This is a genomic window from Dyadobacter sp. BHUBP1 (assembly GCF_050587785.1).
GTDB lineage: Bacteria > Bacteroidota > Bacteroidia > Cytophagales > Spirosomataceae > Dyadobacter.
In genome coordinates this window covers 286890-344560 of the sequence record NZ_JBOBIH010000002.1, presented here as the reverse complement: position 1 = coordinate 344560, position 57671 = coordinate 286890, and the positions used below count along the sequence as shown (strand labels likewise).

General features: G+C 50.0%; 50 protein-coding genes (2 of these 50 cut by a window edge). 20 read left to right on the top strand and 30 right to left on the bottom strand.

The annotated features are described in order from the left end of the window. The 4 genes from ACQ4MZ_RS08185 to ACQ4MZ_RS08170 all read left to right on the top strand — a co-directional run. Positions 1 to 1129: the 3' portion of an NRAMP family divalent metal transporter gene (locus ACQ4MZ_RS08185; protein WP_430844202.1), read on the top strand. The gene continues 29 nt to the left of window position 1, outside the view; 1129 of the gene's 1158 nt are visible here — the last part of the coding sequence; its start codon lies off the left edge, out of view; the stop codon is at positions 1127 to 1129. Between the two features lie 9 nt (positions 1130 to 1138). Further along, positions 1139 to 2707, top strand: a complete 1569-nt coding sequence (locus ACQ4MZ_RS08180) for a glycoside hydrolase (protein WP_430844200.1) — start codon at positions 1139 to 1141, stop codon at positions 2705 to 2707. A 115-nt stretch (positions 2708 to 2822) separates the two neighbouring features. Next, positions 2823 to 3263, top strand: a complete 441-nt coding sequence (locus ACQ4MZ_RS08175; protein ID WP_430844199.1) for a DUF6934 family protein — start codon at positions 2823 to 2825, stop codon at positions 3261 to 3263. A gap of 13 nt (positions 3264 to 3276) precedes the next feature. Beyond that, positions 3277 to 3429, top strand: coding sequence for a hypothetical protein (locus ACQ4MZ_RS08170; protein WP_430844197.1), 153 nt, complete (start codon positions 3277 to 3279; stop codon positions 3427 to 3429). Here the strand turns inward: ACQ4MZ_RS08170 and ACQ4MZ_RS08165 are convergent, their stop codons facing one another. Then, positions 3430 to 3711: a hypothetical protein gene (locus tag ACQ4MZ_RS08165; RefSeq protein ID WP_430844195.1), complete on the bottom strand. Its 282-nt coding sequence runs from the start codon at positions 3709 to 3711 to the stop codon at positions 3430 to 3432. 394 nt (positions 3712 to 4105) lie between these two features. Here ACQ4MZ_RS08165 and ACQ4MZ_RS08160 point away from each other — a divergent pair, with 394 nt between their 5' ends. Continuing rightward, on the top strand, positions 4106 to 4351 hold the full coding sequence (locus ACQ4MZ_RS08160; protein WP_430844194.1) for a hypothetical protein: 246 nt from the start codon (positions 4106 to 4108) through the stop codon (positions 4349 to 4351). Next, on the top strand, positions 4348 to 4746 hold the full coding sequence (locus ACQ4MZ_RS08155; RefSeq protein ID WP_430844192.1) for a type II toxin-antitoxin system VapC family toxin: 399 nt from the start codon (positions 4348 to 4350) through the stop codon (positions 4744 to 4746). The genes ACQ4MZ_RS08160 and ACQ4MZ_RS08155 overlap by 4 nt, the downstream gene beginning before the upstream one ends. 104 nt (positions 4747 to 4850) lie before the next feature. Here the strand turns inward: ACQ4MZ_RS08155 and ACQ4MZ_RS08150 are convergent, their stop codons facing one another. Continuing rightward, complete coding sequence (locus ACQ4MZ_RS08150) at positions 4851 to 6251, bottom strand: S8 family peptidase (protein WP_430844190.1); 1401 nt, start codon at positions 6249 to 6251, stop codon at positions 4851 to 4853. A 161-nt stretch (positions 6252 to 6412) separates the two neighbouring features. Between ACQ4MZ_RS08150 and ACQ4MZ_RS08145 the strand changes: the two genes are divergently transcribed. Both ACQ4MZ_RS08145 and ACQ4MZ_RS08140 read left to right on the top strand, forming a co-directional pair. Next, positions 6413 to 6739 carry an ArsR/SmtB family transcription factor gene (locus ACQ4MZ_RS08145; RefSeq protein WP_430844188.1) on the top strand — a complete coding sequence of 109 codons (327 nt, stop codon included), beginning with the start codon at positions 6413 to 6415 and terminating at the stop codon, positions 6737 to 6739. Continuing rightward, the gene (locus ACQ4MZ_RS08140) at positions 6729 to 7223 is read left to right on the top strand and encodes an SRPBCC family protein (RefSeq protein ID WP_430844187.1); all 495 of its coding nucleotides are present in this window, start codon (positions 6729 to 6731) and stop codon (positions 7221 to 7223) included. The genes ACQ4MZ_RS08145 and ACQ4MZ_RS08140 overlap by 11 nt, the downstream gene beginning before the upstream one ends. 139 nt (positions 7224 to 7362) lie before the next feature. On the opposite strand, the gene ACQ4MZ_RS08135 is transcribed toward ACQ4MZ_RS08140, so the two are convergent. From ACQ4MZ_RS08135 to ACQ4MZ_RS08105, 7 genes are all read right to left on the bottom strand, one after another. Then, on the bottom strand, positions 7363 to 8787 hold the full coding sequence (locus tag ACQ4MZ_RS08135; RefSeq protein WP_430844185.1) for an APC family permease: 1425 nt from the start codon (positions 8785 to 8787) through the stop codon (positions 7363 to 7365). Between the two features lie 163 nt (positions 8788 to 8950). Then, positions 8951 to 10210, bottom strand: coding sequence for an NAD(P)/FAD-dependent oxidoreductase (locus tag ACQ4MZ_RS08130; RefSeq protein ID WP_430844184.1), 1260 nt, complete (start codon positions 10208 to 10210; stop codon positions 8951 to 8953). 191 nt (positions 10211 to 10401) lie between these two features. Beyond that, a complete protein-coding gene (locus tag ACQ4MZ_RS08125) occupies positions 10402 to 11403 on the bottom strand; it encodes a 4-hydroxyproline epimerase (protein ID WP_430844182.1) in 1002 nt (333 codons plus the stop codon). Positions 11404 to 11515: 112 nt separating this feature from the next. Beyond that, positions 11516 to 12997: an aldehyde dehydrogenase (NADP(+)) gene (locus ACQ4MZ_RS08120; protein ID WP_430844180.1), complete on the bottom strand. Its 1482-nt coding sequence runs from the start codon at positions 12995 to 12997 to the stop codon at positions 11516 to 11518. A gap of 177 nt (positions 12998 to 13174) precedes the next feature. After that, a complete protein-coding gene (locus ACQ4MZ_RS08115) occupies positions 13175 to 14107 on the bottom strand; it encodes a dihydrodipicolinate synthase family protein (protein WP_430844179.1) in 933 nt (310 codons plus the stop codon). A 109-nt stretch (positions 14108 to 14216) separates the two neighbouring features. Then, positions 14217 to 16160 carry a DUF3857 domain-containing transglutaminase family protein gene (locus ACQ4MZ_RS08110; protein ID WP_430844177.1) on the bottom strand — a complete coding sequence of 648 codons (1944 nt, stop codon included), beginning with the start codon at positions 16158 to 16160 and terminating at the stop codon, positions 14217 to 14219. Between the two features lie 15 nt (positions 16161 to 16175). Further along, positions 16176 to 18215, bottom strand: coding sequence for a hypothetical protein (locus tag ACQ4MZ_RS08105; RefSeq protein ID WP_430844175.1), 2040 nt, complete (start codon positions 18213 to 18215; stop codon positions 16176 to 16178). 215 nt (positions 18216 to 18430) lie between these two features. Between ACQ4MZ_RS08105 and ACQ4MZ_RS08100 the strand changes: the two genes are divergently transcribed. The 5 genes from ACQ4MZ_RS08100 (at position 18431) to ACQ4MZ_RS08080 (ending at position 28345) form a co-directional block, all read left to right on the top strand. After that, positions 18431 to 19522 (top strand): Gfo/Idh/MocA family protein, encoded by a 1092-nt coding sequence (locus ACQ4MZ_RS08100; protein ID WP_430844173.1) that lies wholly within the window; start codon positions 18431 to 18433, stop codon positions 19520 to 19522. A 700-nt stretch (positions 19523 to 20222) separates the two neighbouring features. Further along, entirely contained in the window at positions 20223 to 23453 is a 3231-nt protein-coding gene (locus ACQ4MZ_RS08095; RefSeq protein WP_430844172.1) for a SusC/RagA family TonB-linked outer membrane protein, read from the top strand. Between the two features lie 26 nt (positions 23454 to 23479). Further along, positions 23480 to 25060, top strand: a complete 1581-nt coding sequence (locus tag ACQ4MZ_RS08090; protein ID WP_430844170.1) for a RagB/SusD family nutrient uptake outer membrane protein — start codon at positions 23480 to 23482, stop codon at positions 25058 to 25060. Between the two features lie 132 nt (positions 25061 to 25192). Beyond that, positions 25193 to 27247: a sialate O-acetylesterase gene (locus ACQ4MZ_RS08085; RefSeq protein WP_430844168.1), complete on the top strand. Its 2055-nt coding sequence runs from the start codon at positions 25193 to 25195 to the stop codon at positions 27245 to 27247. A gap of 105 nt (positions 27248 to 27352) precedes the next feature. Further along, positions 27353 to 28345, top strand: a complete 993-nt coding sequence (locus tag ACQ4MZ_RS08080; protein WP_430844166.1) for a ligand-binding sensor domain-containing protein — start codon at positions 27353 to 27355, stop codon at positions 28343 to 28345. A gap of 78 nt (positions 28346 to 28423) precedes the next feature. On the opposite strand, the gene ACQ4MZ_RS08075 is transcribed toward ACQ4MZ_RS08080, so the two are convergent. The 6 genes from ACQ4MZ_RS08075 to ACQ4MZ_RS08050 all read right to left on the bottom strand — a co-directional run bounded on the left by ACQ4MZ_RS08075 (position 28424) and on the right by ACQ4MZ_RS08050 (position 33243). Next, the gene (locus ACQ4MZ_RS08075) at positions 28424 to 29203 is read right to left on the bottom strand and encodes a TIGR00266 family protein (protein WP_106594214.1); all 780 of its coding nucleotides are present in this window, start codon (positions 29201 to 29203) and stop codon (positions 28424 to 28426) included. Positions 29204 to 29255: 52 nt separating this feature from the next. Next, entirely contained in the window at positions 29256 to 29513 is a 258-nt protein-coding gene (locus ACQ4MZ_RS08070; RefSeq protein ID WP_015813708.1) for a hypothetical protein, read from the bottom strand. A gap of 107 nt (positions 29514 to 29620) precedes the next feature. Next, complete coding sequence (gene gltX, locus ACQ4MZ_RS08065) at positions 29621 to 31171, bottom strand: glutamate--tRNA ligase (protein ID WP_430844164.1); 1551 nt, start codon at positions 31169 to 31171, stop codon at positions 29621 to 29623. A 267-nt stretch (positions 31172 to 31438) separates the two neighbouring features. Continuing rightward, complete coding sequence (locus ACQ4MZ_RS08060; RefSeq protein WP_223401822.1) at positions 31439 to 31807, bottom strand: Rid family detoxifying hydrolase; 369 nt, start codon at positions 31805 to 31807, stop codon at positions 31439 to 31441. 53 nt (positions 31808 to 31860) lie between these two features. Further along, the gene (locus ACQ4MZ_RS08055; RefSeq protein ID WP_106594211.1) at positions 31861 to 32379 is read right to left on the bottom strand and encodes an acyl-CoA thioesterase; all 519 of its coding nucleotides are present in this window, start codon (positions 32377 to 32379) and stop codon (positions 31861 to 31863) included. An 18-nt stretch (positions 32380 to 32397) separates the two neighbouring features. Beyond that, entirely contained in the window at positions 32398 to 33243 is an 846-nt protein-coding gene (locus ACQ4MZ_RS08050; RefSeq protein ID WP_430844162.1) for an outer membrane beta-barrel protein, read from the bottom strand. A 168-nt stretch (positions 33244 to 33411) separates the two neighbouring features. On the opposite strand from ACQ4MZ_RS08050, the gene ACQ4MZ_RS08045 reads away from it, so the two are divergent. Both ACQ4MZ_RS08045 and ACQ4MZ_RS08040 read left to right on the top strand, forming a co-directional pair. Then, complete coding sequence (locus ACQ4MZ_RS08045; protein ID WP_430844161.1) at positions 33412 to 34401, top strand: hypothetical protein; 990 nt, start codon at positions 33412 to 33414, stop codon at positions 34399 to 34401. A 91-nt stretch (positions 34402 to 34492) separates the two neighbouring features. Continuing rightward, positions 34493 to 35560, top strand: coding sequence for a hypothetical protein (locus ACQ4MZ_RS08040; RefSeq protein WP_430844160.1), 1068 nt, complete (start codon positions 34493 to 34495; stop codon positions 35558 to 35560). Positions 35561 to 35626: 66 nt separating this feature from the next. Here ACQ4MZ_RS08040 and ACQ4MZ_RS08035 read toward each other — a convergent pair whose 3' ends face one another. From ACQ4MZ_RS08035 to ACQ4MZ_RS08025, 3 genes are all read right to left on the bottom strand, one after another. Further along, positions 35627 to 36322 carry a head GIN domain-containing protein gene (locus tag ACQ4MZ_RS08035; protein ID WP_430844159.1) on the bottom strand — a complete coding sequence of 232 codons (696 nt, stop codon included), beginning with the start codon at positions 36320 to 36322 and terminating at the stop codon, positions 35627 to 35629. A gap of 69 nt (positions 36323 to 36391) precedes the next feature. Continuing rightward, entirely contained in the window at positions 36392 to 38926 is a 2535-nt protein-coding gene (locus ACQ4MZ_RS08030) for a PspC domain-containing protein (protein ID WP_430844158.1), read from the bottom strand. A gap of 29 nt (positions 38927 to 38955) precedes the next feature. After that, positions 38956 to 39330: a PadR family transcriptional regulator gene (locus ACQ4MZ_RS08025; RefSeq protein WP_090151757.1), complete on the bottom strand. Its 375-nt coding sequence runs from the start codon at positions 39328 to 39330 to the stop codon at positions 38956 to 38958. A gap of 333 nt (positions 39331 to 39663) precedes the next feature. Here ACQ4MZ_RS08025 and ACQ4MZ_RS08020 point away from each other — a divergent pair, with 333 nt between their 5' ends. Genes ACQ4MZ_RS08020 through murA form a run of 4 tightly spaced genes read left to right on the top strand, consistent with a single transcriptional unit; the run spans position 39664 to position 45162 of the window. Further along, complete coding sequence (locus ACQ4MZ_RS08020) at positions 39664 to 40167, top strand: dihydrofolate reductase (RefSeq protein WP_430844157.1); 504 nt, start codon at positions 39664 to 39666, stop codon at positions 40165 to 40167. Positions 40168 to 40215: 48 nt separating this feature from the next. Beyond that, positions 40216 to 42996 carry a C25 family cysteine peptidase gene (locus ACQ4MZ_RS08015; protein ID WP_430844156.1) on the top strand — a complete coding sequence of 927 codons (2781 nt, stop codon included), beginning with the start codon at positions 40216 to 40218 and terminating at the stop codon, positions 42994 to 42996. Between the two features lie 42 nt (positions 42997 to 43038). Beyond that, positions 43039 to 43809, top strand: a complete 771-nt coding sequence (locus ACQ4MZ_RS08010) for a DUF4290 domain-containing protein (RefSeq protein ID WP_430844154.1) — start codon at positions 43039 to 43041, stop codon at positions 43807 to 43809. A 45-nt stretch (positions 43810 to 43854) separates the two neighbouring features. After that, positions 43855 to 45162, top strand: a complete 1308-nt coding sequence (gene murA, locus ACQ4MZ_RS08005; protein WP_291203207.1) for a UDP-N-acetylglucosamine 1-carboxyvinyltransferase — start codon at positions 43855 to 43857, stop codon at positions 45160 to 45162. Positions 45163 to 45226: 64 nt separating this feature from the next. On the opposite strand, the gene ACQ4MZ_RS08000 is transcribed toward murA, so the two are convergent. After that, positions 45227 to 46087: a 3-keto-disaccharide hydrolase gene (locus ACQ4MZ_RS08000; protein ID WP_430844151.1), complete on the bottom strand. Its 861-nt coding sequence runs from the start codon at positions 46085 to 46087 to the stop codon at positions 45227 to 45229. 142 nt (positions 46088 to 46229) lie between these two features. Between ACQ4MZ_RS08000 and ACQ4MZ_RS07995 the strand changes: the two genes are divergently transcribed. Continuing rightward, a complete protein-coding gene (locus ACQ4MZ_RS07995) occupies positions 46230 to 47558 on the top strand; it encodes a cryptochrome/photolyase family protein (protein ID WP_430844149.1) in 1329 nt (442 codons plus the stop codon). Here ACQ4MZ_RS07995 and ACQ4MZ_RS07990 read toward each other — a convergent pair whose 3' ends face one another. From ACQ4MZ_RS07990 to hisF, 11 genes are all read right to left on the bottom strand, one after another. After that, entirely contained in the window at positions 47559 to 48839 is a 1281-nt protein-coding gene (locus tag ACQ4MZ_RS07990; RefSeq protein ID WP_430844147.1) for a M16 family metallopeptidase, read from the bottom strand. It abuts the gene before it with no gap. Positions 48840 to 48917: 78 nt separating this feature from the next. Beyond that, positions 48918 to 50075, bottom strand: a complete 1158-nt coding sequence (gene porV, locus ACQ4MZ_RS07985) for a type IX secretion system outer membrane channel protein PorV (RefSeq protein WP_430844144.1) — start codon at positions 50073 to 50075, stop codon at positions 48918 to 48920. A gap of 103 nt (positions 50076 to 50178) precedes the next feature. Next, positions 50179 to 53559, bottom strand: coding sequence for a type IX secretion system sortase PorU (gene porU / locus ACQ4MZ_RS07980; RefSeq protein ID WP_430844142.1), 3381 nt, complete (start codon positions 53557 to 53559; stop codon positions 50179 to 50181). Then, complete coding sequence (locus ACQ4MZ_RS07975) at positions 53537 to 54151, bottom strand: hypothetical protein (RefSeq protein WP_430844141.1); 615 nt, start codon at positions 54149 to 54151, stop codon at positions 53537 to 53539. The genes porU and ACQ4MZ_RS07975 overlap by 23 nt, the downstream gene beginning before the upstream one ends. Before the next feature lie 68 nt (positions 54152 to 54219). After that, positions 54220 to 54408 (bottom strand): PG1828 family lipoprotein, encoded by a 189-nt coding sequence (locus ACQ4MZ_RS07970; protein WP_430844140.1) that lies wholly within the window; start codon positions 54406 to 54408, stop codon positions 54220 to 54222. A gap of 149 nt (positions 54409 to 54557) precedes the next feature. Further along, on the bottom strand, positions 54558 to 55331 hold the full coding sequence (locus ACQ4MZ_RS07965; protein ID WP_430844138.1) for a geranylgeranylglyceryl/heptaprenylglyceryl phosphate synthase: 774 nt from the start codon (positions 55329 to 55331) through the stop codon (positions 54558 to 54560). Continuing rightward, positions 55328 to 55732, bottom strand: a complete 405-nt coding sequence (locus ACQ4MZ_RS07960; protein ID WP_291203180.1) for a hypothetical protein — start codon at positions 55730 to 55732, stop codon at positions 55328 to 55330. The genes ACQ4MZ_RS07965 and ACQ4MZ_RS07960 overlap by 4 nt, the downstream gene beginning before the upstream one ends. 97 nt (positions 55733 to 55829) lie before the next feature. Further along, positions 55830 to 56168 carry a phage holin family protein gene (locus ACQ4MZ_RS07955; RefSeq protein WP_430844136.1) on the bottom strand — a complete coding sequence of 113 codons (339 nt, stop codon included), beginning with the start codon at positions 56166 to 56168 and terminating at the stop codon, positions 55830 to 55832. 60 nt (positions 56169 to 56228) lie between these two features. Beyond that, the gene (locus tag ACQ4MZ_RS07950; protein ID WP_430844135.1) at positions 56229 to 56564 is read right to left on the bottom strand and encodes a phage holin family protein; all 336 of its coding nucleotides are present in this window, start codon (positions 56562 to 56564) and stop codon (positions 56229 to 56231) included. A 13-nt stretch (positions 56565 to 56577) separates the two neighbouring features. After that, entirely contained in the window at positions 56578 to 57219 is a 642-nt protein-coding gene (gene hisIE, locus ACQ4MZ_RS07945) for a bifunctional phosphoribosyl-AMP cyclohydrolase/phosphoribosyl-ATP diphosphatase HisIE (protein WP_430844134.1), read from the bottom strand. A gap of 92 nt (positions 57220 to 57311) precedes the next feature. Continuing rightward, a protein-coding gene (hisF, locus tag ACQ4MZ_RS07940) for an imidazole glycerol phosphate synthase subunit HisF (protein ID WP_430844132.1) crosses the window boundary here: on the bottom strand, positions 57312 to 57671 show its 3' end. 414 nt of this gene lie beyond the right edge of the window; 360 of the gene's 774 nt are visible here — the last part of the coding sequence; its start codon lies beyond the right edge, outside the window — the gene reads right to left on this strand; the stop codon is at positions 57312 to 57314.

The following is a 57671-nucleotide window of genomic DNA, read 5'->3' as shown; positions in this document are numbered from 1 at the left end:
CGCGGCATTCCTGATGGCCACCTCGGCAGTAGGCCCCGGCTTCCTGACTCAAACGACGGTCTTCACCGAAAAGCTGGCGACCAGCTTCGGCTTTATCATCCTGCTGTCAATACTGATCGACCTTGCCGTCCAGTTTAATATCTGGCAGATCATTACCGTCTCCGGCAAACGCGCTCAGGACCTCGCCAACGATCTTTTACCAGGTCTTGGCTACCTTCTTGCATTCCTCATCGTCGCAGGAGGCCTGGCTTTCAACATTGGCAACGTAGCCGGTGCAGGGCTCGGCATTGAGGCCATGACGGGCGTCAACGTACGAACCGGCGCCATTGTCAGCGCAGCCATTGCCATTGGCATTTTCCTCTTCAAAGAAGCCGGCAAAGCGATGGACAGTTTTGCCAAAATCCTGGGCTTTGTTATGATCGCCCTCATTCTGTATGTCGCATTTACCTCGCATCCGCCATTGGGCAACGCCATCCAGCACACCTTTTTCCCTGAAAAATTCGACCCTGTCGCCACCCTCACGCTCGTGGGCGGCACCGTGGGCGGGTACATCTCCTTCGCAGGCGCGCACCGCCTGCTCGACTCAGGCTTACGCGGGGAAAGTGCATTAAAGGAGGTGAACCGCGGCGCATCTACCGGCATCCTCATCACCGCGTTGATCCGCTATTTGCTATTTCTGGCTACTCTCGGCATTATCCTCACCGGCGCAAGCATTAACCCGGACAATCCCGCCGCCTCGGTCTTTGAAAATGCCACGGGCGCATTCGGCAGACAACTTTTCGGACTTATGATCTGGGCAGCTGCCATTACTTCGGTGGTGGGTGCCGCTTACACTTCCATTTCGTTTCTTCGGTCTTTTCATCCTTTGATCGAACGGTACCAGTCGTACGTGACCATTGTCTTTATCCTCATTTCTACGATCATTTTCCTGCTCGTTGGCCGGCCGGTGAAAGTACTCGTGTTCGTGGGCACATTAAATGGCTTCGTACTTCCCATTGCCCTCGCCATTTTGCTCGTAGCCAGCGGGAAACAGCGATTAATGGGGAAATATAAACATCCGTTATTGCTTCAAGCGGCGGGCTGGATCGTCGTACTTGTCCTCCTTGCAATGGGTTTCAATGTATTTTAAATACTGATCATGAAAAAACTGCTGCTCACTACTCTTTTAATGCTTACCACGGTTCTTACCCATGCCCAAAAGCCGAAAGAACTGACCATCAAAATAGACATTAAAAACAAGGCCCAGCGAATCGACAACTTCGGTGCCGCCGGTGCCTGGTTCACCGAGGGTATCGCCAAACACTGGCCCGCTCAAAACCGCGAGCAAATGGCCGAATGGCTATTCAGCAGGGAATTCGACGCCAGTGGCAACCCCAAAGGCATCGGACTTTCGGCATGGCGCTTCAATATCGGCGGCGGCACTGCCGAGCAGGGCGACAGCAGCGGCATTACCGATTTCCGCAAGCGCGTGGAATGCTTTCTACGCCCCGACGGGACTTATGACTGGACGAAGCAGCCCGGTTATATTTGGTTTACCAAAAAAGCAAAAGCATACGGCGTCGAGAACCTGATCGCGTTTTCCAACACGCCACCCGTGCAGTTTACGAAGAATGGCCGGGGCTATAAAACAACGAAAGATTACATTTCAAATCTCAAACCGGAGCATTACGGCGACTATGCCCGCTTCCTGGCCACGGTTTTGAAGCATTTCGATGAGGAAGGTTTGCATTTCAACTACATCAGTCCGGTCAACGAGCCGCAATGGGACTGGTACCACGCCCCGGGTCAGGGCGCCAAGCAGGAAGGCAGCCCCTGGCGCAGCGACGAGATTGCCCAGGTAGTCAAAGCCCTCGACAGCGCATTGACTGCCACCAGCTCTACCTCCCAAATCCTGATCACCGAAGCCGCCCAACTCGATTTTCTCTACGGAAAAACAGGTAACGCTACCCAACAAACGCAAGCCTTCTTCGACCCAAAGAGCGAGCTGGCATTAACCAACCTGAAACACCTGCCGCGCTTGATCGGCGGCCACAGCTACTTCACCGACAAAGGAGATAGCACCCGCATCGCGATCCGTCGCCACGTAGCCGACACCACCGCCAAATACGGCGTCACCTTCTGGCAAACCGAATACTCCATGCTCGCCGACGGCTACCGAGAAGGCAAAACCGGCCGCATCCCCGCCATGGACTGCGCCCTGTTCCTTTCGAAAGTCATCCATGACGACCTTGTATACGGCAACGCCGCCGCCTGGCAGCTCTGGAATAGCTGGGAGCCGGGCAGCCCCGATTTCGACACCCGCTATTACCTCATCGCCCTCGCGCCCTCGTCACGCGAGTACGTGGACGGCACCATTACCGCCACCAAGAACTTATGGGCATTGGGCCATTACAGCCGCTTCGTCCGCCCTGGAATGCACCGGTTGAATATCCAACGCAGCGATAACCTCAGCAAAGAGCAAATTGCGCAGGATCTGATGGTTTCGGCTTATGCGAATGAGAAGCAAATCGTGCTGGTAGCAATTAATTACGGGAATGAAGAGCGGATTTTGCTGCCGGAGGTTGGTGGATTTAAGGTGAAAAATGCGGAGGTTTATTTGACTACCGGTGAGAAGGGGGTTGATATGCAACGGTCAGAAGTTGGCAACTTGAAGGATGGGGTGAAGATTCCGGGTCGGGGGATGGCGACGGTGGTGTTGAATCAATAGTATTTATTTGCCGGCTCGCGCTAATGTGCAACCAACCGCCGCCCTACTTTTAAGCGTGAAGGCGATTATCTAATTTGGGTACCATTCCCAATTCAAGAATATATACTTCATCTTCATGCTGGAAAAGTACTCTGACATATTCATTTCCCACGATTACAAGTATTACAAATTCACAAGTATCGGCACCAAGGGAAGCATCACCAAAGTAGTGCGATATTACGATCTCGATCTTAAAGATTACTACAATCTGGGATTCGGTGATCAGGATCCTATCACAGGCGATCTGGATGATTTGGCAACTTCGAACAACGGTGATAGCGAAAAGGTACTGGCGACCGTTGCAATGACTCTTTTTACATTCACGAGTCAATATCCAAAAGCGAAAGTTTATATTACCGGAAGCACCGAGGTCCGAACAAGATTATATCGTATTGCTATTTCCCGGCACCTGTGTTCAATTGAAATGGATTTCAAAGTCGAGGGACTACTGGATAGCGAATGGGAACTTTTTAAGAAAGATGTCCCTTACGAAGCATTCCTTGTCACTAAAATTTAATAAATTTATAACTATGAAAACCGCATCACAAAACAAGAAACTTCCGAAAGGCTTCAAGATTGACCCAAATCTTGCGGACAGGTATGCCAATGAACCTCTTTTTGTAAAAAAAGCAGAGAAGGCTAATGCAACATTGAGAGCCGTGGGTGTTCCCAAAGGCTGGTAATCAAATCATCTCCTCTCGCATCCCAAACTCCCGCATCTTCCTTAGCAACCGCATCAAAATCTCGCTATTATCAATCGCGTACAGCGCATGCTCGCGCGAGATGTTCCATTCGTGCGCAGGGCGGAGATAATGAAGGAGCATATCATTGAGAACGTGCTCCAATTCCACAAGATCCACATCGTCGTTCAGAAAATCTTTGAGCAACTTGAATGCCGCCTGGTCACGGCGCTGTTGATGAAAATCGGTGTGCATAGCTATCAGGTTGATGATAGAATGCAGCAATAAACGGTGCCGCACTTGCCGTTGTCCAACTCAAGAGTAGAGCAATGGAATGTAGTCCATTACGGTAGTTACGGCACCGTTCATTGATAGAAATACCATTCACAACCAGTTCATGGCTGTTAACGGAATGTTCGGCAGTAACTCTACTCTTGGATTGGACGAGGTAAACTTAAACCGCTTACCGTTAATTACAAAGTCGCAACCGTTCAATTGAAGGAGAAATGAATAAGTGGCCGGTTTCGCTTATCAAGCAAGTTGACTTGACGTTTACGCAAGGATTAACTTTGCATTCCATACTCAGAAAATGCCTGCGGTGCATGAAGGTCGGCCTCGCGTCGTTGAGGGGTATCCTCTTAGTGTACATGCGGGCATTTTTTTGTAAATTTAAAGGAAGATGAAACCAACAAAGAGAAATACTACACTTGTCGATGCATATGCATCACTTCTAGGCAACCTGAGCGCCGATGACAGGGCCGCATTGGTGTCCAGGCTTAGCAAAACCGGGGAAATCTCGACCAGAAAGAAAAAAGCTACCTTTCGAGAAGCATTTGGTGCCTTTATTTCTGAAAAATCTGCCGAAGAAATCATTGAAGACATCCGGAGCAGTCGAATTTCCAATCGCCAAAACGAACCACTTTGAAGGAATTCCTGATCGATACAGACATTGCCATCTATTTCATGAAAGGTAAGTTTGATCTTCGAAACCGTTTTGACAAGCTTAAACCCGAACAATGCTATATTTCAGAAATTACGCTGGCAGAATTGAAATTTGGCGTAGAAAAAAGCGAAAGACCTGAACACAATTTCAAGGCCTTACTCGCCTTTCTTGCGGGAGTACAGATATTACCCATTTTTGACTCCATTGACTTATTTGCCCGAGAAAAGGCAAGACTACAAAGGGCAGGTACCCCTCTCGACGATTTTGATCTTTTAATCGGGGTTACGGCCGTTAAATATCATCTAACGTTGCTAACCAATAATACTCGACACCTTCAGAGAATTGATGAGATTGTGCTGGAAAATTGGATAACCTAATACTTCCCCAACTCACAATTCAACTACTGAGGTCAGTAATATATTCGAAAAATAAAAGGGGAACAGCCCAACGCCATTCCCCTTTCATCAATCCGAAAATCAACCTACTTACTCAAAGCCGCATTCACATCCAACCTTCCGCCAGTAACCGTCTTTCCGGCCAGCGAAGCCGTAGGCACGGCGCTGGACAGGATGGCGTTGCGGATCTGTGCGACGGACGCGCCCGGGTGCGTGGATGCGTACAAGGCCACCGCGCCGGTTACGTGCGGGGTCGCCATGGAGGTACCGTTGTAAGATGAATATGTGTTGTAGGCTGTGGTAGAATTGATAGCAACGCCTGGCGCGCCGATATCAACGGTGGTAGCTCCGTATTGAGAGAAGCTGGCCAAGGCTCCGTTTTTATCGATAGCCGCAACGGCAATCACGTTGGGAAGATTGTAGTTGGATGGATAGCTCGCGGTAACGTCGTTGTTGGTTCCGGAGTTGCCGGCAGCAGCGATGAACATGATTCCCGCATTGTTAGCGCGCGAAATAGCATCGTACAATGCTTGCGAGTAGCCTCCGCCTCCCCAAGAGTTATTGCTTGCCACGATGTTGATACCGCGGTTTTTAAGATTGGTGAGGTAATCGACCGCCTTCACTGCATTAGCCGTTGTGCCGCCGCGGCGACCAAGGAACTTCGCCGAAATAAGCCTGATATTCCAGTTTACACCAACCACTCCCTGTCCATTCGCTTTGCCGCCGATGGTACCGGATACGTGGGTACCGTGGTCGTCGAGCGAGCCTTTGGTGCCTCCGTCGTAGATGGTGGCATCGTTATTGGCAAAATCCCAGCCGTTGGTATCATCTACAAGGCCGTTGCCGTCGTTGTCGACACCGTCAGTCGGATCGGCAGGGTTAACCCAAACCTGGCCTGCCAGATCAGGGTGGGTGAGCTGAATGCCCTCGTCGATCACGCCCACGTACACCGAAGCGGCTCCGGTGTTTCCCGCTGCCCAGGCTGCGGCTGCATTGCTACCGTAAGTACTCGCTGGGCTTGTGGATGGGCCATACATGCCCCAAAGCGATCCGTTTGTGAAATAAGTGTCGGTCGAAGTTGCGGTGTGGTAATACACATAATTGGGCTCGGCGAATTCCACTCCTTCGGCGCCATTGAGTTCCGCAATGGCTTCCAGGACGTTTTTATTAACCTTCACCAGCGCCAGCCCCTCTTTCTTCCCCGCCCGCTCCATGGCCTTTGTCAGGATTTTCTCTACGGGTTGCCCTTTTACTTTTTCGAAAGCCTTTTGTTTGGCAGCTGCCGACGCGCCTTCTTTAAACTGGATGAGCAACTCCCCTTCTACAAATTCATTTTCACCGCTTGTCCGCAACGAATTACCGGAATTTTCCGAAGGTGCAGACGGTTGATTTTCAATGGAAGTTTCCCGACAGCCTGTGACGGTAAAGGCGATGACCACAGCAGCAACCAATACCCTGTGCGTCAACAAATTGTACATACTTTTCATAGATCAAATTTTTAAGGTGCGATTATGATCCAATGTGCACAAAAATTAGCTTCCGGTAAATACTTCCATACAAACAGATCAAAATAATTTACAAAAAAATTTGCGCAACCCAAAAGTTGCATATATATTTGCAACCATCAAGTTGCATATTTCGATCGTATATGAAAGGAGATATTTTTCAAGCTATTGCGGATCCGACGAGAAGGGCCATTCTCGTGCTGATCGCGGCACAGTCTATGACGCCTAATGCGCTGGCAGAACATTTTGATACTTCCAGGCAGGCGGTTTCGAAGCATATTAAGGTACTCGCCGATTGCGATCTGCTTACGCAGAACAAGGTCGGGAGGGAGATCCATTATTATTTCAATCCGGTCAAAATGAAAGAGTTCGACCACTGGTTGACACAGTTCAAAAAACACTGGGAAGACCGTTTCAATCAATTAGATCAACTTTTAATCAACCTAAATTCCAATTCAGATGAAAACTAGCTTAGTAATGAATTTTTCGGTAGACAAGGAGAATAACCGTATCAATGTAGAACGGGAATTTGCCGCCCCGGTGGGGAAAGTTTGGGCCGCATGGACACAGCGCGAGTTGCTCGACCAATGGTGGGCGCCACGTCCGTGGAAAGCACGCACCAAGTCGATGGATTTTCGCGAAGGCGGTACCTGGCTTTACGCCATGGTAGGCCCTGAGGGCGAAGAGCATTGGGCAAAAGCGGATTACCTCACCATCGATGCGAAAAAAAGCTTCTCGGCAATCGACGCATTCTGTGATGAAAACGGGGAGATCAATAAAGATTTCGCGCGATCGACCTGGACGAATACTTTCACCGAAGCCGACGGCAGCACTACGGTTTCTGTCGTGATTCAATATGATAAATATGAGGACATCGAGCAGATCATGCAGATGGGCTTCAAGGAAGGTTTCACGATGGCACTTGGTAACCTTGACGAGCTGCTGGAACAGTAATCAATGCATTTCATCAACAAACTACCCAATGTCAGTCTGAGCGCAGTCGAAGACAGTCAGTACGGCGTTATTGCTTGTAAAGGCATTACACCTATCCCCTTCGACTTCGCTCAGGGTGACATTAACGTTTTTCAAATATTTAATCCTGCTCCACAGCTGCCACCTCTTTCCTGGCAACCATATAATAAACCGGGATCCCCAATAGCACAATGATCAGCCCCGGCCAGGTGTATTCCGGCTTATAGACGATCAGCAGCACGCAGAATGCCACCCCCATGATAATGTAAATAACAGGCAGGAATGGGTAGCCAAATGCCTTGTAAGGCCGCGGTGCGTCGGGGCGTTTTTTACGGAGGATGAATATCCCGATGATCGTAAGCATATAAAACACTACGACCACGAAGGAAATCATATCCAGCAGGTTACCATATTTCCCGCTGAGCGCCCACAAGGAGGCGATTACGCATTGCAACCAAAGGCCGATTTCCGGTACAGCGTTCTTGTTCAGTCGACCTACTTTCCGAAAAAACAGGCCGTCTTTCGCCATCGAGTAATACACGCGCGCACCCGACATGATCAGCCCGTTGTCGCAACCGAAAGTGGAAATCATGATCATTACCGCGATGACGATCGTGCCCGAATTGCCAAAAATGACGTGCGATGCAGTTACCGCCACACGGTCCTTGTCGGACGCTGCGATTTCCTGCAGGGAGAGCACGCCGGTATACATGACGTTGGTAAGTACGTAAATGACTGTTACAATAATCGTCCCCAATGCCAGGCTGAGGCCGATATTGCGTTGTGGGTTCTTGATTTCCCCGGCAATGAATGTCACGTTATTCCACGAGTCGCTGCTGAAAATGGAGCCTACCATAGATGCCGCAATGGCGCCGAATGCGGCGATGGTGGTATAGGACTCAATGCTGCCGTCTGGGGCAAGTTTGTGCAAATCCCACATACCTTCACCCCAGTTGGCGGCCCATACTTCGGGTTTCATGAAGATCAGCCCGAAAACAATGAGGCCGAGCAAGCTCAGGAGTTTGGTTAATGTAAATGTCGTCTGAATGATTTTCCCGCTGTTGACGCCACGTGTATTCGTAAACGTCAGTACCACGATGACGACAATGGACAGTAGCTGGGCCGGACTTATTTTGAGAAACCCTAGGTCCAATGCGACCAGATCCTCGCTGAATTGCGGGATGAGGTAAGCGGTAAATTTGGCGAATGCGACGGCCACGGCGGCGATAGTGGCGGTTTGGATAACTGTGAAAAAGCTCCAACCGTACAGGAAGCCGATCAGCGGATTGTAAGCTTCTTTGAGATAAATATACTGACCACCAGCCTTGGGAAACATCGCGCTAAGCTCGCCATAGCTTAATGCGGCTGTGAGCGTCATGAAACCGGTGATGAGCCACACGAACATCAGCCAACCCACACTGCCGGTATTGCGCATGATATCGGCGCTGACAATAAAAATGCCCGATCCGATCATACTGCCGGCAACGAGCATCGTGGCGTCAACAAGACCTAGTGAGGGCTTGAAAGAGGTGTTTTCTTGTGGCATAAGGGGTAATAGGTTATTAGGTCAGGTTTTAAACTGTGTAAACTACGAAGTATTTGGACTACTCACAATATCCCCGCCCCGCCACGGGCCAAAATGGCCCGAAATGCCGCCTTGCTTAGCCCTGGGCGACCCCGCCTGCGCGGCCCGACCTAGGCGGCCCCGCCTATTGATAACGTTCCGGATCGTACAGTGCGACATCTACGGAAGGCTTCATACGCTCCGCTAGTTCGGCCACGATTTTTCCGGTGCCGGGTCCGAGGCTGATACCCATCATACCGTGCCCACCGGCGACGATCAGATTGCTCAATTTTCTGGAATACCCCAGATAGGGCAATCCATCGGGTGAGCAAGGCCGGAAACCGTACCAGATGCGGTCCTTTTGCGGAACGGTTACATTGAGTTCAGGATAATATTGCGGGATGGAATTGACGATCCCCTCCACCCTGTTCATATTGATCTGATTGTTGAGCGGCGCGAGCTCCATAGTACCGCCGAAGCGCACCTGCCCATTCATAGGGGTTACTGCCACGCGGGCTTCGAGGAGCAACGCGGGGTGCACAATTGGATGTGCGGAGTTGGGCTCCATGAAAGAGTAACCTTTGCCGGGCATTACCGGAATGGATAACCCGGCTTGTTTGGCCAGTTGCGGCAGCCATGAGCCGCCGGTCATGACAACCAGATCACCTTCGTACGTTTTCGCAGCCGTTTTAACTCTTCTGATTTCCCCGTTTTGAATATCAAACCCGGTCACCTCCGTGTTTTTGACAATTTCAGCGCCGAGTGTGGTAATGCTTTTGATCAAACCATTTATCAATGCCGTTGGGTACAAATGTGCATCGCAGCGGTAATGCACGGCACCGGCTACGTCGAGTTTAATGCCCGGTTCCAATGCTTGTACCTGCTCGCGGTTGAGCATATCGATGTCCAGGCCCAGTTGCTGGCCTTGCTTACCTACATGTATTTCCTCTTCACCAGTTTTATCTGATTTATAGAGCATTAATATGCCCTTTTCTTCCAGTCCAAAATCCAGGTTCTCGTCCCTAACAAGGTCCTCATACAGTTTTTTACTCAACAAATGATAATCCCGCAAATGCGGTGCCGCACGCTCGACGTTAGCTTCGGTCGCAGCTTTCATGAATTTCAGACCCCACGAAATGAGCGAAAAATCGAGGGATGGTTTTACATAAAAGGGGCTGCGGCTGTTGAACATCCATTTGATACCCTTCGAAACCATGCCCGGAGCGGCGAGTGGGATGAAATGGCTCGGCACGATCATGCCCGCATTGCCGATGGAGCAGTTATCGAACAGATCGCCCTTGTCGAGCAACGTCACTTTCCATCCGCTTTTGAGCAAATAATAGGCCGAAGCCAGACCCGAAATTCCGCCACCGATGATGACGGAGCTGCCTTTTTGAACGTTCATTGGAAGCTATAAGCTGTAAGCCATAAGCCTTAGGTTAAAGGTTACAGCTGTTTTATTTTCGTTTATTTAATTATTAATAATCTGCTTTGAGCAATAAGCTTTAAGCCGTAAGCTGTAATTGACCTTTACCATCAACTTTTATCAGCCTTAGGGTCCACAGCTTAAGGCCTATAGCTTAAAGCTTACAGCCCTTACAAAACCTGAAACCCAAACGCATAAGGATCCTCCTCGTCGTCGATGAAGATGGTATTGTGGCCGGTGATAACGGCCCAGCCTTCGATGCCGGGGATCATGGCGGGTTTGTCGCCGATGGTCGTTTCTTCCTCCACCGTACCGATGAATTTGGAGCCGATAATGCTTTCGTGCACGAAACGGTCGCCTTTTTTGAGCTTGCCCTTCGCGTGCCACTGCGCCATACGTGCTGACGTGCCCGTGCCGCATGGAGAGCGGTCGATGGCCTTGTCGCCGTAGAATACCGCATTACGCGCCGTCGAAGTCGGGTCTAACGGAGCGCCGGTCCAGAGGAAGTGGCTCAGGCCTTTGATATGTTCGTTTTCGGGGTGAACGAATGTGTACTGCTCGTTCATCCGCTGGCGGCAAACGCGGCTCCAACTAATCAGCTGATCGGCCGTATGGTTTTCAATGCCTTTGAAATTCTCCTGGGGATCTACGATGGCGTAGAAGTTCCCCCCGTAGGAAACATCGACCGTCAACGTTCCCAAATCAGGGCACTCCACAGTCAGTTTCTCAGCCGCAAGGAATGACTTGATATTGATGAGTTTGACAGACTTCACCTTCCGGCCTTCCTGCATATATTCCACCAGTACCAGCCCTGCCGGCGTTTCAAGGCGCAGCTTACCAGGCACTTTCGGGGTTACCAGCCCTTCTTCGATAGCAATGGTAACAGTACCGATCGTTCCGTGGCCGCACATCGGTAGGCAGCCGCTGGTTTCGATGTAGAGCACACCAATATCATTCGCCGGATCAATGGGCGGGTAGAGAATGCTACCGCTCATCATGTCGTGCCCGCGGGGCTCGAACATCAGGCCCTTGCGGATCCAATCGAATTCCCTCAAAAAATGGAGCCTGCGCTCCATCATGCTGTTGCCCTCAAGGAGCGGCCCGCCACCTGCGACTACACGAACAGGATTGCCGCAGGTGTGGGCGTCGATACAGAAAAAAGTTTTACGCATAATATGGCTTCAGGCTTTAAGCTGTATGCTTTAGGCCGGGTATAGTTGGGGCTTTAGGCTATAAGCTTTAAGCCATAGGCTTTATTCATTTTTCATTAACTGTACTTATAGCTTACAGCCTAAAGCTTACAGCTTCTTTCGTCACCTCATTATCCACCGTCCGCCAGATACCCAGCGGGTTGGCGTTTTTCAATTCATCGGGTAAAAATTCGTCGGGCCAGTTCTGGAAGCTTAGCGGGCGGGTAAACCGCTTGATCGCGTCAGGGCCTACCGAGGTAAACTGGGAGTTGCTCGACGACGGGAACGGTCCGCCATGGTGCATCGATTTGCAGACTTCAACACCCGTTGGGAAGTTGTTGAAGATAATCCGCCCGCATTTGTTCTGAATGGCTGCCACCAACTCGCGGTGAGAGGCCAGGTCGTCGCTTGTCGCCAGCAATGTCGCCGTCAGCTGGCCATGCAATTTTTCGGTTACCGCCAACATTTCATCGGCATTCCGGCATTTAACAATCAATGCAAACGGACCGAAGACTTCGGTTTGCAGCTCGTCATTGATCAGGAAATCTACACCCGAGACCGTAGCGACCGTCGCTGCACCCTGACCTTCGCCAGCTTCCGTGGCAGCTACCGCTACCAGTTCTACCCCCGACTGACCGATCACTTTCTCGCGGTTTCCGCGGTAAGCGATCGCGATACCGGCATTCAGCATCGGTGCAGGAAGGATATTCACGATCTCCTGGTTCAATGCTTCGATGAAGCTGTCCGCAGCAGGGCTATCTTCTGTGATCAGCAGTCCCGGGTTAGTACAAAATTGCCCCACACCCAATGTCAGCGAGCCCGCATATTGCTTCGCCAACTCGGCGCCCGCGGTGCCCAACTTCCCGGACAACAGGAACACAGGGTTAATGCTTCCCATTTCCGCAAACACCGGGATAGGCTCTTTACGTTTGTTGGCTACCTCTACCAATGCCATACCGCCGCGGTTGGATCCCGTGAAACCGACCGCCTTGATCACCGGATGGGCAACCAATGCCTGCGCCTCTTCAATGGTATCGGTAAAAATGTGTGCAAATGTGCCTTCCGGGAAACCGCTCTTGGCAACTCCACGACTAATGGCATCCGCCATGATCTGTGAAGTTTTCGGATGGCCGGGATGTGCTTTCACTACCACCGGGCAGCCCGCTGCGATAGCACTCGCTGTGTCCCCACCGGCCGTCGAAAATGCGAATGGGAAGTTACTGGCACCAAATACGGCCACCGGGCCTAATCCTACATTTGTTTTACGGATATCAGGCTTTGGCACCGCACGCTGCGGGTTCGCGGTATCGATGCTCGCGTCGAGCGAATATCCTTTTTCGACCGCATCGGCATAGCTTCTCCATTGGAATACCGTCCGCGCTTTTTCGCCGTTCAAACGTGCTTCGGGCAGGTTGGACTCCGCCATGGCAGTCTGGATCAGCTCGGGGCCGAGCGCTTCGATCTCATCGGCAATGGTGTTCATCAATGCAACCCGGCGGCGCAATGCGTAGGCATTCATCGCAACGAATGCCTCCTGGGCTTTTTCAAGAATAAGGTCTAAATCGGACAATTTCATAATGAATGGTTTTGACAAAAAGGTAACAATCCTACGCAGCGAATCTAACGATCATGCAGCGCATTTTTTGTCAATATTACAGGTATTGCCTGGGTAGAGGCCATCCGGATAACAGGAAACCCTTCCGGGCTTCGGATCATTACAAATCTTCCGGTGCAGCGCACCGGAAGATTTGTGTTACGCCACGTCAACCGTCAAATTCAAATAATCGGGCAATTCAGGCTGGGTAGCGATGGCCTGGTCGATGATCGCGAGCACTTTCTCGCGTTCGGCACCGTGGAGCGGCAGACGCGGCGCACGTACGTATTCCGATCCGATGCCCATTTTGGCTGCGGCCAGTTTGATGTTTTGTACGAGTTTGGGATGAATATCCAGTTCGAGCAACGGCAGGTACCAGCGGTAAATCGCTAATGCCTCCTTGTATTGACCGGCCTTAACCAGGTTGAAAATCGCAACGGTTTCCTTCGGAAATGCATCCACCAGGCCGCCGATCACGCCGTCGGCACCGAGCATCACCTCTTCCATGATCAAGGTATCCACACCGCAGAATACGCGGAAGCGGTCGCCGAACTTGTTGAACAGGCGCGTTACATTGCTCACGTCGCGGGTCGATTCTTTGATCGCGTGGATATTCGGAACCTTCGCAAGTTCTTCGAACATAGGCAGCGTTACCTCAATTTTATAGTCGTAGGGATTATTATAGATCATGATCGAAAGCGAAACGCTTCCGGCGATGGTCTTGAACCAGGTCACAGTTTCGTCATCGTCGGCCTTGTAACGCATTGGAGGGAGGATCATCAGACCGTCGGCGCCAACGCTTTCGGCTTCTTTCGCAATGCTTACCGCTTCGGCTGTCGATTGCTCGGCGATACCCAGCACCACCGGCAGGCCGGCAGGGAGTGCCTGTTTAGCATATTTCACCAGTTCCATTTTCTCGGCGCGGGTGAGTGTACTGGCTTCCCCGAGCGAACCGCCTACGATTACCCCGGTAATACCTGCTTCAACCTGCGCTTCGAGGTTCTTGCCGAACAGCTCAAAATCAATTGTATCATCTGATTTGAATGGCGTCACCAACGCTGGGAAAATGCCAGACCATGCTTCTTTGTTCATATCCTGCTTATGTTAAAATTTTAGTTCAAAATTAATCCATGCTTCCATGCGGATATTCACATGTTTTAATCAATTCCTTACATATTTTAACATAGTCTCTAAAATCGCCTCAAAGCTTGTTTTCGACAAACACCACCTGCGCCCTGTCGGCTTTCCTGATCTTTTTCAAGAAATCGACCCAGGCTGCAAAATCCTCCGATCCGTAGCGTCCGCCGTTCATTACCACTTTCCTCGCGCAAATGAGCTTGTTGTTCTCATAGGTCGTTTCCAATTCGTAACTGCCAAATGCGGAAGCAATCTGGAATGCAGGCAATGTCGTTTCCAATTTGTAGTTGGCCGGAACTTCATACGATATAGTATCAAGATCGGTAAAGTTGTAATCTGAAACGGGCAGGTAGAAATCCGATGAACGCTCCGTAGTAGCGGGCATATCGAATGTCCTGCTCATTAGGCTAGTCTTAATAAACAGGCGGGTACCTGTTCTGCTGGCGCAGTTGCGGACGTTCAAACTGAGCTTTTCGGTCACGGACGGTTCCAGCTCCACTCCTTCCACAAGCTCAAAATGGCGTAAATCCAAGCTTGGGAGATTAATATGGCTTACCAGCCACTTCTCCTGTTCCTCTTTTGTACTGTACTGGATCAACTGCACACGAGGCTCATGCTGCAAGCCTGTGTACCTCGACCTTACCTCGATCTCAGCATCGCCCGTCTCGTTAAGCTTCACGCTCGCCCTGCTTACCTTTACATTCTGAGTCGCTTTGTAGTCGGTCGTCATCACAAGTTTTCCACCTGCAGGCAGCACGAGCAAAGCCGGACGACTGCCTGTAAAACTACCCATAAAGTTAGGTTTTGTGTTCGGACTTGTGCATTCGAGCCACACGGTGTCTTTCCCTGCAAATGCACAAGCGATCACATGATTGAACTTACTACTTGGGAAGTCAGACTTGATCCTGGCTTCTTTCCCGGCCCGGATCAATGCCGCACAGGCAGGCACGCCTGCTACTTTCAGCGCGGCTAGAGTAAAGTTAGTCAGCGCTTTGCAATCACCGTAACCGGTTTTAGCAACCGTCATCGCATCAATAGTCTGCCATCCGCCGATTCCCAATTGAATGCTCACGTAACGGGACCTTCCCTGCATCCATTTGTAAATCCGGTCTATTTTCTCCCTGTCGGATTGGACGCCTTTGATCAACGCCTTCACTTCGTCCTGGATATTTGGAGGCAAAAAGTCCCTGCCGGCATTAAGTGTATAGTAAAAACGGCTAAAATCTTCCCAAGTATTGAGATTCCCCTTGTAATCCTGCACCTCGAAATCCGAAGGCGCGGTAAACACCAATGGAATCCGGTCGAAATGCGGTAACGGGTAAAAATCGTTGGATCGCGGCCTGGCGTAATCCTTTTGTGTCCATTCATAGATGTCCGAGCCGTCGGCATCCTTTGACTTCTTCGCCGCGGGAGCTCCGTTGCTTTCCTGGTACCGGAACGCAAAACCGGCCGGTGTTTTAACCCTGAAATAGGAATATTCCACCGCCGAGCCCTCCGCGGGAGCAGGCGTCCAGTCGGGAAAAAACATCATATTCCGCGTACGCACTTCACTGATAAATTCGATAGTATAAGGATACGGATAGCTTTTCTTGCCAAAACTGGCAGTCTTCACCCGGTGATCCGAAATATCGCCTCCGGCAAAACTATCCCCGCGGTCCTCGACATCGGAATTCCGGAGACGCTTCACCACCTTGCCATTAGCGTCGTACAAGGTCCCCGACAATTCGGTTACCTTCCTGAACTTGTCATACCATTCCTGCGTCGATCCGTACCGATCTTCCCCTTTTTCATTAAAGATAGTGACCACCAAACGGTTTCGCTGGACACCCTCCGCCTGCGATTTGATATCCCAGAACAACTCGTCGACACGAATTACCGCGTCGGCATCTTTTGCAAGTGCCGGACTGATTTTATCGACGCTATAATCGGCCTGGGCTGATACTGATGCCGATGCCAGCACCGCTATACATAGGATCGTATTCCCAAAAAGTGACTGAAACTTTTGCATGAAACAGGGGCGGTATTAAATGGACTTCTTTTTGATAACCAATGGCTGCGCATGCTTCTGCACCACACGCTCGAAAAACTCTCTCAGATGTCCATATTCATCGGGCGTGAAGCGTGTCCTGCTGACCTGGACCATACTATTGACCTGTATTACATTGCCGGTTTGGCGTACCTGATAGGAGAATTTACCTCCTTTATCGGGCAGCACGACGATCTCCGCCTTAGGCATTTCTTCAAGGGCATACCCCTCGGGAAGTGTATAATTCGCGATAAAGGAATTCGATATTCCAGTTCCTAAATCGACAGGATAAATGCGTTCCCTGGATTTCAGCGGTTTTTTTGTCCATCGGCCTGCCATGATGGGATTGAAATAGAAGACACCAAGAGACGCATTCTCGTCTTCCAGTTCAAAATCACAACTCACATTCACAGTCCCTTTGTAATCCTCGGCCTTGTTTTTGATCGCCAGATTCTGAATTTTCCATTCAGGAACGGCTTTCTTCAATGCATCGTGATAAACATTGTCAGGCTGTGTAGCATAGGACGAGCGCCAGTCGAGTGCCTCGTAACCGCCATAGGAAATGCTGTAACTACCCTTGATCGTTCCGTCGTCAGGCAAAATATGCGCAGTGATCATTTCCAGTTTGCTGCCCGAATCGGTCGGATTAATCTCAACAAACCGGCCCTGGCCTTTCTTGGGGATCACCCTGCCAAAACCATTCAATGCGCGCTCAGGTAGCATCCCCGGCTTCGCGAACGATTCCGATGCGTCGAGGAAATAGGTCTTCTCCCCGATCTTCACCTGCGCGATCACATAATTGAAGCTTTCGAGCATTGGGATATGCTGGTGCAGATAACCGTGTGTGCGGGTACTGAGTAGTACCGGATCACATTCCACATCCAGCTCACGAAGTAATACGGTAAGCATCAGATTAATGTCACACGCATTGCCTTTCCGGTTATCATAAGCCTTTTTAATGCCGTCGCCAGCATAAAGCCCGGAGTACCCGTCCCATTTCATGCGGTCCTGGATATGTTTGTACGCCAGCGTCATCCTTTCTGTCGGGTCGGTTGTTTTCTGTGCGATTTCATCGCGTACCTCCTTCAAAAAGCCACTGCGGCGGAGTTCCGCGCCAAACCACCTCGCCTCGTCGAGCGTTCTGTCCACATTTTCCCAGGTTTGCGAATAGTTTTTTGTCATTTGCCCCGGTACAGTCACGCTCGCAAGCTCGAAGATGATCTTGGAAAGATAATCGGCTTCCGTGGTGATGAATGGCTCATTGACAAACGCCGGGGCATCTTTTACCACAAACCGGTACGACCTTCCGCCGCCATCAAACCTTGAGTGTCCTACCGAAACATTAGTAGCTTCCTGCTTGTTGATATAAAGTTGCAGGTAACCTCCCATCGTCATTTTATAATCCAGGAAATTCGGGATCACTATATTGTACTCACTCCACCGGGAGGGGACTGATGTTTGAAAAAACCACGGACTGGGTTCGTTTTTCACGTTCAGCGGCGACACCACCGAATAGGAATATTCGATAATCGAACCTTTTTTAACATTCGGGAGGTTAAACTTGGTAGTAGCGATTGACTCTGTCGATTTTTCACGCCGGACGGTCTTCTTTTCCAGTTCAGTGCGGACGATCTGATCATTTTCGAGGTTGTAGGTGTAGCCTTTCAGGTCCTCCACCCACTCCTGCTCCTTATAGCTCGGCCCATCGTAGCATCGAATGCTCACTGAGGCTCGCGAGAGTGCCGATTCTTTGAGGATCTTGATCCGAACCCACATGTTAGTTGTCATGAGCAAGCCCTTCTGGTCGTCATAACTAAAATTGACGTTTCCACGGTCGTACAGGTAAACGGCATCGGCAGTACTGTCGCCGGGGTAGGCCGTCATTTCGAGCGAAGCACGGTCGATCAGCCCCAGTTTGGGTTTGAAATCATCTTGCGCGAAAGCCTGAAAAGTGAAGAAAAACAACAGGAACAGTATGGACAAAACGCTCCCGCGGCACAGACCGGACGGTCTGATAGGAAGTAAAAAGTTAGTCATGAACATGTAGATGAGGAGTAACAAAATTCATGCATTATCGTACACTTATTTCGATTTTCAAAGAGAATTTTATCACCGAAACGGGATTTTTTTTCACTTGGAACGAAACTGGCCTAATACGGATTTTAATGCCTAATTTTGACACCCAAACCAGGCTGCAATGTTGCATGCCCTTGTTCCTGCTAACCCATAATCTTAACATTTATCTTTAATCTATGTCATCTTTTCAAAACGAAAGCCCCATCCGCGTACTGGTAGTCGGTTGCGGGAATATGGGTGCTTCCCATGCCTTTGCCTACCAGCTTCTGGATGGTTTCGAGATCTGCGGGATCGTTTCGACCGGAAAAAGCAAGGAAGTCCTCAATGAAAAATTAGGCGGCGGCTATGCCCTTTTCAATGACTATGAAACAGCATTGAAAGAAACCAAGCCCGACGCGGTTTGTATCTCGACTTACCCTGATACCCACGAGGATTTCGCGATCAAGGCACTCGAAGCCGGCGCCCACGTGTTTATCGAAAAACCGCTTGCCGACACCGTTAAAGGTGCGAAGCGTGTGGTAGAGGCTGCCAAAAAAGCGAATAAGAAAGTAGTGGTAGGTTATATCCTCCGTGTACACCCGTCGTGGGAACGCTTCGTAACGGAAGCGCAGGGTCTCGGCAAGCCACTGGTCATGCGTATGAACCTCAACCAGCAAAGCCACGGCTATATGTGGGGTGTGCACCGCAACCTGATGAAGAGCCTCAGCCCGATCGTGGATTGCGGCGTGCATTACATTGACGTGATGTGCCAGATGACCCGCTCGAAACCGCTCCGCGTAAATGCGATCGGCGCCCGCCTCACCGAAGATATTCCGGCAGGGAATTACAACTACGGACAACTGCAAATCTGGTTTGAAGACGGCTCAGTAGGCTGGTACGAAGCAGGCTGGGGCCCGATGATCAGCGAAACCGCGTTCTTTGTGAAAGACGTGATCGGGCCGAAAGGTTCGGCTTCAATCGTGGCCAAAGATGCAGGCGGAACCGGAAAATCTTCTTCCGTAGAAGCACATACGAAGACCGAATCGATACGTGTACACCATGCCGACCTGAACGGCTCGGATGAGTTTGTGAAAGAAGACACGTGGATTAACCTCGAAGATGAGCCGGATCACCAGGAACTTTGCAACCGCGAGCAACGCTATTTCCTCCGGGCGATCAATGAAGACCTCGACCTGACAGACCACTTACAGGACGCGGTGACCAGCTTGCAGATCGCATTCGCGTGCGACGAATCGGTGAAGACCGGACGTACCGTGGATCTGGCCTGATCTCCTGTTCATTTTTCAAAGCCCTGCTTCGAGCGTTCGCAGCAGGGCTTTTTTATAGGATTTTAGCAAAAAACCAGTCGGTTACACTTCATTATTATAGGATTTTAACAAAAATTCCATTGAACGCCGGAAGTGAAAATTAACATTGTTTTTATCCAAAATTAACCTCTAAGTGGTTGATTTTTCGTAAGAAAATGACAATTTCGTATAATCACTATGCAAACGTTTGCATAAATAATTCTGCATTTTTCCGCCCGCTTTATTCGAAATCTATTGTTAAATATTATAATATTGCAACGCGTTTTCTTAAAGACTTTTAGTAATGCCAAACTGACACCAACTGACTTTTTGAAGCATTTATCCGGTAGGTGGCCGGTTGCAGTCCCGGACATCCGCCATCCATTCCATCCTCCGTCAGGGAAAACGTAACGTTATCTTTTTGCCTTTTTTGACATAGTGTTGTCAGGATTCGTGACCATGATTTGATTCAAAAACCCTGGCAAGGATAGTTACGGCCGCACCGGAATGTGATTTATCGAATACCAGCTATAATTATTTAACTACTCACCGAAACATTTTAACTGTAAACCGCAAACTATGATTAAACAAAAAACGCAAAAGCCTAACGAACAGAGATCTGAGACTAAAATTCTACGTGTTTTCGAAGACTGCATGAAAAACGTTTAACAAGCCTTACTACATGAAAATTTCCGATACCAACCCATGGTTGCTCCAGATGAGGAGCATCCGTAACTCTTTATTGCTTCTGCCCGCGCTCGCAAGCCCATTGCTGGTGAACGCAGCCCTCGCCAACTCCGGTATTGCCACTACGATCCGCGCCGATAAAACACTCAAAGGAAAAATCACCGATAAGGAAACCGGCGACGGTCTCCCCGGTGTAAACGTGGTTGTAAAAGGTACCAGCAGCGGTACTACCACCGATGGGGAAGGTAATTATACACTTTCCGTACCTGACAATGCCACGCTGGTTTTCAGCTTCGTAGGTTACATTAGCCAGGAGGTAACCGTGGGTAACCGCACTTCTCTCGACATCTCATTGGCTCCTGATTCCAAGGCGCTTAGTGAAGTAGTCGTGATCGGGTACGGTACCGCCAAGAAATCCGATCTTACCGGATCGGTAGGTTCCGTGAAAGAAGAACAACTGAGAGAGCGCCCCGCTCCTTCTTTGAACCAGGCATTGCAGGGTAAAATCTCGGGCGTGCAGGTGAACGTCAACTCGGGTCGCCCGGGCGGTCGTGCCAACGTACGTATCCGTGGTTTCAGCTCCATCAACTCGTCTAACAACCCGTTGTACGTGGTGGATGGTGTAATGCTTCCTCAGGGAAACCAGAACCAGCAAAGCCAGGCGATCGACTTCATTAACCCGAACGACATCGTGTCGGTGGAGGTATTGAAAGACGCTTCGTCGACGGCTATCTATGGTGCGCGTGGCGCCAATGGGGTAATCATGATTACCACCAAAAGAGGTAAATCAGGTGAAAGTACCATCACTTATGGTCTGGACCTGAGCGTCCCAAAAGTGGGTCCGAAGAGAGCGAAAGTACTGAATGCTCAGCAATATATGGACGTCGAGGACCTCGCTTACAAGAACATGGAGAAGTTCGACAAGGCCGGTTGGGACGCGGGTAAATATAAAACCCACGATCCGCTCGTGCGCCGCGCACAGCTGGCAGCTGCTCACCCCGACGTATTCACCAAACGTGCTGACGGTACATTTGCTCCCAACTACGACACGGATTGGTTCGACGAGTCGACCCAGCACCGCGTTTCTCAAAACCACCAGCTCGGTTTCAGCGGCGGTAACGAGCGAACCACCTATTCCCTGTCACTTAACTACCGCGATGACCAGGGTTTCATCAAAACATCCTACCTGAAACGCTATTCAACCCGTTTCAGCATCGACGACCAGGTGAAGAAATGGTTGCGTCTGGGCGGTACTTTGAGCTACAACAATCAGGCCGAAAACCTTGTCGATATCAACGACGCAGTACCTCGTCAGATGGTGGAGGACTTTCCTTTCCTTCCTGTGAAATGGCCGGACGGATCTTATGCCAACAACCGCGATTATCCGGGTGCTGAGGGTTCATTCAGTTCCGTACACCGTTTAATGGGTCGTAAATTCAATCTGAACACGCAAACCACCCTGGGTAGCCTTTACGGAAACGTTACGCTTGCAAAAGGCCTTGAATTCCGGACCGTATTGGGCGTGAACGTGATCAACCAGGAAGTTAACCAGTCGCAAACACGTACACTTACGCCTAACGAACTTGGTACTGCGAGAAAAGAAAACAGAAAAGAGACGTTCTGGTCGTGGGAGAACTTGTTGACTTACAACAAAACATTCGGTATCCACTCGATCAATGCCCTCGCGGGTATTTCCTGGCAGGAAACCAATGTGACCACAACCGGTGTAGGTGCCCAGAACTTCTCTACGGACTATTACACTTTCGACAACCTCGGGGCAGGATCGGTAGCACCTTCATCTAACCCTTATGTGTCAGGTGCGTCACGCTTTGCATTTAACTCGTACTTTGGTCGTTTGAACTATACCTTGCTCGACAAATACCTGTTGACAGTGACTGGCCGCGCGGATGGTTCTTCGAAATTCGGTGACAACCATAAGTTTGCATTTTTCCCGTCGGCCGCCCTTGCCTGGAAAGTTTCTGACGAAGAGTTCCTGAAAGGCAACCCGATTATTTCAAGCCTGAAACTTCGCACCAGCTACGGTTTAACGGGTAACTCGGAAATTCCCCCCTACTCGTCACTCGGCTTGCTGCGGTCTAACTACGCTGCTATTTATGGCGACACCCGCTTCGGTGGAACTGGTATCAACAGGCTTGCCAACAACGATTTGCGTTGGGAAAAAACAGCTCAAACCGACGGTGGTCTCGAAATCAGTTTCCTCAAAGGAAGAATCTCTCTCGAAGCGGACTACTACTACCGCAAAACCACCGACATGCTCCTCGATGCGCCGGTACCCCGTACCAGCGGTTACGCGACTATCCGTCGTAACATCGGTTCCATGGAGAACAAAGGTTTCGAGTTTGGTTTGAACACGGTGAACATCGAAAAGCAAAACTTCTCATGGAACACCAGTTTCAACATCTCGTTCAACAGAAACAAAGTATTGTCATTGGCAACACCAGCGGACATCTTCGGAGTGGGAGGCCCTTCCATCACCAACCAAACGAGCGTAATCCGCATCGGCGAACCGGCAGGCGCATTCTGGGGATTGACCCGTCTGGGAACATGGAGCGAAGCTGAGGCCGACCAGGCTGCCAAATTCACCAGCTACCGTGGCAACCTGAAAATGCTGCCGGGTGATATCAAGTACAAGGATGTAAACGGCGACAATGCGATCACCGATGCTGACCGCGGCATTATTGGTAACGGTTCTCCAAAAGGATGGGGATCACTTTCAAACAGCCTGCGTTTCCATGGCTTCGACCTGACCCTCGACCTGCAGTTCTCGTACGGAAACGATCTGATGGACATGAACCTGCACGCCAGCGAAGACCGCCAGGCGTTGGCTAACAGCTACACCACCGTACTGGATGCATGGACCCCTCAAAACCAGAATACGCCGATCGCACAGGTTCGCGATACCAAGGCTGGCTATGTTACCAACGTGGATACCCGCTGGATCTTCGACGGCTCCTTCATCCGCGGCCGCAACCTGTTACTGGGTTACAACTTCCCATCAGAAATTGCCAGCAAGTTGAAAATGAGCAAACTGAGACTTTATGTTTCTGCTCAGAACTTCTTCATCATCAGCAAATATCCGTTTGGCGACCCAGAGCAAACTCCGATCCGTGGCGGCGATGGCGACAACGTATTCTCACAAGGTATGATCTGGCACAGTTATCCTAAACCAACCACGTTCCTGGGAGGTATTCAGGTTGCATTCTAATCGACGGGACCGTTGTATCATTCAAAATGACATTCAGTATGAAACTTAATAATAAAAAATTCTATCAACTTTTGCTCTGCGGAGCAATCCTGCTCGGTCCGACAGCCTGTTCCGACTTCCTCGATGAGCAGGATCCGTCGAACCTTCAACCGGATACCTTCTACACCATCCCCGACCACGCGGAAGCGGCCATTGCAGCTACTTACGCCGACATGCGTTTCTTTGGTGACGGCGCAGGTATTTTCTCGGCTAACTGGCAAATGCTCGAAGCGCCAACCGGTACGGCTACAACCGAAACAGGTCAGAACTCCGACCTGAACAACCTGTATGCCCTCATCTATGATGGCAACACAGGCCATATCAGCAACTGGTGGAACGGCTTGTACCGCGTGATCGCGAATGCCAACCTGGCAATTGAGAAAATTCCCACCATCCAGTTCCCTGCTGCTAACGAAGCTCAGAAAGTAAGATTGCTCGGCGAAGCGCGCTTCCTCCGTGCATGGGCTTATTTCTATGCAGTGAGATTGTGGGGCGATGTGCCTTTGATCACCAAGCCTCAGACGGCCGAGTCTGAGGACTTCTTCCCTTCAAGAACATCACAAGAGGAAGTCTACAAGTTGATCGTCGAGGACCTCCAGGCTGCCGAAGCCGCCGGTTTTGCCGATTTCAACACCAACGGACGGGTATCTAAAATGGCAGTGAAAGCCTATTTGGCCAAAGTATATCTGACCATGGCCGGTTTTCCTTTGTCCAAAGGACAGTCGCATTACAAACTGGCGGCCGACAAAGCGCTGGAAGTGATCACTTATGCCAAGGCTAACCCTTCTACGCTGGGCTTGTTCCCTACTTACAAGGAATTGCACGACGAGAAACTGAAAAACCGCATGGAGCATCTGTTCCAGATCCAGTACAACACTGTGGTGGCCGGCTTCCCGCTGAACGACTTCTTCCCGAACTTCAAGGCCGTAACTTATGCAGGACCCAGCGGAACCGGCAGCACAGTACCTACGAAGTCGTTCTATGAGTCGTATGAAAAGGGAGATCTTCGTACCAAAGACCAGGAAGGATGGTTCTATACCACCTATTACACTAATGGTACAGGCGAAAAATTCGATCTCGGCGCTCCATACGTGTTCAAATACTTCAACATCGCTGCATTGGGCGGCCCGGGCATTACCCCTACCCGTCTCAACAACCTCAACGTAAACCAGATGCGTTACTCGGACGTGTTGCTGATGTATGCAGAGGCACAAGCGGAGCTGGGTACCGTCAATACCGAGGCTTACGAAGCTTTCAAAAGCATCCGCGACCGCGCCAAGTTGACTACACCTGCGATTGGCACTTACACTGCTGCTTCCTTCAAAGAGGCGGTTTGGAAAGAGCGCTGGCACGAATTCGCTTACGAAGGCATTACCTGGTTCGACATGGTACGTCTGCGTAAAGTATTCAATGAGGAGACCAAGAAGTTCGACAACTTCGTAGGCCACAAGAACCTGAACGTGAGCGGTGGTGCTCCATTGCTGGAAAAACACCTGCTGTTCCCGTTAGGTATCCAGGAAATGAAAAACAATCCGAATCTGAAACCACAGAACCCGGGTTACAACTAGAACTTTCTTATCTGCTTTATAAAAGCCGGCCTTCATCTGAGGGTCGGCTTTTTTCGTTCTTGTACCGACACCCCGCCCGGAAAGCCATTTTCCGTTATATTCAAGGTCTAAGTTTACGAAAACAATTTGCAGATGCTGAATAGGATTTGCCCTGCTGCCGAACGCTACGCTCACTGCCTGTTAACCCTGCTTTTCACACTCGCAGGCGCGGTACTGGTGCGCGCACAGCTGGTAATCACAAGCCCGGTCTCAAACCAGGTCATGCAACGCAATGCATCGGGCGCAGCTTCCATTTCTATCACCGCCTATGCTCATTACCCGTATACCCGCATTAGCGCTGTGTTGACTCCCATTGAAGGCAATGCTAATACTGTCCAAGAGCAGCTGTTGGAAGCAGACCAGCTGACGCAGGGATTTCTGTATACCACATTCACTGCCCACACCGGTTGGTACCGACTCAAACTGACCGGTACGGCAAGCAACGGAATCACCGATTCGGCAATTGTCGCCCGCGTGGGTGTAGGCGAAGTTTTCCTCATTGCCGGCAATTCCAATGCAATGGGCCTGCCCGGACTCGGTGCAAAAGACGCTTCGCCGAATGTGATTTCCTTTAATGCAATCAACAAAACCCTCAACAACGAAAACATTACCGTGGCCCCCGACGGTCCTATGCCTTTTCCGGTGTTCGAGCCGCTCAAAAGCAGCAACTATATTTTTCCAAATGGTGAAACTTCATGGTACTGGGGCGAATTGGGTGACCTGCTGTTTCGAAGATGGAAAACCCCGGTGCTGTTTTTCAATACGGCATGGGCAGCTGCCAATTCCGAAAATTACCGCGACGCTGCGTCGGGGAAGGACGCCTATAATTTATATGTAGGAAAATACTGGCCCAACCGGCAGCCTTACAGCAATATTGTCAATACGATGCGTTACATGACATCCCTGACGGGCGTCCGCGCGGTACTGTGGGCGCATGGGGAAAACGACGCGCAGCTCGGTTTCAGCGAAGCGCAATATTTCGACGGAATCCGGACGCTCATCCAGAACAGTCGGCGAGATTCGGGCTACAATATTCCCTGGTACATTGCCCGTAACTCTGCCAGTAATCAGTTGAAAGACCCTTACCTGCCCGTTCTGAACGCCCAAAACCGCTTGATAGCGCTGCCTGCTTTCAATGCATTTCAGGGACCTTACCTCGATACCATCCAGATCCCGCGCCCCGCCTCTGCGCATTTTGAAAATGTCCCCGGCGGAATACAGGGACTCACCCTCGCAGCCACAGCCTGGAACAGGAGCCTGGCTGACACAGCGATTGCCCAGACCGTACCTTTGCAGCCAGTATACGCGTTACACACAGGCGTAACGCCCGCACGCGTGTATCCTGGCGCGACATTTGATCTGCCATTTACAATCACCGGCAATACCCCGGCAACGGTGCAAATCGCTGCCGAGTTACTGGACACGCAAGGGAACTTTATTGCTCAAATAGGCACAGGTGCTGCCAGTCCGCTCCCAATCCTGATGCCTGCCGGGGTGCCGGACGGAGAGTACCGCATTCGCCTCACAGGCCTTGCCCCAGTCCTCCCCGGCAGCATTTCGCAACCGGTTTACGTGGAGCGTGTAATACGAACAATCGAATATGTCAATACCATTGGTGTGAGGAATGTGGGCAGTACTATCCACGTTGCCTGGGCCCTTGCGCCGGTCCCCGGGCTTGCTTCGATGACGGTCCAGAAAACGACCGACGGTCTGCATTACAACGATCTTGAAACCTTCTCTGCGCCAGCTGGCGGTTCATCGGGTGTGTTCAGTTTTACGGATACTGATACAGACAGCGGTCTATCGGGCAGCGGGACGATCTTTTACAGGGTTAAAATGGGGTATAACAACGGCACGGTATCCTATTCAACGATTGTCGCACTGTTTCGGGATGGTGCGCCGGCTCCCTGGACCGTTTTCCCAAATCCGGTCACGCAACAACAGTTTTACATTATTCCAGCGTCAGAAACCGGCGCTACCTGCCGGCTTTTCGACGCTGCCGGCCGTGAACATCCTGTTCAAATCTCGGCACGTGAAGCTGTCGGACTGCTTTCCGTCCGTCCGCATTATCCATTACCTGCCGGCAAATACATTCTTCAAATAATCCGGGACGGACAAACCAGCTCTCGAAGTGTTGTTTTTAACTAAAATAACACATACCTTATTAATAATGAGGATGTTCCAACTATCCCCTTAGCCGGCGTGTCCCTAACGTCGATTCTTCGTTCCTCAAAACTCCAAACCGCTTGCCCCATGAAAAAAATACTACTGATCGTATGCGCTTTGGCTCTGTTGAATGCCTGCAAAAAAGACAGCGAAAATCCCGCCCCGCTCGAAATTGAAGGCGCCAGATTACAAGACTACCACATCATTTCCATCGCCTTCGACAAATCGGGCACGGCCTGGCTCGGTACCCTCGGTCAGGGGCTCATCCGGCATAACGGCATGAGCATAGCGGTTTTTGATTCTACCAATTCCATTTTGAACAAGGCGGCTATCTGGGATATTGAAGTCGATAAAAAAGGGAATGTGTGGCTGGGAACCGACGATCTGGTCAAATATGACGGTTCAAAGTTCACCCGGTACGGGTCCGGCGAATACAATCTGCCCCGTAATGCAGTGCGTTCGTTGGCTGTTGACGGCGCCGACAATATATGGTTTTCGGCGGGAGCGTTCCGTCAGGGTGGTTTGGTAAAATATGATGGGAACCACTTTTCCACCTTCACGCCCGAAAATTCCAAGCTTCCCAGCAGCCTGATAGGGGACATTGCGATCGATCAGCAGAATACCGTCTGGGTCGCACTTAACGACGGAGTCACCGCTACCTCCATTGTCCGTATCAAGGATGATAAATGGGATGTTTTTGGTAAAAAAGAACTCGGTTTCAACCCTTACTACTATGGTAACATCGTGACCGATAAAAATAATGACTTGCTAGCTTCCATCGACTACGGACTTTCGAGCACCATTGTGCCAAACCGCCCGCAAATATTCCGGTTCAACGGTCAATCCTCCCAGATCATCAAACTGCCGGAAGAGGATAAAAAGGTCTACATGACTCAGCAGGTATTTGTCGATCGTGACAACCGGATATGGGCCGCATTTTGGGATGACAAGGAATATGGCGTTTTCCGGAACGGGAAGTGGGAGCTGAAAGACCTCGACGAAAGCATATTTGCCATCGGACAGAGTCCTTCCGGCGAAATATGGCTCGGCACAGGTAAAGGAGTTTATATTTTGAAGTAAAAACGAATGTCACGCTGAGCGGAGTCGAAGCGCGGTACTATAAGGCGCTTCAACTCCGCTCAGCGTGACATGAACATTTTAATCCTCGAAAAGGCTTCCCAACCCTCCGATCACCGAACCGCTTTCCTTACGGCTGTTGGGGCCGTAAACTGAAAGCCGCTGGATCAGTTTGGAAATCGGCATCGACTGGATCCAGCAACGGCCTGTACCACGCAAGGTCGCCAGGAACATCCCTTCGCCACCAAATACCATCGACTTCAAGCCGCCCGAACGCTGGATATCGAAGCTTAGTGATTGCTCGAATGCCACTACGCAACCGGTATCGATCCGCAGGGTTTCGTTGTTCAGCTGCTTCTCCATCACTACGCCGCCCGCATGGACGAACGCCATCCCGTCGCCTTTCAGTTTTTGAAGGATAAAACCTTCCCCTCCAAACAATCCTGACCCGAAACGCTGGTTGAAATGGATCTTCATGCTCGTACCCATGGCCGCGCAAAGGAAACCATCCTTCTGAACGATCAGCTCGTTTCCGTAGATTTTCGACAGGTCGATCGGCATCACCGTTCCGGGGTAAGGCGCCGAGAAAGCCACTTTCTTCTTACCTACCCCGCGGTTGGTAAAATGCGTCATAAACAGCGATTCGCCGGTGAGCAAGCGGGTTCCAGCCTGGAAAATCTTACCCATTATACTCTGGTTTGCTTCCGAACCGTCGCCCATTTTGGTTTCGAACTGAATGCCGTCTTCCATAAAAAGCATAGCGCCCGCTTCGGCGATCACGGTTTCGTTCGGGTCGAGTTCAATTTCAACGACCTGAATGTCGTCGCCGATGATTTTGTAATCGATTTCGTGTGAGATCATTTTTTCGTAAAGGTTTTATAGGTTGGTCAAAACGAACTGCATGGACGCCCTGTTATTCCTCCTCCTCTTCTTCTTCCTCGGAACTCTTTTTCTTCGATTTCCGGGTTTTTCGGCCGGGGATATCCTCCCGGTCACGGAGTTTCTTATCATCCACATTTTTATTCAAAAATTCATTGATACGGTCCATATCAAAGCTCGTGGTGATCTCACCGAACGAGTTGATCTGGATATCAAAGCCTTCCAGGTCCTTATGCACGCGTGGTTTTTCCGGTGCAGGCTTGGATGTTTCCGACTGTTTTTTCTTAGCCATGTGTTTGATGCCAATGGGCCGCAGCGCAGCCCGTTATTCACTTGTTACGAAAATATGTAATGATCCCCGCGGTGCCAATGTTTTTTGATCCTGCGGTCGGCAGGGCTTCACGCCAGCCTGATTTGCGCTGACAAACGGCTGAGCGCTGTTTCGAGCCTTCTCACAACCTCGTCTTTGCCGAGTATCTCCATAATGATCATCAAATCCGGGCCAGCACCTGCGCCGGTCACCGCCAGGCGCAATGCCTGCATGATTTTCCCCATTTTAATACCCGCCGATTCCATAGTCGCGGAAAGTACATCTTTAATATCGTGTGCTACGAAGTTGCCTTCAAAGTCAATCAATGCATCTTTGAAAACACCGATCGCATTCACCGCCTCCTCGTTCCACTTCTTGATCACCACATCCTGGTCATATTCCTCAGGCGCTGCGAACAAAAAGAGCGATTCCGAAACGATTTCCTTGATGAAATGTACGCGGTCTTTCAGCAAATGCACGATCTGCACGAGCTGGTCCTGGTTGACAGTAATGCCTTTCGCAGCATACAATGGTTTCAGCTCTTCGATGATTGCGGCATCGTCCAGCTGTTTCAGGTATTGCTGATTGAACCAATTAGCTTTCTGAATATCGAACCTCGCCCCTGCCTTGTGCACGCGGTCGAAGCTGAACGAGGCAATAAGTTCGTCCATGCTGAAAATCTCCTGCTCGGTACCTGCATTCCAGCCCAACAATGCGAGAAAGTTAGCAGTTGCCCCAGGCAAATAGCCTTCTTCGCGGAAACCACGGGCTTTCTCGCCGGTGTTCGGGTCCGTCCACTCCAAGGGGAAGATCGGGAAGCCGCCCAGATCCGCGTCGCGTTTCGAAAGCTTACCGTTTCCATCGGGTTTCAGGAGCAAAGGCAAATGTGCAAACTGCGGCATAGTGCTTTCCCAGCCCAGGTAACGGTACAGCAGCACGTGCAGCGGAGCCGACGGGAGCCATTCTTCGCCACGGATCACGTGGGTAATGCCCATTAAATGGTCATCCACGATGTTCGCCAGGTGATACGTAGGCATACCATCCGACTTCAAAAGCACTTTATCATCAATCTGTGACGAATGTACCACCACCCAGCCGCGGATCAGGTCATTGAAACGAACGTCTTCCTTTGGTTGGATTTTCATCCGGATCACGTAAGGGTCACCGCTTTCAAGCCGCGCTTTCGTTTCCTCTGCCGATAATGTCAGCGAGTTGGTCATTTCCGTACGGGTGATCGCGTTATATTGTACGGCAGCTACTTTGGCAGCTTCCAGACGTTTGCGCATATCGTCCAGCTGCTCGGGCGTGTCGAAAGCATAATACGCCTTCCCTTCCTGAACGAGCCTTTCCGCATATTCGCGGTACATTTCTTTTCTCTCCGATTGCCGGTAAGGCGCATGCGGGCCGCCTTGCTGCGGGCCTTCGTCGATACCGATACCCAGCCATTCCAATGCTTCCAGAATATATGCCTCGGCTCCCGGAACGTAGCGGTTCTGGTCGGTATCTTCAATGCGAAGCAGCATCTGCCCGCCTTGCTGGCGTGCAAACAGGTAGTTATACAGGGCCGTACGTACACCGCCCGCGTGCAACGGACCGGTTGGACTAGGCGCAAAACGCACCCTGACAGGTTTGTTATTCATTTATTCAAAAATTAAGTTCAATGGTACTGTCATTGGTAGTCATGAATAGTCATTGGTGGTCAAGTGTGGTCATTCGTTGCGGTCCGCCGCGCGGTCAGGTATTGTCATTTGTTGTCAGGTGTTGTCATTGCTTGTCAAGTGGGTCATTCGTTGTCTGGGTAGTCATTGATTGTCATTGATTCTCCGTCCATCCAAAATTTGACTTACTGACCATACCTGACTATACTTGACTATAAATGACTACTTCCTGACCACACCTGACATTCGTTATTCAACCGCAACAACGGATATTTCGACGTTAACGTCCTTCGGCAGGCGTGCTACCTGTACGGTCTCGCGGGCGGGAGGTTCTTTGGTAAAAAAGCTGCCGTAGATTTCGTTGACAGACGCGAAGTCGTTCATATCGCGGAGAAAAATGCTGGCTTTCACCACATTCTGAAAACCGAGGCCGGCTGCTCCCAGGATATGCCCGATATTCTGCATGACCATCCCGGTCTCTGCTTTGATGTCCCCGGACTTAGCCAGCTCAGCAGCGATTTGTCCTGAAACATAAACAGTGCCATTTACTTTAACAGCCTGGCTGTAAGGACCAATGGGGGCCGGTGCTTTATCCGAAAATATGATTTGCTTGGGCATAAGTGACAAGTGTTAATGCCGCAAAATTACCAAATTATGCCGTGCCTACCGCCTTATTCCACCTTAAAAAGCGCTTTCAACTCGGTAGCTTCGGCTGCATTCAGACGTCCGGCCAGCACAAGGCGTAGCTGCCGGCGGCGGAGGGCACTCAGATACAGCTCATTTTCCTCGGCCGTCTCCGGTTCCAGCGGCGGTACTTCGATAGGCCGGCCATTCTGGTCAACCGCCACGAAAGTGTAGAATGCTCGGTTGGTACTCACCCGCTGTCCCGCCGGAATATCCTCTGCCCAAACTTCGAGAAAAACCTCCATCGAAGAATTGAATGCGCGGGTCACTTTGGCGTGCATGGTCACGATGTTACCAAGCCGGATCGGTTCCGTGAACGACACGTTATCCACAGAAGCCGTTACTACAATGCGGTTGGAGTGTTTTTGCGCCGAAATCGCCGCACAAATGTCCATCCAGTGCAGCAGCCTTCCTCCCATCAGGTTATTGAGTGTATTGGTATCGTTGGGAAGCACCATTTCGGTCATGGTTACTTCGGATTGATGGGGCTTTTTCGGTTTCAGCATGTTGGTATGGTGATGTATTTAAAACTTAGGGCAACGGGTCTTTTTGCGCTCCTGGTTCTGGGCGCGGTTGCCGATCAGGTAGGTTGCCCGCACCTGTAAAAACAAATAGCTGTCTTTGCTTTTGGCGCCACCGCGGTTCCAGCCCGGCTGGCGTGCTGGCTCGCCGATCTCCGGGGCGCGATCTGAAAGTGCACGGGCAATGTCGCTCGGCAGCTGGTCGGGATTGGGATAAACCGTACTCACGTCGTCGAGGTAATCGGAATTGACGAAGTTATTGCAGAGTTCAAGGCCGAGGCTCAGCCTTTTGGTAGTTTTGACGGATATCCCGACCCCTGCGGTCAAGACGAGCGGCATTCGCTTGTACTTGACGCCCTCGGTTGTGAGCTCGGGCAAGCTGTACCAGGTGCCACCCAATTTTGCTTTCGGGCTCAGGTAAGTAAATCCAACGCCTCCGAATAAGTAAGGATTGATCGGCGCGTGCCGGTTATAGGCAAACAAATCTGCCTGCAAACCCAGGTTGATATCCGGGTTGAATGTCTTGAATGAAAGGTTATTCTGATAATTTTTAGAATACTTCTGGTCGCCGGAAACCTGGTAAAAACGCAGCTCCCCGCGTGCGCTCACGTGCTCGGTGAGCCGGTATAACGCACCCAGCGACACCGACGGACCGAGCCCGAGGTGCTTCATATGGATGCCGTCATTGAGATCACCCATGTAATAGGCCACACCTATCCCCGCCGTCACGCTCAGCACCCCGAACGGATCGGTATAACGTCCACCGAATTTGGAACGCCCCTGCCCCATTGCCATTTGATGAATAAATGTAAGGGCAAATACTGCGGATAGTAAATATTTTCTGTTCATGTGTGATGTCAGTAATGCATGTTGAGCGGTGCAAGTTGTAAAAGAAACTGATTTATTTCAAATTGTTAAAGTTATTAAAGGTTGCTTACAAGTTTCCGCCGTAAAACCACTGTTTAGCTATGTACATTTCGTTCAAATTCCTATTCGCCATGTTGGCAATAGCCCTTCTTGCTGCCTGTTCAAAGAAAGAGCACGAGCCAGTGCAGGGCTGTATTTTCGCCGGAAAAACTTCGACGAGGATGTCTCAAACATCCCAAAGGTGAATGGGGGAATGAGCTTGTGCTGGACGACAAAAAGCAGCTCGTTACGGCCAGGCGGATCGACAACTTAGAGGCTTTCAACCGGTGGAAGCAGTCAACCACCACAGACTATGTCCCACAGCATGATGCGGATGGTTTTTTGGTAAGAATGGTCGAAACCAGGGTATTCTTGTATGAAGGAACAACTGGATTTTCATATCGATATTACAATAAGAACTATTTGAAATTCAGATTGGAAACCATTGTAGCCTCAGACTATCAATACGAGTCTGGACGAGCAACGGCCATTACCACTAAAACTACCGTTCGTTCACAGGGTGATAGTGATGCACAGGTTGTTGTTGAAAGCGAGCTGACAAAGAAATATACATACAATAGCCAGAATGTTGTTCTGTCGGCACTGACTACCAGCGCCAGTGGCTCCGACATTTCCACATTTAAAAACGGGGTGATCGCATCGGAAATCAGGAAGGATGCGAGTGGAGTGGTGACACTAGAAACCCTCTATGATGAGAAAGGCAACCGAAAAACGACGAAAAGCGGCAACTATCTATACGAATTCGACTTTGATGCCAAAGGCAACATAAAAAGTGTCAAGTTCTCAGACAAAGGCCAGCCCAACTACCTTCAGGAATACAGCTATGACGACCATGTCAATCCCGAAACGCATATCCCGGTAAAATTTAAAGGTATACCGGAAAATGTAATGACCGTTGTCGGTACCGAGAGTGTGAATAACCTGGTCCGCGAAAAATTCACTAGTTACATTGGAGCGCCAAGCTATGACACCGAGACCGTCTATCAATATAATGCCGATGGATTACCTGCCTCTTCCGCGCCAAAAATCATTCCGAACGGGGAAAGCATGTCCACCACATTCCGCTACAAATGCCCCTAAACAACAAAGTCTGGATTACTCGCAATATCATACCGTAAACGCTTATTCTATGCTACCAATCTCTACATTCCAATTTTCCATGCATATTTCAATGAGGTCACTTCCCATGCTCATCGCGTTGGCATTGCTTGTATCGTGTACAAAAAATGATCATGATGTTGTGGTGCCCCCTTCCGAGTGTCTGTTTCTGGGCAAAACAAGTGTAGCTGACGCCCCGGGCTCGTCGGTACGAACAAAACTGACTTCTTCAACCGGCGTAAAATTCAACGATCAGAAACAGTTGCTCAGCTCAATTAACGTTTATAAGAGCGAAGAATTGGATTCCAACAACGCTGCCTTGGTGCGAAGAACAGAAACCGTACAGTTTGATCTATCCTACGATGCCGATGGTTTCCTTACTAAGTTGATTAGGCGGAAGGTGTTTTTGTTCGAAGGCATCAAAGCCGGAACTTTTCTTTTCGAGCAGTACAAATTCAAAAATTTCCGCCGCGAAGACGTGGAAACCTCCGATTACAAGTACGAATCGGGGCACGTTGCTTCCTCCACAACTCAACGGCAAAGCACATTTCTCGGAAATAACGTGAGCTTGCCAGTCGTGGAATCCAGTGAATCCAAAGTTTACCAATACGACGGCAATGGGAAACCAATATCCGCAGTTACCACTGCCACGTATGGGAGTGCAATGACCACATTCAAAAACGGAGTAATCAGTTCGGTGTTGGAAAAAAATCTGAACGGAGTCGTAACTATCGAAACAAAGTACAATGAAATGGGCTTGGTATCGTCTATAACCAACGCCCAAAGCGTATTTGAAATCACATACGATGCACGCGGAAATATGACAAGTGTACAAAGTAGCACCAATGGGCAGAAAGCCTACATTACCGAACTATTTTATGATGACCACAAAAACCCCGAAAATGACATTCCTAAAAAATTTAAAGGCATTCCGGAACTGATCTCAACCGCCCAGCGAACTGATGGAGTCAACAATCTCATCGGCGACAAGACGACGCTTTTTCCGAGCAACCAGGTATTTGAAACCAGGACGACCTATCAATACAACTCATCCGGACTGCCGGAATCATCTGCCCAGACGTCTGCCGGAGCTCCGGAAGGCTCAGCAATTACCACCACTTTCAATTACAAATGCCCCTAAAAAACAAACAAGGCCCGCAACCGCAGGCCTTGTTTGTAGTTCGTGGTGAATATTAAATGGTTTTCTTTATTCTCTTTTGACCGAGCTCGCGCCGGAGGTGCTGGAATGGATGTCCTTCGCTCCGCCCGAGTAACGGATGCTGCTGGCACCGCTGGCTTCGGCATTTACAGTGTTGCTGGCCAATACGGCGGCACTGCTGGCGCCGGAGGCGTCGATGTTCACGGTTTTGGCGGAGAAATCACGGCCTTTAAGCGATGATGCACCCGAAACGTCACCGGTCAGGACATCGCCTTCGCCGGTAAGCGTAAGCGACGATGCGCCGGAAAGATCAACGGTCACTTTGGGAGCGGCCACACTCATGGTAACCTGCGATGCCCCGGAAACATCAATTTCCATACTCTTCACACCGGTAAAACGGGCCACATTGGCTTTGGAAGCGCCGGAGAAGTCAACCCCTTCGAGGGCGGGCATGGTAATGCTGATCTCGACGGTCTTGCGGTTTTTATTCCAGCCTTTATTTTTATAACCCAAATGCAGGGTACCGCTCTTCACTGCCGACTCCATATCGTCGAGGTCCTCCGAACGGCCGGTGGCTGTCACGCTGAAACTGCCTCCCTGCTTTACATCTATTTTGAATGCGCTGCCGATAGAAAGCTTGTTGAAGCCCGAAACGGAAAATTTGCGGGTCTCCTGTGCAGATACCTGGCACGACAATGCGGTAATCAGAAGAGCTGCAATAAGGAATAGCTGCGTTCTTTTCATGGTTTAATAAGTTAGATTTTCAGAAAAGATGAAAAGAATGCCGGCGACGTTGCACCGGCATTTAAAATATTACTGCACGTTGATTTTGCTCGCGCCGCTGGCATGTTTGTTCAGGTTAGGCACATGGCTCAACTCCACTTTCGATGCCCCTGACGCATTCACATCCGCATTCTGGATATTCATTTCGGTGGCCGTCAACTTGCAGGCACCGTGGGCATCCAGCTTGGCCGACTTCGCCGAACCTCTCAGTGTAGCTTTCGAAGCCCCGGAGACGTTCACCGATAGCTGGTCTGTGAATACATTCAGCTCCGTTTTGGAAGCACCCGAAATATCCACATCCAATTTCGGTATATCTTTGAACTCGGTCACCAATGTCTTGTTGGCTCCCGAAAGCGACAGGTTTTCGATGGTCGGCATGGTAATCACGATCCCTATGCGTTCCCATTTCTCGTGATCGAAGAGGTTGAGCTCGCGGTTGCGCTTCACACGGAGCACGCCGTCTTCTACGACCACTCGGATGTCATCAATATTCTCCTGGTTATCCGAATCGGCCGTTACACTGTATTCGGTGCCCTGACGGATGATGATCGAATAGGCACCGCCGATATCCACTTTTCTGAAATCCGAAACCGGGAATTGTTTGCTGTAATTGCCTCGCTCGCCCAGTTCGAGGTCGCTATTATCGTTGTATTCAAAAGAATAACCATCTTGTTCGCCTTCGCTGCTCTCGCTCCGGATGTATTTGAGCGGAATGTTAGTACAAACCAGTCCCGAATCTTGTTTCATGACCCAAACCAGTTGATTCCAGGTAACATCGTCGGCGTCATGCAGGTCGTATCTTTTAAGGTGTCTCTGGTTGCTCTCCCAATCGTTCAATTGGTTATAAAAGTCCCTTTTCATGGCGAAAGGCTTATTATAAGGCACACTCACCGTCAGATCGATCTCCTGATCGCGGAACCGCGAGCGGCTTGAAAGCGTCGGACCTTCTGTAAGTACGAAAACCGAATCACGGAACTGCGGGGCATATTTGATCTCAAGTGCATTTTTCTGAGCATCCTCACGGGACCGGCCTCTTGCACGAAGTGTTTTTTCAAGCTTGATACTATCTCTCGCATTGAAACCCGCCAATCGTACATCTACATCTATATTCTCTTCATCATAGATATAATCGTAATCCAAAGTAAGCGTCCCGCGCGGCACAGCGTAATAGGTGGTTTCAGTCACTTCCCCTCTTTTAGCAAAATTCCGCTGGTAGTTAATCCCGCCCACAGTGGCCCCGACCACACCTACAATCCAAAGACCCAGTAATGTCAGCCACACGCTTCCACCGACGATCCTTTTATTGGAAATCAATGTGAGCCCCAGCAAAAGGAAGGTTACCAACGGGATAGCCGCCACCAGAATACCGGAAAGGATCAGGATTTCGGGCAATTCCTGATAAATCAGCATGGGGATCGGCAGATCGTCGAATACCCCGGCGCTGGTAAGGCCCAACGCTACGCCTGCCGCAATCACGATGCCCAACAATCCTAAGGCCGACATCCCGATCAGGAACGCGCCGATCAATATCCTCAGAACCGGCCCGAGGCCTTTAAGCAACTTCCCCAGCGCCGAAAAAACCAGCCCAATGGCGCGAAAAGGCAACAACAATATCTTGGTGACGATATGCTCTTCTCCCCCTCTTTCTTCCAAATTGAGGCTCTGCTTGATGTTCGACTCAATATTGGAGAGGGTAATAGGCTCCCCCTGCATTTCCATTTTTTCGGTCAGCGTGTTGGCATTTGGGGCAATCACCCACAGTACGATGTAGATCAGAAAACCGGTCCCGAACAATAGAATCGACAATACCCACAGGAAACGCACCACACCCAGATCGACCCCGAAATACGAAGCCACACCGGCCGCTACACCACCGACGACCTTACGATCCGGATCGCGGTAAAATTTCTTAATATGCGCATCCTCTTCGAGTGTCGTAGAGCCAGGGAATGCCACCCACATGGCAATGTAGACCAGCACCATAAATCCTGAAATAGGGCCGAAAACTTCCTCCGCATTCATGTCGAGCATGCCCGAACCTGCCGGCAAGCCAATCACCGCGAATAGGAACGCAAGCCTGACCCAGATGGCATCTACCGAGAAGTAATGCGCCAAACCGGCTGCCACGCCGCCCAGAAGCTTCCTGCGCAGGTCTCTGTAAAGCTTCCGGGGTGCGCCCGGCCTTGCGGGCTCTGTTTTAGGCGCATTCGGCGCCGAGGTAAAAGTTTCTTGCCTTGGTGCGGATGTTTGTGCAGAAGCCGTTTCGAGCGGATCGGCAATGAACTCCCCGCCTTCCTCGATCGCCTCGAAATCGGCCACGGTACCCATGGCAGCGATCAGCTCGTCGACGTCCGACAGCGAAATCACCTGCTTGTTTTCCGTTTTCTGTTTGTTTAGAAACCTTTCCGCAATCCTGCCCTCAATGTCCGAAAGAATCTCTTTGCTATCCGCGAACGAAGAAAAATACTTCTGGATAGAGGCGAGATACCCTTTCAGTTTCTCGTAGCCATCTTCCTCGATATGGAAGATAATGCCGCCTATATTTATGCTGATTGTCTTTTTCATGATTGAAATAATCGAATGTCTTTGAGTGATCAGTTAGGGTCAGGAAGATTGCTTGAAGCCGTTTTGCTCAACTCCTCTGTGCGTTTAATCACGGTTTGCACCGAGTCGGCGAGTTCAAACCACGTAGCTTGCATTGCGTCCAGGAAGACCTTCCCCTCATCCGTCAAAACATAGTATTTCCTTGGAGGGCCCGAAGACGACTCCACCCATTTATAATCCAGCCAGCCCGAATTTTTTAATCTGGTAAGAAGAGGGTATAATGTTCCTTCCACCACCATGATGTGAGCGGACGTGAGTTCATCCAACATATCCGAAGCATAGACTTCGCCCCGGGATATGATGTGCAGGATGCAGAATTCCAAAATTCCCTTCCGCATCTGCACTTGGGCATTTTCAATATTCATGTGGTTTCATGAGTTAATTTAAAATGATATGTTCATGGCTAACAGATAGAATTAAAACTTCTAACAATACAAAGGTATACACAGGTACTTTGCGATGCAAGGTACCATGTTAAAAAGATGTCATGGTTAGGATGAATGGTCAAATTAAATGCTGATCGGCTAAACATTTGTTTACTACTAAAAGCCCGCCGAATTATTCCCTCACTACACTCCATTGGTTAAAACCGACAGCAATAAACTATCTTTTGCCGTCGATTTTAATCGACGGAGATAGAGAGAGAAGAAAGAAAGAGAGAAAAGAGAAGAGAAGAGAAAAAAGAACGATCACTAAATATGAAACCGCAACTTTATATCATCGCGGCTATGGCCGAAAACCACGTTATCGGGCTGAACAACAGCCTGCCCTGGCACCTGCCCGATGAATGGGCGCATTTCCGCAAAGTCACCGCGGGGAAACCATTCATTATGGGAAGAAAAAGTTTTGAAGCGCCTGACGCGCTGCATTCGGAATACCGGAATGTGATTATCACCTCACACCCGCCTGCGCAGGCTGAGCCGCATGTGGAATATACCAAAGATATTTCCGAAGCGATCGCGTTACTTTCCGATGAAACGGACGTATTCATATTAGGCGGTGCGAGTATTTTCCGGCAAATGCTTCCACTCGCCCAAAGAATGTATTTAACCATTGTACACGCACAAGTAGCAGGCGACGCCTGGTTCCCGGCATTCGACCCGGCCGACTGGGAATTGGCGAGTTCAGAATTTCATGGTACCGATGACGATCATGCGTATGCGTTTTCCATGAACCTGTACATCCGCAAGCCGCGGGAATAGGCCACCGGGTCTTGCAGGCTACCCTTGTGCATCAAAAAATTAAAGACGATGACAAGGATTTTTACACACACCTTACTAATCTTCCATTGCATTCTTTGGTATACCCGATGCAATGCGCAGGAACGCTACGGCAACGAATGGATCGATTACCGGCAGACTTACCTACGCATTCCCGTCGCGGAAACCGGAATTTATAAAGTCAGCGCTAAGGAACTTTCACAGATCGGCATTCCGGTGGACTCCATCGCCATCTCCGGCATTCAGCTGTTCGCACACGGCTACGAAGTCCCCATCGAAATCGTGGGTGCATTATCGGACAGGCTAACGCACTATGCCTACATACTGTTTTCTGGAAAAAAAAATGACGGCTATGCCGATACTGCGCTGTATGCAAAGCCCGATGCCATGCCCCACCTTTACTTTAACCTCTACTCCGACACCACCGCCTATTTTCTGACCTGGCAAAACGAGAAACGCGGATTAAGGACCAGCTTCCCGACACCCGGCACGGTCACCGACAGTGCCGCATTCCACTGGGGAGAATCCGTGCAACTTTTCATCTCCCATTACCTACCCGGCCAGTTTTTCCCACCGGAAAGCAACTATGAAACCGGTTCGTTACTGACCGCCTATGATGAAGGTGAAGGTTGGACAGGCCCCGAAATAGCGGAGCATACACCTTTTGAAATTGTATTTAAAATCAATAATCTATTTAAAGAAAACCCACCGGACATTGACTGTGAAATGTTCCTCGCGGGCTGGTCTCCGGGTGTGCATTCATTTACACTTTGGCTGGGTAGCGGCCAAAATCTGAAAAGAAAATTGGTTGATTTGAATATAACCGGCCGCGAAACCAAAGTTATTCACTTCAAAACTCTTGTTGAGGACTTCCAAGAAACCGGTCAGTTAACACTCACGCTCCTTCCCGCAGGCACGGGCGGGCACGTGTCGCTCTCGTACGCTCGTATATACTACCCGCAAGCGGGCCCGCGCATCGCACCCGAGCCCATGAAAATCCTGCCTCCACGTATAGTAAAATTCTCTCCGATTGATCCCGAAACAGAATATCTCATCATCACACATCCGCTGATGCGGGTACGAGTACAGGGGCACGACGCCGTCGAAGAATATGCGCACTACCGCACATCCGAAGCCGGAGGCGGGTATAAAACGTCAGTTATTTACAGCTATGAACTTTATGATCAGTTCAATGCGGGTCAGCCTGGTCCGCAAGGCATTCGCAATGCGGTTCATGCGCTGCATGACAGAGGAAATTTGAAATTCATATTATTGGCGGGAAGATCGATAGACCCTCAAAAAGCACGAAAAATGAAGGATTCGTGGCAGACGGACATGGTACCGAATGCCGGCTGGCCGGGCTCGGATATCGCCCTGGCAACCATGAAGGGCTCTTACAATCCGCTCGTTTCGATTGGCCGCATTAATGCGCTAAACTCCCGGCAACTACTCGATTACCTTCGCAAGGTACAGGCCATGGAAGCCGAACGCCCGTCAGCAACCTGGCGGAAACGGATATTGCATTTAAGTGGTGGCAGATCGAGGGACGAGTTGAATGTCTTTCGATCTTACGTGCAGTCGTTTGAAAAGAAACTTGAAACCACACCGCTCGCGGATAGGGTAACAACGATTTCGAAGCTTACAGACAACGCAGTTGAGCAAGTTCACATTGATAAGCAAGTCAATGAAGGCGTCGGGCTTATTACCCTGTTTGGACATTCCTCCCTTGATCTTACCGACATCGACATCGGCCGCGCGAGCGATCCCTCGGGGAATTACCAGAACCATCCGCGCTATCCGGCGGTGATCGTGAACGGCTGCGCGGCGGGCAGTATTTTCTATTCAACCCAAACATTGAGTTCTGACTGGATTTTCGCGCCCAAAAGCGGGGCAGTCCTTTTTCTGGCTCATACTTTCAATGGCCCATCGACCGCGTTGAAGCGTTACACCGATATTTTCTACGAGGTATTGGCCGACACCGCATTCACGAGCAAACCGTTTGGCATAGTCCAGCAGGAAGCCATCCGCCGAAATCTCTCACGTAACCCGGGTATACTGGATAGCATTACGGTCCAGCAGATGACGCTCCATGGCGACCCGGCCATCCGCATTTTTCCTTCCCTGATCCCGGATACTTTGGCCGACAGTCAATCCGTTGACCTGCCGCCATTATTACAGGTTTTCGTCGACGGAAGGCGCATTCAAAACGGAGAGATGGTTTCCGGGAAACCCATAATCCAGGTCCGAGTTTTCGACGAAAACCTACCCGCAACGGATAATGATACGACTATGGCGGCCGTGTGGCTGAAAAGGCTCTGCCCGGGATGTACCGATATGAGAGTGCCATTAAGCACCGCCGCAGGGAAAAATAGTGCCGGGAGATTTTATGAAATCACCTTTCAACCCGCATTACTTTCCGGCAAATACCTGCTGACCGTCCAATGCCGCGACAAGACGGGACATTCGCCGCCGCCGTACCAGATTCATTTTGAAATAGCTGGTTACGCCCAACCCGTAGAGGTAACTGTTTCGCCCAACCCGTCGGGCCAATGGTTTAGGTTTACGATTCAAAACTGGGGACTTATCTCGACCGACCTCGAATTGAACATCCATAACCCGCTGGGAACAACCGTTTTCCGAAAACTGTTACATTGTAACGTGGGTCGTCATGAATGCTTCTGGATTCCTGCAACACATTCTCCCGGAACTCCTGCCGGACTTTATTACTACACGGTTCATCCTCCGGAAGCCGGGTACCAGCCTGCATTTTCCCCCGAAGGTATGCGGGGATATTTGGTTTACACTCCCTGAAGTAAGCGGCTCGGAAAGCCTGTTTTACCGCTGGACCTCATTTTGTTTCCACAAAAACTTATTATTTTTGTCCATTATAAAAAAGATATCCCATTGAAAGAATACGGCAGTAACGTACAAAAATTGGCCGACCACATCGTCAAGATAGAGGACAAGGCGAAGCGCACTCTCTACGCGCACATCCTGGTCGAACTTATGCGTCAGATACACCCCAACATGCGGGATAACCAGGATTATACCAACAAGTTGTGGGACGACCTGTACATTATTTCCGGTTTCGAACTGGATGTTGACAGTCCTTTTCCACCACCATCCAAGGAGGCGCTGGGCAAGAAACCGCTACGGGTCGGCTACAATCAACAGAACCTGCAATTCCGCCATTACGGCCGTAATATAGATCTGCTACTGGAAAAAGCTTCGCAGACCGAAAACCCGGAAGACCGCCTCGCATTCGTTTCCTACATTTTCCGCCTGATGCGCTCATTCTTTAATGCATGGAACAAGGATAACCCCGAAGACAGTGTGTTGCTCAGCCAGCTGGAACAACTTAGCAAAGGCCGTTTGAAGGAAGAAATTGATTATATCCGTAAATCAGGACCCATTGATGCTGCGCCGAAAGACCGCAATAACAACCAGGAGCGGAACCGGGTGAACCAGATGGGCGGAAACAACTTCAAAGCCCAATCCCACAATTCAGAAAGGCAGGGCGGCGGCAACCAGGGCAATCAGAACCGCAACCGGAACAAGTTTCAAAACCGGAACAACAACAATAACAACAACCGGAATAACAACCGCAAAAAACCTGGAATGTAAAATCCAGGTTTCATTTTATACCGTCTCAATTGCCCAAAATCTTATATGGCATCATTCAAAATTACCGGGGATCGTCGTCTCAAGGGTGAAATTGTGCCGCAAGGCGCTAAAAACGAAGCATTGCAAATCATCTGTGCTGTGCTCCTGACCAAAGAACCCGTGACAATCCATAACATCCCGAATATCCGCGACGTAAACCAGCTGATCAACCTCCTGGGCGATCTGGGTGTACGCCGCACACGGCTGAGCGAAACTTCCATCCGCTTCGAAGCCGACGATATCAACCTCGATTACCTCGAATCGGATTCGTTCCGCCAAAAAGCGGCTGCATTGCGGGGCTCGGTGATGCTGCTCGGCCCTATGCTGGCGCGTTTCCGCAAAGGACGCATTCCTCGTCCGGGCGGCGATAAAATCGGCCGGAGAAGGCTTGACACCCACTTCCTGGGTTTCGAGAAACTGGGTGCGGAATTCAGCTATGATGAAGAAGACGGCGGGTTCTATCGCGTCGATGCTGCCAATCTGAAAGGTACCTACATGCTTCTGGACGAGGCTTCGGTAACCGGTACCGCTAACGTTTTGATGGCTGCGGTAATGGCCGAAGGCACGACCACCATTTACAATGCAGCCTGCGAGCCTTATTTGCAGCAGCTTTGTAAAATGCTGAACCGCATGGGAGCCAAAATCTCCGGTATTGCCTCCAACCTGCTGGTGGTGGAAGGCGTAAGCGAGCTGAAAGGCACCGAGCACACGATGCTGCCGGATATGATCGAAATCGGTAGCTTCATTGGCCTCGCCGCGATGACGCAATCGGAAATTACCATCAAAGATTGCCGCATTCCGGAGTTGGGCATTATTCCCGATGTTTTCAAAAGACTGGGTATTCAAATGGAATTCCGGGGTGACGACATCTTTATCCCTGCACAGGAACGCTACCGCATTGAAAACTATCTTGACGGTTCTACGCTATCCGTGGCCGACGCTCCATGGCCCGGCTTCACACCCGACTTGCTGAGTATCGTGCTCGTAACAGCCACACAGGCGCAGGGAACCGTTCTGATTCACCAGAAAATGTTCGAAAGCCGTTTGTTCTTTGTGGATAAACTGATCGAAATGGGCGCACAAATTATCCTTTGCGACCCGCACCGCGCAACGGTGATCGGCCACAACCGCGAGACACAGCTCCGCGGCATCCGCATGACTTCCCCCGATATCCGTGCCGGGGTTGCATTGCTCATTGCAGCAATGTCGGCCAAAGGCGTGAGCATTATCGATAATATCGAGCAGATCGACCGCGGTTACCAGAACATCGATACGCGTCTGAACGCGATTGGTGCGGAAATCGTGAGATTATAGTAATACTAATGCAAAAATGCCCGGGGCTCTGCGGAACCCCGGGCATTTTTGTTTAAAACTTATATTACTTCTTCTTGCCGTAGCTGCATTTGCTGTTATCCGCCTTCACATAGTAGGACTTGTAATTCGTCGCTTTCGGGTCCATGCAGCCTTTCAAATCCAGGATTTCCACTTTTCTGAATTCCACAGGGTGGCTTTCACTTTGCAGGGATATCGAGCCATGGTCAAGCAGTTTGCCGGCAATTTTTACCTCCGGGTCCGTAGCACCGCCCAGGTTTCCGCCGCCAAGTTGCGGCTTGTTGTATTCGAGCACCATTTCACCATTTGCAAAATGCTGGATCAGTGAATCGCCCAATACCAGCACCTCGGCACGTACCCACTGGTCGCCATCGTAAGTTTTTGATTTTGAATTAACACAATGCTGCGTTACCAGCTTACCGTCGATCACCACGTTGGTACCGGGCGTACAAAGGTTACAAGTCGTGCGGGTCTTACCATTTCCACCCAATAGCTGCACTTCGATCGACGCCGGAAAGTCCTGGTCTTTACCCATTGTCGCAGCCGGCTGCCCGTGCACCATGATGCCGGAATTACGCCATGCCCAGCCTTCGCCCTTTGGAGCCTGTTCGCCTACGAAGCGGTATTCAACAGCAATGCGGTAATAGGAAAAATCGCCTTTATAGAAGATATGCCCGTATTTCTGAGCGAAATCATCGTATTTGTCATAACGAACCACCATTTTGCCATCTTCCACCCGGAAAGTGTTGTTATAGTTGTCGTTCAGTTCATAGCCGCGGATTTTGATATCCCAGCCATCCAGGTTTTTTCCGTTAAAGAGCTGCTTCCAGTCCTGCTTTTCGGTATTCTTTTGGCCGAAAACCGTAAGGCACAGAAGACTGAACAGGATCGTGAGTTGTAATTTCATGAATACAGGTTAAATTAATATTGCATTATGCCGCAATATACGATTTAAAAGCCGCTCTCATTAGCCGTTTTCAAATCCAAAAATGCAGTTACTTCGTAGTTAAGTTATACCAAATATCCTTCAACCCTGATCACCGCGCGGAATGCCCCTGAAAACGAAAGATAAAATCGCGCTATTCTGGTTTCGCCGAGACCTTCGGCTACATGACAATGCGGGGCTTTACTATGCCTTACGCTCAGGCTATCCGGTGGTCCCGCTTTTCATTTTCGACCGGAATATCCTCGACGACCTGGAAGAGAAGAGAGACGCCAGGCTGACTTTTATACATGATGCTATTTCAAGCATCCAGCAGGAGTTGAAGCAAAAAGATGCCGATATATTGGTGGAATACGGCTTCCCCGTCAAAATATGGGAAAAATTGGTAGATGAATACGACATCGCCGAAGTGTACACCAACACCGATTACGAACCCTACGCCACCGACCGTGACAGGGAGGTTTACCGGATTTTAAAGCAAAAAGGTATTGTTTTCAAAACCTGCAAGGACCAGGTCATTTTTGAAAAACAGGAAATCCTAACAGGCCAGGGCACGCCATACACTGTTTTTACACCTTACAGCAAAGCATGGAAAGAGAAACTCACTGATTTTTACATCAAATCCTATCCGACTGAAAAGTATTTCGGACATCTTCAAAAGTGGCACGGTGCCGCATTGCCCGCATTGAAAAACATGGGCTTTGAAAAGGTTAGGTCTGAATTCCCATCGGATCATATCGGTCATACACTATTGAGAGATTATGCCCGGGATCGCGACTTTCCTGCCAGAGAAGGCACCAGCCGCATGGGCATTCACCTCCGCTTCGGCACAGTGAGCATACGCGAGCTTACGCGTCAGGCCCGGAGGCACAGCGATGTCTATCTGAATGAGTTGATCTGGCGGGACTTCTACCAGCAAATTCTCTCCAACTTCCCGCATGTAGGAAAGGGTGAGGCATTTCGGAAAGGCTATGATTTCATTAAATGGCGCTACGACAAGGCCGATTTCCAGAAATGGTGTGAAGGCAAAACGGGTTATCCGCTGGTAGATGCCGGTATGCGGCAGCTCAATGCGACGGGCTTCATGCATAACCGCGTGCGGATGGTCACCGCCAGCTTCCTGGCCAAGCATCTGCTCATCGACTGGCGCTGGGGTGAGGCCTATTTTGCCGAAAAACTGCTGGATTACGACCTGGCTGCCAACAACGGCGGCTGGCAATGGGCAGCCGGCTCCGGGACCGATGCCGCACCCTATTTCAGGATATTCAACCCGGCCTCACAGATGGAGAAGTTCGACCCTAAAATGGAGTATATCAAAAAATGGGTCCCGGAGTTTGGTACCGATGCCTACCCTGTCCCGATGGTCGACCATAAAGAAGCGAGGGAACGTTGCCTGAGAACTTACAAGGCTGCGCTGGACAAGGCCAATCGGTAACTATTTACCTCCCGCAATTACAGTTACCATATCCTCCGGACGTAAGTAGTTGTTCGCCATCGCCATCACATCTTCCGCGGTAGTGGCATGAATGCGGTCAATATATTGATTGAAAAAATTGGCAGGCAAGCTATCCAGTAGCAATATCTTACGGCGGTCGGCGACCTCGAAGGCCGTATTCAGCGACCCAGCAAATTCTCCGGCCATAAAGTTCTTAACCGTCTGCAGTTCCTCCGCTCCCACCAGTTCGGTTTGCAGCCGGTGTATTTCCTTCTTGATTTCGTCGATGGTTTGCTGGGTAAATTCCTTTTTCACGTCCGTACCGATCATCAGATAACCCTCGTGACGCAAGGTCACCAGATGCGAGGAAATGCCGTAAGTAAGGCCTTTTTCTTCGCGGATATTCTTCATCAGCCTCGACCCGAAGTAACCTCCAAGGATCTCGTTCGTCACCAGCATTTTGAAATAATCGGGATGGTGGCGATTGAATAGCACCCGGCCCATCCTGATCGAAGATTGTACACTTTCCGGCCGCTCAACGATCGTTTCGTCGCCCTGATAAACCTCGGAAGCATTGAATGAAACCTTATCGGACTCTCTATCGAAGGTGTTCTGCCCTAAGGTCGCATTTACATGCCGTACATCTGCTTCACTAACCTGGCCAGCGAGTACCGCTGTAAATTTTCCTTCCCGGATGAAGCTGTCATAATGCGCTTTTACCGCATCCATTCCCAACGATTCGATCCCCTCAATACTCTGACTTTGTCCATACGGGTGACTTTCGCCGAAAAGCCGCGCCCTGAATTCCGTGGTAGCCAGATATGCCGTTTTTTCCTTGTTCACTTTCAGGTTCTGTACCGTAATGTTTTTCAACTCCTGGAATTCCTTCTCCGGGAAGGTAGCGCTGCGGATCAGCTTTTGCACCAGCGGCAACACTTCCGGCAGGAAGCGCGAAAGGCAATACACCACGATTCCCACACGGTCGGATGTGTGAGTGAGGTCAGTGAACGCCCCAAGCTGGTCGAAAGCCTCGCTGATTTCCTGCGAAGTCATTCCCTCCACGCCTTCGGTCAGCATTTTGACTGCAAAATAGGACGCCGCCGTTTCGCTCTCATACCAGTTACCTGCTTCGAAGATACATTCGAGACGTACCACCGGCTGTTCCCCGATATTAATCACGTGCAGCGCGATCCCATTGTCGAGGGTATAGGTTTGAGGTTCCGGCAGGCTTACAGTTTGAATAATTTTGAAATCAGGGGCAATCGTACGGTCCAGTGACATGGGCAGCGGTGAGTATAAAAAAACGAATGACGTTGCAATAACGCCATTCGTTCTGAATAATTAAATTTCTGTTAAGGCTTAGTTTTCGCTGTCGCCTACATCGAGCTTCTCAGCTTTGTTCAACTGGAGCGACAAAGTGATACGCAATGTTTGTGCAAGCGGGCTTCCCTGTGTTGTCGGGAACATATAAGCGAAGTCGGCACCCCATTTGTCTGCAAAACGAAGACCTGCACCGGCAGTGAAGAAGCGGCGGTCGCCTTTGTTTTTGTTCTCTCCGAAATAACCTGCTCTCAAAGCGAAGATATTATTATACCAGTATTCCAGACCAGTCGCGATCGCTACTTCCTGGATCTCTTCTTTAAACCCGTCCGGAGCATCCGAGAACGAGCCGAATACGCCGTTCAGCAATGGTTTTGTATTGATATTGGTTTTGCCGTCCGGTGTAGGCACCATCAATTTGCTGAAATCGATAATGAAATTGAAACGGTTTCTTCCATCGCCGGTATACGACAGACCGGTACCGATTTTCAGCGTCGTTGGGATAAAGTTTTCTGTTTCTGTGCTGGAACCGTAGTTGATCTTACCACCCAGGTTTGAAAGTACACCACCCAACGACCAAACGAGTTCGCTGCCGGTATCTTCATTTTTGAATTGTTTTCTGTAATACGCGCTGATATCACCCGCTGCTACACGTGCAGGGCTCAATGAAACATTATTGATTACCGCATTTCCGGCAAGGTTGGAAGAGATATATTTCAAGGTCAAACCCATTGAGAAGTTTCTGCCCAGCTGGCGAGAGTAAGTTCCGTTGATAGCGACTTCGCGAGAATTAAAATAACCAATATTATTACCTACCGCATCACGCAAATCGAGCTCGCCGTTGTTGAAATAGTTAACAGAAAGCGCTACTGCCTGGCGATCTCCCAATTTCTTGTAGGCTGTAAGGTAACCGAGCCACATATCATCAACCAGGTAACGGAGCCATGGTGTGTAAGAAGCTGAAATGCCAAAATCCTTGGTATTGTAGGGAAGCTTCGCTGCGTTCCAATAGGTTGAATTTGCGTCCGGGCTGAGTGCTACACCGGCTTCTCCCATTGCTGCACTTCTAGCATCAGGGGCAAATGTCAGAAAGGAAAGTGGTGATGCTGGTATTCTTCTGGTAGAATCCTGCTGGGCGAAAAGCGTACCTGATGTTAAAAAGAATAGTGAGGATAATGTAACAAAAAAAAGTTTCATAGAAATTGGATTTGCGATAGGAAGTGCCTGTATCAGCTTCTTTAAAGGGTCAAAAATACAATGAAAGATAGTTATTACTAAAAATTTGATAAGTTTTATTATCTTAAGGAGACCTTATCAACTTACCGGCTTTCAGATCGGTAGAATTGTCTTTTAACGATCTGATCACTAAATGATAAACCAGGGATTGATCCACCGGTACCGTCCTCAGCCACTGCGCCACGTCCAGCACTTCCCTGATAACCGGTTCGCTGTTATAGTAAAGCTTTTTATAAGTGCCCAAACGTTGCCCATTAACAAGCAATATATTAAAAATTAATTCTACGTCCTCATTTACCCGGTTATGCCCCAGCTCGAATACAAGGTCTTTCTGAAATGGGTTAGGGTAAATATTAAAGGTGCTGAGCGCTATTCCCTTGGCGGGACCTACTAGAAACCCGAACGCTATTTCAGAAAAGTTAGTATACGTATCCCACACTTTTACACGGACAATATATTTTCCGGCAGGCAGATTATTTAACGGATAATTGATACTACCCGATTGATAATTATCCAAATCCGCTACATAATAATCGTTCAAAACTACGGTCTGCGTATCATTCAATGTCATCGTAATATCATGGCCGATACCTGCACGCGAAATACTGATCCCGTTCGCATCGCTCATGTGCAACACCAGTACCGACGACGGTTCGACGGTGTCGCCATCCCGGAAAGCGGGGGTATTGAGGTAACCCGTCAGCTTCGGCGGAATGGTGTCCTTCTGCTGAACGGCGCTTCCGCCAACCACCAATGCCAGTTGCGCCGAAGCATCCTCAGTGCTGTCGCTGCTTACCACATACACACTCGCCCGCCCAAGGCCGATCCGGTAGTCGATGTCTTTCGGAATTTGCAGGTGGCATTGCAAACGGCCGCTTTTTACTGTCACTTTCCCGTCGAAAAGCTTGCTACGGAATTCGGTATAGGTTTCCGGGGTACCTTCATTCCCGAGCGTGCGGAATTCGATCGGCTTGTCGTAAATCAGCAATCTGGCAGTTCCGTTAAAATCGCCATCAGCCTTTCCGGTCACCGGATCGAAAATTTCAGCTCTCAGCGTAACCTTTTGCAAAGCACGCAGGGTATCGGGCGGCGAACTCCACCGGACCCCCTTCCTTCCGGGCGACAGTGTCATCGACGGATCGGCCAGTAGTGTGAAATTCCGGTTCAGACTACCGGCAAGCGCATTGTTTTTTGTGTATTTAAAAAAATCTCCCAGCCGCTGGCCCGGTTTCGCATTCAGTAATGCCTCGTAAAAAGCTTTGTTCAAAGCAAAATTGGTACTGGAATAAACCGGCCGGGTGGTGCTGATCGCCCCAACCGCCGCTCCTTTCGGACTCAAAACCATCAGTTCTGCGCCGGATACGACACCCGGATCATCGTAACGGCCAAAATCACAGGTAGCGGTGATCAGTAGCGGCAAATTGTCCATTCCCCTGCTCGAAAGCATATCTGCCAATGTCAACACCTGTTCCTCTGCCCAGCCGCTCGTGCCACCGTGTCCCGTGTAATTCAATATCAGCGTGCCATTATCGATCGCCTTTCGGATCGCCTGGTTAATGGCCGGTGCTTTTTGCCCTGCGTCGGTGGTCGTTTGCGGGACCTCGTCAAGGAACGATCTGGTCGAAAACATCCTGCCCTGAATAAGGCTGGCAAGCTGATCAGCATGGCGTTGATGGATATTCCCATCTCCATCGTCAGCCACAAACCGCACGCTATTCTTCCATATCCCGAAGGACGATTCATAACGCATGAGCTTGTCGACCACAATTTTTGCCTCTGCCAACGATTTCACCGGTAACCTGCCAATGCCGATGTCCACCGTATGGTCACCGGCCGTAGTCTCGTCCCAATCGCCCTCATTAGCATCCATAAAACCAAAATAATCGTCGGAAGAGTACGTATAAACAGGGTTCAGCGACTCCCTGCTCTCATACACGGGCACCCACACGGCGCGCTGTGCCTCCGATTGGTTATTGACGAGATTTCGATAGTCGTACGTTGCATCGCCGAACAATAGAAGATATTTCAATTTACCCGGTGCCTTCCGGTAAAGTTGTCTGGCAAAATCACGGATTGCGGTAATGTCCGGCCGGCCGGAAGCATATTCATTATAAATCTGTTCGGTGGTGACAACGAGTACATCCAGACCGTCTTGGGTATTTCTGAACGCGGCAAGGCGGTTGGCCTCTGACGCCCACGCAGCAGGCGTAACGATGAGCATGTCAGGCGTCGGCGATGCAACGATATTCTGATTGGCGACCGGTTGCCAGTTTACCGGCTGAAACGCGGCTCCCGGTTCGAAACTAATGTATTTCTGAAGGGTTTTGGCGCCTGCGGCAGTCCACCGGAAAGAGCCCGCCGCATCCTTTTGCGATATTGAAAGCGGCGTAAGTGAGTTTGTAATATTCCAAACACTGAAACCGTCGGAAGCACCTGCAAACTGATAGGTAACGGTATCCGTCGACTGCGGCAGGAAATGAAAGATCTGCTGCCCTTCGTAATTCCTCAATTCCCGCTTTACCTGCAAGCCCACGTAATCGAGATAAGCCTCTGCTGAGCTTTGACCGTTCTTATTATAGGTAACACCAATGGTAAAATTGCCCGAAGCCGGCGCATTCTTCACAATATACGTATTCCCGGTTTGCAGCGCCTTTACGTCATACGTACCGGGACTTACCGTGCCGATAGCCTCCTGCCCTACCTCGCCGCCATTCACTTGCCATACGAAGCGCGTAGGCACTTGCGCGGCGCCGATTGTCGATGTTCTCAACTTAAAATCCGATGAGGATACCACACCCGGCAATGACACATTTATGCTGAAGCCCGAGGGGCTTCCCAAGTATTCGCCCCACCATTCACGGCCTGATTTGAGTGTGTTGGACGATTCTGTTTCGTGATACCAGTAGTCGTCAAATTGTTTGATTGTTTTGGAAGCGGTGACGGACAGGCCGGCCGCAGGTTTTACCCTCAACCCATTATTTTCAGTAAATGTGATGAAATAGAAACTCGAATCGGAATAATAATTGAGCTGATGCCGGAGCTCCGCTTTCGCAGCATCGTATTGAATGATATGCGGGCCTTCCGCATAGAAATAAACGGCATCGCCCTTGTCGAACTTTCCGTCCTCTTCACCGCTGACCCAGATCGCATTTTCCGTCAATGCATTCACATATCCCGATTGATTGGATTGCGGCAGCATGGCTCCGCCGTTTCCGTAAATGCGGATCCCGGCCGGCCGCACAGTGGCAACATCGACCCCCATTTTGGACAACAGATCCGCATCCACACGGTAAATACCCGATTCAGTTACAGCCAGCCTGAACCACTGTCCTTCCGACAATACCGATTTTTGTGCATAGGAAATAAGAGAAACCAGCACCGCCAGACAGCTTAAAACTGTTCGGCAGGCCATTTTCCGGACATCAGCATGCTTCAACCAATGCATGAGCAGGGATCGTGTAGAGACGTTGAGAGGCCTTGTCCGTACAGAGCACGCGCGTACGCCTGAGCGTTCCGCGTGTGAACGTCCTGTTCTGGAAAACGAAGTTGGTTCCCTCGTCCAACTGAAACAGGCATACTTTGCCGGTATTCAATTCCTGCTCATCGTATTTTCTGAGCGCATTAAAAAGTTTCTGGTCGCCGCCGGTAGAGGCGGCGGGATTTTGAGCATAACGAAGCAAATGCACGAGAATGTCTTTCGGAAAAATACTTTCATGCATGACCGGCGCCAGCAATTCCCTGAATTCGTGCTTCCATTCGACACCGTGCGGCGCCACCCTCCTGCGGCCGCGGCCTTTGTATTTGTAATGAACAACGCAATGCGCCACCTCGTGCAGGTAGGTAATGAGAAAGCTGTAAGGATTCAGATTAACATTGACGGTGATCCGGGGAATCATGCCGGGTTTTACTGTAAAATCGCCCAGGCGGGTGCGGCGCGGGCGTGAGAGAAAGAAATCAAAGCGGTGGATGCGATACAACTCCTGGCAATACTCGGCTGCCCCCTCCGGCACATACGAACCCAAAGACACGTTTTTCATACCCCGAATAAAAAAAGAAAAGCCCTACTTTCATAGGGCTCTTCAAGATTTTCGACTTGTACGTCTGATTACTTCTTAGTAGTATCAGCAGCAGTAGTGTCAGCAGCAGCAGCAGCTGTGTCAACTGCAGTTGTATCAACAGCAGGAGTTTCAACAGTTACAGCAGTAGTATCAGCTGATTCGTCAGCAGGTTTGCTAGTACAAGCAGCGAAAGCTACCATCCCGGCAACAAACGCAAATGCAAAGAATTTTTTCATTTCTTGGGTGTAATTAAGGTTCGATGCAAAGGTAATATGAACGAATTGAATATTCCTAAATTTTGAGTTTGTATTTTTCCAAGAACTTAAAATTTCCTTAGAAAATTCTTAATTCGCTTTAATTTGTCCTATTAATTCCCCCTATCCCCCTACACACTCTGCAACTTTTCGTTGTAAGCCTTCACACAGGCAGCTACTTCCGGCAGCAATTCCTGATTAGCTTCAATGCCATTGCCGACCACGATCACATCCGCGCCTGCTTGCAATGCAGCGTCAGCTTTTTCATAGGAGTCGATCCCTCCACCGACGATGATCGGGGTGTCTACGGCTGCACGTACCGCTGCGATGGTTTCACCCGGAACGGGGAACAATGCGCCGCTGCCGGCATCGAGGAAAATGTTCCGAAGACCCAGGTATTCACCCGCGAGCGCAGTGCATGCCGCAATGCCCGGCTTGTCGCGCGGGAGCGGTGTGGTATTGCTGATATAGGATACGGTCGTAAGCTTGCCGCTTTCGATGAGCATATAGCCTGTCGGCAATACTTCGAGGTTGCTTCTTTTCAATAACGGTGCGGCAATAACGTGCTGGCCGATGAGCAGCTCGGGATTGCGGCCCGAGATCAGCGAAAGCAGTAAAATGGCATCGGCAGTAGGCTCGATGTGCAGGCTGCTTCCGGGAAAAAGTATCGCGGGAATGCTGGTATATTCATGAATCGCAGCGATGAGCTTGTCGATGGCGTAGTTGGTAATGAGGCTGCCGCCTACAAAAAAGAAGTCAACACCGTGCCCGGCCGCGTATTCGAGGAATTTCGGAAATGTGGAAAGGTTAATTTTATCCGGATCAAGGAGAACAGCAAACGATTTCCTTTTTTCGGCCTTACGTTCGGAAAGGAGGTCTGCGATTTGGTGTTTCGCTGCTTTCATTCGGTTTTTCGTTCGTCTTCAATAAAATGTTTCAGCTTCTGGCGCGCCCACCCCACAGCCAATGTCCAGGCTAAACTTTGAACGGCTTGTCCGACCGCAGACTGGGTTTTGATTTTGGTGACTTTCTTCTCGACAGGTTCAACCGGCTCGACCAAAATTTCCTTTTTCTTTTTTCCTTTTGGCAGCAATGCATTCATGACCACGAATGTCGTCGCCATTACCCCGCCGATGATCAGCGCCTGCTTGCCGTATTCCGTCGCCTCTTTTTTAAGTCCGCTCCATTGCGTTTCCAGCTTGTCGCGGTACAGATCGGCGTCCTGCAACAAACCTTCTTTCTCCTTGTCCGTATCCGATGAAAACGGCTTAGTGATTTTAACCGAAGAATCTATTGAAGAACTCATTTCATATCTGTTTAAATAGCGTCAGAGAATTTTTCAAAAGGAATCCAAAAATAGCAATTCAGGGAAACTTATTGCCAAATAAAGCAGCCAAAAAGCATTATTCCTCTTTCGTGCTGACAAAACGAACGATTATTTTCCGGATCAGCCTGATCCAGGTTTCTTTCCAGGTGATGGTTATCGCCAGCTTGATAATGAAAATACCGAGCAATATCACAAACCCGAGATAATCACTATGCAGCCATTCGTTCAGGAATGTCCCGAGCAGAATGACCAGTAAAATCAGGATCGTAAGGCCAATGCATAACAATATGGCGGCGTAAACCCCAATCACCACAGCCCGCTCGATCTTGTCGCGGGTCTCGATTTTAAATAGATCGATCCTGGTTTCGAAATATTTAAAAAGGGTGTCCTTGATTTCTTCCAGTTGACTCAGCATAGCGGTATATTTCAAATCATGTGAAACGTTTTAAGGTCTGAACAACAGACTTTTTTCACATTAATCCAAAAACATACCAAGAATGGCGGAGACAATGGACATCACCAGGCCGAAGAACAATGCGGAAATAAAACCGTCGATCCGGAAGCCGTCGACGAGCGACGCAGCCAGGTAAATAATGAAAACATTGACGACGAAATAGAACAACCCCAGCGTCAGAATCGTGATGGGTAATGCGAGGATTTGCAGGACCGGTTTGAGGAATGTATTGAGAATACCCAGTACAATCGCCACGATAATGGCTGTGCCTGTGCTGGCTACTACAACCCCGGGTACCAAATTTGCGGCAACCATTACCGCCAAAGTACTGATAATAAGACGCAGGAGCAGCTTCATATAGATCTGGTTTTTATTGGTGACGGCTACGAAGTACGTCAATTACCTCATCTAAGTCAATGTTTTTTTGTTCCAGCAAAACGAGCAGGTGGAACAGCAAATCCGATACTTCATTCTTGAAAAGATTGTCGTCATTATCCTTCGATTCGATGACAACTTCCACAGCCTCTTCCCCTACTTTCTGCGCGATTTTATTAATCCCTTTTTTGAAAAGGCTGGTCGTATAAGACGCATCCGACGGGTTCCGTTTTCTTTCGCGGATCACACTTTTCTGCAGGTAATTCAGAAATGCAGCCTCGCCTGTACGTGTGTCAGCAATTTCCGGCTGGCTATTTTTTTCCCCAAAACAAGTATCCGCACCGGTGTGGCAAACAGGCCCCGCCGGCGTAGCCTTAATGAGCAACGTGTCGCCGTCGCAGTCGGCTGCAATATGGTTTACAAACAGAAAATTGCCCGACGTTTCACCTTTCGTCCACAGGCGCTGCTTGCTGCGGCTGAAAAAAGTAACAGTCCCCTGCTGCCTGGTAACTTCCAGCGCTTCGGCGTTCATATAGCCCAGCATCAGCACCTTACCGGTATTTACGTCCTGGATGACAGCTGGTACCAGGCCGTCGGCCGATTTATTAAAATCAATGGATGAAAACGTCTCGCTCATTTTTGGTTATGAATTAAAACATCCCGGATTATCCGCAACGTCGGCGCGTGCCGGTCAGCCGGTTTTGTATATTTTGATAAAACTCCGCGCCACTACCGGGTCATCCGGATCGGCAGGTCTTTGTTTTTGAGGTAATCTTTCAAATCCGGAATATCGATTTCACGGAAGTGGAAAATGCTTGCGGCCAGTCCGGCGTCGGCTTTCCCTGCTGTAAATACGTCGTAAAAGTGCTCCATATTACCCGCACCACCGGAGGCAATCACCGGAACATTCGCATTGCCCGAAATCGTCGCAGTCAGTTCCAATGCGAAACCGTTCTTTGTGCCATCGGTATCCATGGAAGTCAACAGGATTTCGCCTGCACCCCGCTCCTCCACTTCTTTCGCCCAGGGGATCGAACGTATCTCCGTCGCTTTCCTGCCTCCGTGCGTATGCACGATGTGCTCAAAACC

Bases quoted from the DNA above. Each gene is read 5' to 3' on its own strand.
- ACQ4MZ_RS07975 (WP_430844141.1), bottom strand. From the start codon at position 54,151: ATGAAAAACGTGTCTTTGGGTTCGTATGTGCCGGAGGGGGCAGCCGAG.
- ACQ4MZ_RS08055 (WP_106594211.1), bottom strand. From the start codon at position 32,379: ATGCTGAAACCGAAAAAGCCCCATCAATCCGAAGTAACCATGACCGAA.
- ACQ4MZ_RS08130 (WP_430844184.1), bottom strand. From the start codon at position 10,210: ATGAACGTTCAAAAAGGCAGCTCCGTCATCATCGGTGGCGGAATTTCG.
- ACQ4MZ_RS08180 (WP_430844200.1), top strand. From the start codon at position 1,139: ATGAAAAAACTGCTGCTCACTACTCTTTTAATGCTTACCACGGTTCTT.
- ACQ4MZ_RS08160 (WP_430844194.1), top strand. From the start codon at position 4,106: ATGAAACCAACAAAGAGAAATACTACACTTGTCGATGCATATGCATCA.
- ACQ4MZ_RS07995 (WP_430844149.1), top strand. From the start codon at position 46,230: ATGCCCCTGAAAACGAAAGATAAAATCGCGCTATTCTGGTTTCGCCGA.
- ACQ4MZ_RS08115 (WP_430844179.1), bottom strand. From the start codon at position 14,107: ATGAACAAAGAAGCATGGTCTGGCATTTTCCCAGCGTTGGTGACGCCA.
- ACQ4MZ_RS08095 (WP_430844172.1), top strand. From the start codon at position 20,223: ATGAAAATTTCCGATACCAACCCATGGTTGCTCCAGATGAGGAGCATC.
- ACQ4MZ_RS08110 (WP_430844177.1), bottom strand. From the start codon at position 16,160: ATGCAAAAGTTTCAGTCACTTTTTGGGAATACGATCCTATGTATAGCG.
- ACQ4MZ_RS08100 (WP_430844173.1), top strand. From the start codon at position 18,431: ATGTCATCTTTTCAAAACGAAAGCCCCATCCGCGTACTGGTAGTCGGT.
- ACQ4MZ_RS08150 (WP_430844190.1), bottom strand. From the start codon at position 6,251: ATGAAAAGTATGTACAATTTGTTGACGCACAGGGTATTGGTTGCTGCT.
- ACQ4MZ_RS08135 (WP_430844185.1), bottom strand. From the start codon at position 8,787: ATGCCACAAGAAAACACCTCTTTCAAGCCCTCACTAGGTCTTGTTGAC.
- ACQ4MZ_RS08075 (WP_106594214.1), bottom strand. From the start codon at position 29,203: ATGATCTCACACGAAATCGATTACAAAATCATCGGCGACGACATTCAG.
- porU (WP_430844142.1), bottom strand. From the start codon at position 53,559: ATGCATTGGTTGAAGCATGCTGATGTCCGGAAAATGGCCTGCCGAACA.
- ACQ4MZ_RS08085 (WP_430844168.1), top strand. From the start codon at position 25,193: ATGCTGAATAGGATTTGCCCTGCTGCCGAACGCTACGCTCACTGCCTG.
- ACQ4MZ_RS08060 (WP_223401822.1), bottom strand. From the start codon at position 31,807: ATGCCCAAGCAAATCATATTTTCGGATAAAGCACCGGCCCCCATTGGT.
- porV (WP_430844144.1), bottom strand. From the start codon at position 50,075: ATGAAACTTTTTTTTGTTACATTATCCTCACTATTCTTTTTAACATCA.
- ACQ4MZ_RS08020 (WP_430844157.1), top strand. From the start codon at position 39,664: ATGAAACCGCAACTTTATATCATCGCGGCTATGGCCGAAAACCACGTT.
- ACQ4MZ_RS08035 (WP_430844159.1), bottom strand. From the start codon at position 36,322: ATGAAAAGAACGCAGCTATTCCTTATTGCAGCTCTTCTGATTACCGCA.
- ACQ4MZ_RS08080 (WP_430844166.1), top strand. From the start codon at position 27,353: ATGAAAAAAATACTACTGATCGTATGCGCTTTGGCTCTGTTGAATGCC.
- ACQ4MZ_RS07950 (WP_430844135.1), bottom strand. From the start codon at position 56,564: ATGAAGCTGCTCCTGCGTCTTATTATCAGTACTTTGGCGGTAATGGTT.
- ACQ4MZ_RS08120 (WP_430844180.1), bottom strand. From the start codon at position 12,997: ATGAAATTGTCCGATTTAGACCTTATTCTTGAAAAAGCCCAGGAGGCA.
- ACQ4MZ_RS08170 (WP_430844197.1), top strand. From the start codon at position 3,277: ATGAAAACCGCATCACAAAACAAGAAACTTCCGAAAGGCTTCAAGATT.
- ACQ4MZ_RS07990 (WP_430844147.1), bottom strand. From the start codon at position 48,839: ATGTCACTGGACCGTACGATTGCCCCTGATTTCAAAATTATTCAAACT.
- ACQ4MZ_RS07965 (WP_430844138.1), bottom strand. From the start codon at position 55,331: ATGAAAGCAGCGAAACACCAAATCGCAGACCTCCTTTCCGAACGTAAG.
- ACQ4MZ_RS08025 (WP_090151757.1), bottom strand. From the start codon at position 39,330: ATGAATATTGAAAATGCCCAAGTGCAGATGCGGAAGGGAATTTTGGAA.
- ACQ4MZ_RS07955 (WP_430844136.1), bottom strand. From the start codon at position 56,168: ATGCTGAGTCAACTGGAAGAAATCAAGGACACCCTTTTTAAATATTTC.
- ACQ4MZ_RS08090 (WP_430844170.1), top strand. From the start codon at position 23,480: ATGACATTCAGTATGAAACTTAATAATAAAAAATTCTATCAACTTTTG.
- ACQ4MZ_RS07970 (WP_430844140.1), bottom strand. From the start codon at position 54,408: ATGAAAAAATTCTTTGCATTTGCGTTTGTTGCCGGGATGGTAGCTTTC.
- ACQ4MZ_RS08145 (WP_430844188.1), top strand. From the start codon at position 6,413: ATGAAAGGAGATATTTTTCAAGCTATTGCGGATCCGACGAGAAGGGCC.
- ACQ4MZ_RS08105 (WP_430844175.1), bottom strand. From the start codon at position 18,215: ATGACTAACTTTTTACTTCCTATCAGACCGTCCGGTCTGTGCCGCGGG.
- hisIE (WP_430844134.1), bottom strand. From the start codon at position 57,219: ATGAGCGAGACGTTTTCATCCATTGATTTTAATAAATCGGCCGACGGC.
- ACQ4MZ_RS08030 (WP_430844158.1), bottom strand. From the start codon at position 38,926: ATGAAAAAGACAATCAGCATAAATATAGGCGGCATTATCTTCCATATC.
- ACQ4MZ_RS08140 (WP_430844187.1), top strand. From the start codon at position 6,729: ATGAAAACTAGCTTAGTAATGAATTTTTCGGTAGACAAGGAGAATAAC.
- ACQ4MZ_RS08015 (WP_430844156.1), top strand. From the start codon at position 40,216: ATGACAAGGATTTTTACACACACCTTACTAATCTTCCATTGCATTCTT.
- murA (WP_291203207.1), top strand. From the start codon at position 43,855: ATGGCATCATTCAAAATTACCGGGGATCGTCGTCTCAAGGGTGAAATT.
- ACQ4MZ_RS08125 (WP_430844182.1), bottom strand. From the start codon at position 11,403: ATGCGTAAAACTTTTTTCTGTATCGACGCCCACACCTGCGGCAATCCT.
- ACQ4MZ_RS08000 (WP_430844151.1), bottom strand. From the start codon at position 46,087: ATGAAATTACAACTCACGATCCTGTTCAGTCTTCTGTGCCTTACGGTT.
- gltX (WP_430844164.1), bottom strand. From the start codon at position 31,171: ATGAATAACAAACCTGTCAGGGTGCGTTTTGCGCCTAGTCCAACCGGT.
- ACQ4MZ_RS08040 (WP_430844160.1), top strand. From the start codon at position 34,493: ATGAGGTCACTTCCCATGCTCATCGCGTTGGCATTGCTTGTATCGTGT.
- ACQ4MZ_RS08050 (WP_430844162.1), bottom strand. From the start codon at position 33,243: ATGAACAGAAAATATTTACTATCCGCAGTATTTGCCCTTACATTTATT.
- ACQ4MZ_RS07960 (WP_291203180.1), bottom strand. From the start codon at position 55,732: ATGAGTTCTTCAATAGATTCTTCGGTTAAAATCACTAAGCCGTTTTCA.
- ACQ4MZ_RS08070 (WP_015813708.1), bottom strand. From the start codon at position 29,513: ATGGCTAAGAAAAAACAGTCGGAAACATCCAAGCCTGCACCGGAAAAA.
- ACQ4MZ_RS08175 (WP_430844199.1), top strand. From the start codon at position 2,823: ATGCTGGAAAAGTACTCTGACATATTCATTTCCCACGATTACAAGTAT.